At 36.9% G+C, this 57,671-nt stretch carries 50 protein-coding genes (2 of these 50 running past the window's edge); 18 read left to right on the top strand and 32 right to left on the bottom strand.

Going from position 1 to position 57,671, the window contains the following annotated elements; translation table 11 throughout:
- From QWT87_RS11100 to QWT87_RS11065, 8 genes are all read right to left on the bottom strand, one after another.
- Positions 1–289, bottom strand: partial view of a BamA/TamA family outer membrane protein gene (locus QWT87_RS11100; protein ID WP_302716133.1) — the start only. Its footprint begins 1,316 nt before the window's first position; 289 of the gene's 1,605 nt are visible here — the first part of the coding sequence; its start codon is at positions 287–289; its stop codon lies off the left edge, out of view.
- A 338-nt stretch (positions 290–627) separates the two neighbouring features.
- Positions 628–1,422 carry an SDR family oxidoreductase gene (locus tag QWT87_RS11095; RefSeq protein WP_302716132.1) on the bottom strand — a complete coding sequence of 265 codons (795 nt, stop codon included), beginning with the start codon at positions 1,420–1,422 and terminating at the stop codon, positions 628–630.
- The gene (locus QWT87_RS11090) at positions 1,422–2,042 is read right to left on the bottom strand and encodes a hypothetical protein (protein WP_302716131.1); all 621 of its coding nucleotides are present in this window, start codon (positions 2,040–2,042) and stop codon (positions 1,422–1,424) included. The genes QWT87_RS11095 and QWT87_RS11090 overlap by 1 nt, the downstream gene beginning before the upstream one ends.
- Positions 2,043–2,109: 67 nt before the next feature.
- Positions 2,110–2,604, bottom strand: coding sequence for a hypothetical protein (locus QWT87_RS11085; RefSeq protein WP_302716130.1), 495 nt, complete (start codon positions 2,602–2,604; stop codon positions 2,110–2,112).
- Positions 2,605–3,831 carry a 3-phosphoshikimate 1-carboxyvinyltransferase gene (locus QWT87_RS11080; RefSeq protein WP_302716129.1) on the bottom strand — a complete coding sequence of 409 codons (1,227 nt, stop codon included), beginning with the start codon at positions 3,829–3,831 and terminating at the stop codon, positions 2,605–2,607.
- Between the two features lie 88 nt (positions 3,832–3,919).
- On the bottom strand, positions 3,920–4,246 hold the full coding sequence (locus QWT87_RS11075) for a nucleotide pyrophosphohydrolase (protein WP_076396420.1): 327 nt from the start codon (positions 4,244–4,246) through the stop codon (positions 3,920–3,922).
- Positions 4,247–4,438 (bottom strand): hypothetical protein, encoded by a 192-nt coding sequence (locus tag QWT87_RS11070; protein WP_302716128.1) that lies wholly within the window; start codon positions 4,436–4,438, stop codon positions 4,247–4,249.
- A gap of 3 nt (positions 4,439–4,441) precedes the next feature.
- Entirely contained in the window at positions 4,442–5,854 is a 1,413-nt protein-coding gene (locus tag QWT87_RS11065) for a hypothetical protein (protein WP_302716127.1), read from the bottom strand.
- 182 nt (positions 5,855–6,036) lie between these two features.
- On the opposite strand from QWT87_RS11065, the gene QWT87_RS11060 reads away from it, so the two are divergent.
- The 7 genes from QWT87_RS11060 to guaB all read left to right on the top strand — a co-directional run bounded on the left by QWT87_RS11060 (position 6,037) and on the right by guaB (position 12,298).
- Positions 6,037–6,288 carry a type B 50S ribosomal protein L31 gene (locus QWT87_RS11060; protein ID WP_002976190.1) on the top strand — a complete coding sequence of 84 codons (252 nt, stop codon included), beginning with the start codon at positions 6,037–6,039 and terminating at the stop codon, positions 6,286–6,288.
- 104 nt (positions 6,289–6,392) lie between these two features.
- A complete protein-coding gene (locus tag QWT87_RS11055) occupies positions 6,393–7,553 on the top strand; it encodes a GlmU family protein (RefSeq protein ID WP_302716124.1) in 1,161 nt (386 codons plus the stop codon).
- A gap of 99 nt (positions 7,554–7,652) precedes the next feature.
- Complete coding sequence (locus QWT87_RS11050; protein ID WP_076396412.1) at positions 7,653–8,162, top strand: RNA polymerase sigma factor; 510 nt, start codon at positions 7,653–7,655, stop codon at positions 8,160–8,162.
- Positions 8,137–8,805, top strand: a complete 669-nt coding sequence (locus QWT87_RS11045; protein ID WP_302716123.1) for a hypothetical protein — start codon at positions 8,137–8,139, stop codon at positions 8,803–8,805. The genes QWT87_RS11050 and QWT87_RS11045 overlap by 26 nt, the downstream gene beginning before the upstream one ends.
- Before the next feature lie 61 nt (positions 8,806–8,866).
- Positions 8,867–10,138, top strand: coding sequence for a DUF4252 domain-containing protein (locus tag QWT87_RS11040; RefSeq protein WP_302716122.1), 1,272 nt, complete (start codon positions 8,867–8,869; stop codon positions 10,136–10,138).
- A gap of 25 nt (positions 10,139–10,163) precedes the next feature.
- A complete protein-coding gene (locus QWT87_RS11035) occupies positions 10,164–10,670 on the top strand; it encodes a DUF4252 domain-containing protein (protein ID WP_302716121.1) in 507 nt (168 codons plus the stop codon).
- A gap of 167 nt (positions 10,671–10,837) precedes the next feature.
- Positions 10,838–12,298 carry an IMP dehydrogenase gene (gene guaB / locus QWT87_RS11030; RefSeq protein WP_108409352.1) on the top strand — a complete coding sequence of 487 codons (1,461 nt, stop codon included), beginning with the start codon at positions 10,838–10,840 and terminating at the stop codon, positions 12,296–12,298.
- A gap of 129 nt (positions 12,299–12,427) precedes the next feature.
- On the opposite strand, the gene QWT87_RS11025 is transcribed toward guaB, so the two are convergent.
- The 4 genes from QWT87_RS11025 to QWT87_RS11010 all read right to left on the bottom strand — a co-directional run bounded on the left by QWT87_RS11025 (position 12,428) and on the right by QWT87_RS11010 (position 15,247).
- Complete coding sequence (locus QWT87_RS11025) at positions 12,428–12,610, bottom strand: bacteriocin-like protein (RefSeq protein WP_087707109.1); 183 nt, start codon at positions 12,608–12,610, stop codon at positions 12,428–12,430.
- A 142-nt stretch (positions 12,611–12,752) separates the two neighbouring features.
- Positions 12,753–13,451 (bottom strand): T9SS type A sorting domain-containing protein, encoded by a 699-nt coding sequence (locus tag QWT87_RS11020; protein ID WP_302716120.1) that lies wholly within the window; start codon positions 13,449–13,451, stop codon positions 12,753–12,755.
- Positions 13,452–13,460: 9 nt separating this feature from the next.
- Positions 13,461–14,054 carry a phage tail protein gene (locus QWT87_RS11015; RefSeq protein ID WP_087707115.1) on the bottom strand — a complete coding sequence of 198 codons (594 nt, stop codon included), beginning with the start codon at positions 14,052–14,054 and terminating at the stop codon, positions 13,461–13,463.
- A gap of 122 nt (positions 14,055–14,176) precedes the next feature.
- The gene (locus QWT87_RS11010; protein ID WP_302716119.1) at positions 14,177–15,247 is read right to left on the bottom strand and encodes a DUF4407 domain-containing protein; all 1,071 of its coding nucleotides are present in this window, start codon (positions 15,245–15,247) and stop codon (positions 14,177–14,179) included.
- A 169-nt stretch (positions 15,248–15,416) separates the two neighbouring features.
- Between QWT87_RS11010 and QWT87_RS11005 the strand changes: the two genes are divergently transcribed.
- On the top strand, positions 15,417–15,827 hold the full coding sequence (locus QWT87_RS11005; RefSeq protein ID WP_116099400.1) for a hypothetical protein: 411 nt from the start codon (positions 15,417–15,419) through the stop codon (positions 15,825–15,827).
- Between the two features lie 41 nt (positions 15,828–15,868).
- Here the strand turns inward: QWT87_RS11005 and ruvC are convergent, their stop codons facing one another.
- Both ruvC and QWT87_RS10995 read right to left on the bottom strand, forming a co-directional pair.
- Positions 15,869–16,423 carry a crossover junction endodeoxyribonuclease RuvC gene (gene ruvC / locus QWT87_RS11000; RefSeq protein ID WP_076396396.1) on the bottom strand — a complete coding sequence of 185 codons (555 nt, stop codon included), beginning with the start codon at positions 16,421–16,423 and terminating at the stop codon, positions 15,869–15,871.
- A 56-nt stretch (positions 16,424–16,479) separates the two neighbouring features.
- Positions 16,480–17,007 (bottom strand): 2'-5' RNA ligase family protein, encoded by a 528-nt coding sequence (locus QWT87_RS10995; protein WP_302716118.1) that lies wholly within the window; start codon positions 17,005–17,007, stop codon positions 16,480–16,482.
- An 82-nt stretch (positions 17,008–17,089) separates the two neighbouring features.
- Here QWT87_RS10995 and QWT87_RS10990 point away from each other — a divergent pair, with 82 nt between their 5' ends.
- The 3 genes from QWT87_RS10990 to QWT87_RS10980 are packed head-to-tail and all read left to right on the top strand — an operon-like array spanning position 17,090 to position 18,761.
- The gene (locus tag QWT87_RS10990) at positions 17,090–17,413 is read left to right on the top strand and encodes a PadR family transcriptional regulator (protein WP_302716117.1); all 324 of its coding nucleotides are present in this window, start codon (positions 17,090–17,092) and stop codon (positions 17,411–17,413) included.
- Entirely contained in the window at positions 17,410–18,027 is a 618-nt protein-coding gene (locus tag QWT87_RS10985; RefSeq protein WP_302716116.1) for a hypothetical protein, read from the top strand. The genes QWT87_RS10990 and QWT87_RS10985 overlap by 4 nt, the downstream gene beginning before the upstream one ends.
- An 8-nt stretch (positions 18,028–18,035) precedes the next feature.
- A complete protein-coding gene (locus QWT87_RS10980) occupies positions 18,036–18,761 on the top strand; it encodes a hypothetical protein (protein ID WP_302716115.1) in 726 nt (241 codons plus the stop codon).
- Position 18,762: 1 nt separating this feature from the next.
- Here the strand turns inward: QWT87_RS10980 and QWT87_RS10975 are convergent, their stop codons facing one another.
- The 5 genes from QWT87_RS10975 to QWT87_RS10955 form a co-directional block, all read right to left on the bottom strand.
- Positions 18,763–19,911 carry a serine hydrolase domain-containing protein gene (locus QWT87_RS10975; RefSeq protein ID WP_302716114.1) on the bottom strand — a complete coding sequence of 383 codons (1,149 nt, stop codon included), beginning with the start codon at positions 19,909–19,911 and terminating at the stop codon, positions 18,763–18,765.
- Between the two features lie 98 nt (positions 19,912–20,009).
- Positions 20,010–22,259, bottom strand: a complete 2,250-nt coding sequence (locus QWT87_RS10970; protein ID WP_302716113.1) for a carbohydrate-binding domain-containing protein — start codon at positions 22,257–22,259, stop codon at positions 20,010–20,012.
- A complete protein-coding gene (locus tag QWT87_RS10965; protein WP_302716112.1) occupies positions 22,256–22,747 on the bottom strand; it encodes a T9SS type A sorting domain-containing protein in 492 nt (163 codons plus the stop codon). Before QWT87_RS10965 ends, QWT87_RS10970 begins: the two co-directional genes overlap by 4 nt.
- Positions 22,748–22,874: 127 nt before the next feature.
- A complete protein-coding gene (locus QWT87_RS10960; RefSeq protein WP_302716111.1) occupies positions 22,875–23,771 on the bottom strand; it encodes a peptidase associated/transthyretin-like domain-containing protein in 897 nt (298 codons plus the stop codon).
- A gap of 36 nt (positions 23,772–23,807) precedes the next feature.
- The gene (locus QWT87_RS10955; RefSeq protein ID WP_302716110.1) at positions 23,808–24,518 is read right to left on the bottom strand and encodes a Dph6-related ATP pyrophosphatase; all 711 of its coding nucleotides are present in this window, start codon (positions 24,516–24,518) and stop codon (positions 23,808–23,810) included.
- A 77-nt stretch (positions 24,519–24,595) separates the two neighbouring features.
- On the opposite strand from QWT87_RS10955, the gene QWT87_RS10950 reads away from it, so the two are divergent.
- Together QWT87_RS10950 and QWT87_RS10945 are read left to right on the top strand one after the other, a co-directional pair.
- Positions 24,596–25,819, top strand: a complete 1,224-nt coding sequence (locus QWT87_RS10950) for a response regulator transcription factor (RefSeq protein ID WP_302716109.1) — start codon at positions 24,596–24,598, stop codon at positions 25,817–25,819.
- Between the two features lie 193 nt (positions 25,820–26,012).
- Positions 26,013–27,944, top strand: coding sequence for a S8 family peptidase (locus QWT87_RS10945; RefSeq protein WP_302716108.1), 1,932 nt, complete (start codon positions 26,013–26,015; stop codon positions 27,942–27,944).
- 127 nt (positions 27,945–28,071) lie between these two features.
- Here the strand turns inward: QWT87_RS10945 and QWT87_RS10940 are convergent, their stop codons facing one another.
- Both QWT87_RS10940 and QWT87_RS10935 read right to left on the bottom strand, forming a co-directional pair.
- Positions 28,072–29,112, bottom strand: coding sequence for a hypothetical protein (locus QWT87_RS10940; protein ID WP_302716107.1), 1,041 nt, complete (start codon positions 29,110–29,112; stop codon positions 28,072–28,074).
- 130 nt (positions 29,113–29,242) lie between these two features.
- Positions 29,243–32,590: a methylmalonyl-CoA mutase family protein gene (locus QWT87_RS10935; protein WP_302716106.1), complete on the bottom strand. Its 3,348-nt coding sequence runs from the start codon at positions 32,588–32,590 to the stop codon at positions 29,243–29,245.
- 186 nt (positions 32,591–32,776) lie between these two features.
- Here QWT87_RS10935 and QWT87_RS10930 point away from each other — a divergent pair, with 186 nt between their 5' ends.
- Together QWT87_RS10930 and QWT87_RS10925 are read left to right on the top strand one after the other, a co-directional pair.
- A complete protein-coding gene (locus QWT87_RS10930; protein WP_302716105.1) occupies positions 32,777–34,348 on the top strand; it encodes a toxin-antitoxin system YwqK family antitoxin in 1,572 nt (523 codons plus the stop codon).
- A gap of 5 nt (positions 34,349–34,353) precedes the next feature.
- Positions 34,354–34,686: a hypothetical protein gene (locus tag QWT87_RS10925; RefSeq protein ID WP_302716104.1), complete on the top strand. Its 333-nt coding sequence runs from the start codon at positions 34,354–34,356 to the stop codon at positions 34,684–34,686.
- Here the strand turns inward: QWT87_RS10925 and QWT87_RS10920 are convergent.
- A complete protein-coding gene (locus QWT87_RS10920) occupies positions 34,683–35,798 on the bottom strand; it encodes a DUF3667 domain-containing protein (protein WP_302716103.1) in 1,116 nt (371 codons plus the stop codon). The genes QWT87_RS10925 and QWT87_RS10920 overlap by 4 nt on opposite strands.
- A gap of 328 nt (positions 35,799–36,126) precedes the next feature.
- Here QWT87_RS10920 and rplM point away from each other — a divergent pair, with 328 nt between their 5' ends.
- From rplM to rpsB, 3 genes are all read left to right on the top strand, one after another.
- Positions 36,127–36,582 carry a 50S ribosomal protein L13 gene (gene rplM / locus QWT87_RS10915; RefSeq protein ID WP_027381190.1) on the top strand — a complete coding sequence of 152 codons (456 nt, stop codon included), beginning with the start codon at positions 36,127–36,129 and terminating at the stop codon, positions 36,580–36,582.
- A 5-nt stretch (positions 36,583–36,587) separates the two neighbouring features.
- Positions 36,588–36,974 carry a 30S ribosomal protein S9 gene (gene rpsI, locus QWT87_RS10910; protein ID WP_072883409.1) on the top strand — a complete coding sequence of 129 codons (387 nt, stop codon included), beginning with the start codon at positions 36,588–36,590 and terminating at the stop codon, positions 36,972–36,974.
- Positions 36,975–37,181: 207 nt separating this feature from the next.
- Entirely contained in the window at positions 37,182–37,943 is a 762-nt protein-coding gene (gene rpsB / locus QWT87_RS10905; protein ID WP_302716102.1) for a 30S ribosomal protein S2, read from the top strand.
- A 73-nt stretch (positions 37,944–38,016) separates the two neighbouring features.
- Here the strand turns inward: rpsB and QWT87_RS10900 are convergent, their stop codons facing one another.
- From QWT87_RS10900 to QWT87_RS10855, 10 genes are all read right to left on the bottom strand, one after another.
- Complete coding sequence (locus tag QWT87_RS10900; RefSeq protein WP_302716101.1) at positions 38,017–38,472, bottom strand: DUF6759 domain-containing protein; 456 nt, start codon at positions 38,470–38,472, stop codon at positions 38,017–38,019.
- Between the two features lie 54 nt (positions 38,473–38,526).
- Positions 38,527–39,150, bottom strand: a complete 624-nt coding sequence (locus QWT87_RS10895; protein ID WP_185209346.1) for a DUF6759 domain-containing protein — start codon at positions 39,148–39,150, stop codon at positions 38,527–38,529.
- 159 nt (positions 39,151–39,309) lie between these two features.
- Complete coding sequence (trmB, locus tag QWT87_RS10890) at positions 39,310–39,987, bottom strand: tRNA (guanosine(46)-N7)-methyltransferase TrmB (protein WP_076396342.1); 678 nt, start codon at positions 39,985–39,987, stop codon at positions 39,310–39,312.
- Between the two features lie 82 nt (positions 39,988–40,069).
- Positions 40,070–40,843: a DUF6759 domain-containing protein gene (locus tag QWT87_RS10885; protein WP_302716100.1), complete on the bottom strand. Its 774-nt coding sequence runs from the start codon at positions 40,841–40,843 to the stop codon at positions 40,070–40,072.
- A 235-nt stretch (positions 40,844–41,078) separates the two neighbouring features.
- Positions 41,079–41,867 carry a hypothetical protein gene (locus tag QWT87_RS10880; protein ID WP_302716099.1) on the bottom strand — a complete coding sequence of 263 codons (789 nt, stop codon included), beginning with the start codon at positions 41,865–41,867 and terminating at the stop codon, positions 41,079–41,081.
- A 163-nt stretch (positions 41,868–42,030) separates the two neighbouring features.
- Positions 42,031–45,432, bottom strand: a complete 3,402-nt coding sequence (locus QWT87_RS10875; protein ID WP_302716098.1) for a T9SS type B sorting domain-containing protein — start codon at positions 45,430–45,432, stop codon at positions 42,031–42,033.
- A gap of 119 nt (positions 45,433–45,551) precedes the next feature.
- On the bottom strand, positions 45,552–48,371 hold the full coding sequence (locus QWT87_RS10870; protein WP_288461677.1) for a T9SS type B sorting domain-containing protein: 2,820 nt from the start codon (positions 48,369–48,371) through the stop codon (positions 45,552–45,554).
- Between the two features lie 139 nt (positions 48,372–48,510).
- Positions 48,511–51,603, bottom strand: a complete 3,093-nt coding sequence (locus tag QWT87_RS10865) for a T9SS type B sorting domain-containing protein (protein ID WP_302716095.1) — start codon at positions 51,601–51,603, stop codon at positions 48,511–48,513.
- Positions 51,604–51,740: 137 nt separating this feature from the next.
- Positions 51,741–54,824 carry a T9SS type B sorting domain-containing protein gene (locus QWT87_RS10860; RefSeq protein ID WP_302716094.1) on the bottom strand — a complete coding sequence of 1,028 codons (3,084 nt, stop codon included), beginning with the start codon at positions 54,822–54,824 and terminating at the stop codon, positions 51,741–51,743.
- Between the two features lie 81 nt (positions 54,825–54,905).
- Positions 54,906–57,671 carry the 3' portion of a T9SS type B sorting domain-containing protein gene (locus QWT87_RS10855; protein ID WP_302716093.1) on the bottom strand. It continues 594 nt past the right edge of the window, so 2,766 of the gene's 3,360 nt are visible here — the last part of the coding sequence; its start codon lies off the right edge, out of view — the gene reads right to left on this strand; the stop codon is at positions 54,906–54,908.

The raw sequence follows: 57,671 nt of genomic DNA, 5'->3' as shown, positions 1-57,671 counted from the left end.
GAATCTTCGTTTTATTTGAAATAGAATCTGAAAGATTAACGTAAGTCTGGTTGAAATTCTTCCCTTTATCGTAAAATATTTCCGTGCTGTCGCCTTTTTTCCTGACTTCTTTCAACTGGGTGAAAAAGTAATTGGTCTGAGCCAGAGAATCCAGAAACTTCACTGCTGAAGCGGAATCTTTTACCTTTTTCTTCACCTTCGTTTCAGAATCGATCAGGAAATAATGTTTCTTCTGCGCCTGTACAAAAACGCAAAACAGTACAAAAAATATTTTTAAAATTAATTTCAATGTTACATTTTTAAACCATTAAGATTTTATTTAAGAAGTTAAGATAGTATGCTAAACTTAAATTTTACACATTTAGGATACAGAATAAGTTTTCTTAGGAATGATCTTAACTTTTAATGATTGTCCGTAATTTGTCATCATTGAAAAACCTTTGAGTTCTTTGCTGAGTGAATAGTTTATACTGAGCCTGTCGAAGTAGCTTTGCGAACTTAAAACAGTTGGTATATAAAAAGGATCTTAGCGATCTTTGCGTTAAAATTAAGCATTATGATCAATGACGGATAATCAAATAACTTTTTAAATATTCATTAGATTAATTTTTTTTAAAATAACTGAAACTAAGCCAGTTTATTGTATTTCTTCATCAGATTTTCATAAGTTCCCTGCGGAAGGATCCATTTTAACGGAACCCCGATTTTCTGTCCGAATTTACCAAAATAATAATGTGCTTTCCATTTATTTTTGCTTAAAAGCTGATCTACATATGCTGCCACTTCCAGAGGTTCTGTTCCGTCGCCCACGTGAGAATTCATTAAAGCATACACTTTATCGAAAACATTTTTGTAAGGTTCTGAAACTTTTGTTCTCACCCGGTTTTCTGCAATATTTGTTTTGATGTCTCCCAAATGCAGCGAACAAACGTGAATGTTCCAGGGATAAACTTCGTATCTCATCGCTTCCGTTACTTTATCCAAAGCCGATTTTGAAGCCGAATAAAATCCTCGGAAAGGCAATCCCATTTCACTTCCGATACTGGAAACATTGATGATTTGTCCGAATTTATTTTCGCGCATTTTCGGCATCACGGCACTCATCATTTGTACAGCTCCGACCAAATTCAGGTTAAACAGTTTCAAAATATCTTCTTTGGAAGAATCTTCCACAGCTCCTACCATTCCCATTCCGGCATTGTTGATGAGAACGTCGATTCTGGTTTCTGTTTTCAAAACTTCAGCAATGGCATTTTGCACGGCTTCATTATCTGTAACATCAGTAGGAATCGATTTAAAATACTGACTTTCGGTGTGTTTTCTGCTTAAGCCATATACTTTATGACCTTTTTTTCCGAAATATTCTGCTAACACGAAACCAATTCCTGAGGAAGTTCCGGTGATGATGATGATTTTTGACATTAGTATTGTAGTTGTTTATCTGACTTAGGAACTTTAATTAAATTATCTCCCGGCTTAAAATTATTCATTTTTATAAGTTTTTTAGGCTTATAATGAAATTCTTTATGAAAATCTTCGGCAAATGCTTTTTTGTCTTCCGGAAAACAGGGATAATATTTTCGATCTACGATTGCTTTTCCGGTCGAAAAATTAATTTCATCATACATATTAAATTCGCAGTTGTCATCAAAGTTCTGAAGTGAGCCGATCAGGTAAAAATCATCATCCTGAAATCTGTAGGTATGTTTATAAGTCATCCTGTGTCTTGAATTTGTACTGAATGATTGTGTAATATTCAATGCTCCTTTTTTTATGGATATTTCAGGCAAAGGATCAGATTCCGGTGAAAATCCTATTTCTTGCGGAAAAATTATCGTTGAATACTTTTTCCAGATTTTTAATTTTCCGTTGATTTTTTTTAGAATAAAAAGTTCTCTCTGAGGGCTTTCGCGATCATAAAAAGATTTTACTTTTTTAGTGGAATTGAAAACAATGATTATTTCTTCTTTACCATCTTTGTCTAAATCTCCTTTTGTTTCCACTAATTTTTTGTACCCTTTTGGAGTCACGAAATTTTTCAATTCCTGAGCTTGAAGAACTGAAAAAAGAAAAATTATATGTAATAAAAATATTTTTTTCACTGTAATCTCAAAAAGATAGTCCAATATCTTCTTTCTTAATCATTTTTGTATCTTGAAGGTCACAAATACAGCCTTTGACTGTTTTATAATTTCCTGAAATTCTAGTCTCCTTACCTTTATTATCTGTAATTATGATTCCGGCGGAATAAGATTCACCTTCTGCATGATATGTTCTGAACAATAAATATTCAAAACCATTATTTTTAAACTGAAGATTATCTATTTCCATTCCTGCGTTTTCAACGCCTCCGCCTCGCCAGTACGAATTATAATGAAATTTCTTCCAGCTCTCTTTTGTTCTTTCTTTCGGAAATTCCATTTCCATTTTGGTTTTAGTTCCAAAACGATATTGAATGTATTTATTGGTTTTGTCTTTTACCAAATACATTCTCTTTCCGTTTTTTGTATCGAAAGAATAAACGATTTCTTCATTGGGTAAAAGGTATTGTGCCCAAAATAAGAGTGGAATTAAAAAATAAATTAAGATAAAGAACTTTTTCACTTATTCTTTAATTAATAAATTTTCCAAATCCCTCCAAAACATAGGATACGATTTTTCCACAACATCTTCCTCTTCAATATTTAATTCTTTGATCAGGCAAAATGGTGCAAAACTCATCGCCATTCTGTGATCCTGATACGTTGCAATGGAAATGTTTTCCTGAGGTTCGTTGAAACTGATGGATTTAATTTTCAAATCTGTAAATTCTGTTTCTGCACCCAGCTTTTTTAGTTCATTATGTAAAGCTAAAAGACGATCGGTTTCTTTTACACGCAAAGTTTCCAATCCTGAAATTTCAAAAGGGATTTTCAAGGCTGCTGCGGTTACACAAAGTGTTTGGGCGATGTCCGGACAATTATTCATATCCAGAACGATCTTTTCAGGAAACTGAAATCCTTCAATCGGCTCAAGCGTTAATTTATGCTCCTGTTCCGTGAAAGTCGTTTTAATTCCGAAAAATTCTTCATAAATTTTTACAATTGCCGAGTCTCCCTGTGTAGATTCTTTGTAAAAGCTTTTTAAATGAATGGTTTTTCTTCCCAAAGCGGCGAAAGAGTAGAAGTAAGATGCCGAACTCCAGTCACTTTCCACTTCATAATTCATAATCGATGAATTATGATTGATGAATGATTCAACTTTTATGGTATTTCCTGTGAAGCTGCTTTTAATTCCGAATCGGGTTAAAATGTTGAGCGTCATTTCAATATAAGATCGTGAAGTCACTTTGCCGACTAAATTTATTTCCAGTCCGTTTTCCAGTTTTCCGGCAATCAGAAGAAGAGAGGTAATGAACTGGCTGGAAATATCCGCCGGAACATCTACTGTGGTCTCCGTAATTTTTCTTCCGTGAATTTTAAGAGGCGGAAATCCTTCATTTTCCAGATATTCGATTTCGACACCCAGATTTTGCAGAGCGGTAACCAGATTTTTGATCGGTCTTTCTTTCATTCTCTTGGAACCCGTAAGAATCGTTGTCTTTCCCTCCTGAATAGAATAATAGGAAGTAAGGAAACGCATCGCCGTTCCCGCGTGATGAATATCCACAATCTCCGAATCTTCGGATAGGGCTTTTTTCAGAAGTTGTGTGTCCTGAGAATTCGACAGATTCCCGATTTCTATATTTTTAAACAGACTTTCTAAAATCAACAAACGATTCGAAATACTTTTCGAACCGCTGATCTGTATGGTTTTGTTTTCCTGTAATTTTGATTTTTCTAGCTTCTTCATTGTTCGTCTAAGTTGGAAGCTCGAAGCTGGAAGATGGAGGTGAAAAGTTTAGTTTAAAAACTTCCGGTTTCCAACTTCCGGCATCCGGCTATTTTAATTTTTCATTATTCTGATGGCGGTCTTTGTCGCGATCCGTCTTGATCTTCATTTTTCTGTCAAAAGCTTCCTGCAGATTAACTCCGGTCTGATTGGCCAAACATAACGTTACAAACAGAACATCTGCCAATTCCTCGCCTAAATCTTTGCTTTTGTCGCTTTCCTTCTCGCTTTGTTCTCCATATCTTCTGGCGATGATTCTCGCTACTTCGCCTACTTCTTCGGTCAACATTGCCATATTGGTCAGTTCATTGAAATAACGAACGCCAATGGTCTTAATCCATTCGTCAACTTGTTGCTGCAGATGTGTAATTTCCATTTATGGTTTGTTATTGATCTTTTCCTCTAATACAATTATTTTCGCTTCCAGTGTTTTTATTGCTTCTTCATGATAGACGGAATTTCCGATATTCTCGGTAAAATCTGCAAATTTTTTCAGAAGTTTTCTTACCGTGATATACACAATAATCAAAACGGCAAAAGCTCCGATATTTACAATATTTAGATCCATTTTTTAAAAGTATTGATAAGCGCCCACTGTAGGATTTGAAGTTCTCGATACATTTGCGATATCCGTTGGAACGGTTGCCGCAACAGTTGTACTTCCTTTTCCGATTGCCGGAGAATTCTGTTTTACTCTCAGATTCATCTGGGCTGCGAAATAATTAACAAACAGCGGATCCAAATTTTTAAGAGACTGAATAACTCCCGGACTTGTATTGAAATCAAAACCGGCTTCCGAAGTTCCGGAATATTTAATGAGACAGTTCTGAATGGTAAAATTAAATAAGTTTGGTGGGGTCTGCTCAAAATTAACCGAATTGTCACGGTCGGAATACACGATGCTGTTTCTTAAATTAAAGATCAGTGCTCCGTATTCTTTCACTCCGGATGCATTCGTCCATTCGTTGGCGGCTAAAATTCCGTTTCGGTTATAAGAATGCAGAAGATCCGAATAATTGGCAATCGTACAGTGGGTAAAATTATGCGTTCCTCCTTTGAAAATTCCTACCGCAGATTCTCCGCAATTATTCATCACAAGATTTTTTGCAGTAATGGTAGAAGCAACGGCATAAATCCCATATTCCTGAAAGGTGTGGATAAAAGAATTGCTGATATTGGCATTGGTCTGTTTCATGTCAAGACCTTTTGTTCCTCCGAATAATCTTGCATAATTCATATTAAGGGTAGAACCGGCTTCCATTTTAATAGAATTCCAGTTTTTAGGAATCGTATCGTATGCAGGATCATTTCTGTCTCCGCGAAGCGTAACGTTGTTGGCTAAAGTGCCGTTGATGTTCAGTGTGGCTCCCGAAAGCACTTTCATTCCGCTGTTTTTGTGGAAATACACTTTTGTACCCTGCTGAATATTCAGGATAACATTCTGGTCAATCGTTAAATCTCCGTAGATAATTTTAGCCTTATTGTTATTCCATGTTGCATCTGAGGTAATAATATTCGGATTCGTAGGTGTTTTTATAAAAAATTCCGCATCCTGAACTACGGAGAACAATACAACCTGTTGTTGTCCGACTGGGCTCTGGAATAATATTTTATCTTCAGCAATTGCTTCAGGGCCGCTCGCTTCCGGTGCAATTTCAACGAAAATATACAGACTGTCTTTTTTTCTTAAAGGTACATCCTTAAAATCATATCCCGGTTTCCCATCTACATTGATCTTATACAAAGAGGTTGCACCTTTTTGAAGATGAATCCGAGGGATCAGAATGTCTTTGTCTTCATTATTATATACTTTTACCGCATACGTTTCTGAACGAACCTGATGATAAACCGTATCGCAGAAAACCGTGTCTTTGGAAAAGCTTAATTCCTGCGAAGGAGCATCGAAACTGATGTCGTCCTTATTACAAGATACAGCCATAACAAGCATCCAGAAAGAAAAAGCCAGTAATAATTTGAATTTCATCGAAATTAAAGTTTAAATAGATTTCAAATTTAACGAAAATACTTTGAATTTCTTATGAAGAAAAAAATATTGATCGTCTATTTGTAATTTAAAAAAATTATTGTATTTTTGCACCCTAAAATTAGCAGAGAAATATCCATTACTATTTCGAAAGCAAACTTTAATTTTTTAAAAATTGTATTATGAAAAACGGAATCCACCCAGAAAATTATAGACTTGTTGTTTTCAAAGATATGAGTAACGACGAGGTGTTTCTTTGCAAGTCTACTGCAGAAACAAAAGATACTATCGAGTACGAAGGACAAGAATACCCATTGATTAAAATGGAAATCTCTTCAACTTCTCACCCTTTCTACACTGGTAAAGTGAAGTTAGTTGACACTGCAGGTAGAGTTGATAAGTTCATGAACAAATACAAAAAATTCGCTAAGTAATTTTTTGTGATCATAATATTTAAAAGTCTTTCGGTTTCCGGAGGACTTTTTTGTTGTATTTTTGTTTAGACGTTAAACATTCATTTTAAACTAAAAACTGAACGATGCAATTAGTATTTTCAGATGCACAATACTGGGAAGATTTTCTTCCGCTTACTTTTACACGTCCCGTTGCAGAAATGCGATGCGGAATTCTTACTTTCTCCGAAAGATGGCAGAAAATTTTAGAAAACACCGAGATTTCTTTCTTTACGGAGATGTATCTGCAGGGAAAATTTCCTGAGCCTGCAAAAAAAGAGAGTCTTTTTCTGGTGACGAATTTTTTACCGACAGAAAATGTGATTCAGCAGATCAAAGACCTGAAACAGGGAGAAGCATTGGTGTATGAAGATGAGTTAGTCGCTGCAAAAATCAATATGGATGGTTTCTCTCTGCATCAGATTGAGAAAATGACGGACATTAAAGAGGGGCTTATTTTCTTTAAAAAACCGACGGATCTTTTTACCTATAATAAAGAAGCTATAGATTTCGATTTTGCATTGCTTACAAAAGGCAGAGTTTCTCAGGAGCTTTCTTCAACCAATGGATTTTTAGGAAATAAAGAAGATCTGTTTATAGAAGAAGGAGCACAAATTGAATTTTCGACCATTAATACAAAAACAGGCAAGATCTATATCGGGAAAAATGCTGAGGTAATGGAGGGCTGTAATCTTCGTGGTCCGATTGCGCTGTGTGAAGAGTCTAAGTTTAATTTAGGCGCGAAGATTTACGGAGCAACAACAATTGGTCCTCATTGTAAAGTGGGCGGAGAAGTCAGCAATATTATTATTTTTGGCTATTCTAATAAAGGTCATGACGGTTTTGTTGGAAATTCGGTGATCGGAGAATGGTGTAATCTGGGAGCAGATACCAATTCTTCCAATCTTAAAAATAATTACGGTCACGTAAAATTGTGGAACTACAGAACCAAATCTTTCGAAGATACAGGATTGCAGTTTGCAGGTTTAATTATGGGGGATCATTCCAAAACAGCAATCAATACCCAATTGAATACAGGAACTGTAGTTGGAGTCGCTTCCAATATTTTCAAAGAAGGTTTTCCTCCGAATTTGGTTGAAAATTTTTCTTGGGGAGGTTTTAAAGGAGATGAGAAATTTAAGTTGGACAAAGCCTACGAAGTGGCAGAACGGGCAATGGCAAGAAGAAAAGTGCCTTTAACAGATGAGGATAAGGCTATTTTTAAACATATTTTTGATGCGTATTAATACGATCAATAAGGGAAACTTCAAATTTTTTTGAAGTTTTTTTATTTTTAATGTAATGAAATGTAAAATCCGGTTGTCTTACTTATAGAAACAAAACTTATGACCCAAGAAACTTTCAGAAGTACGGTATTCATTCTCAAAGATGAGATGTATCGCTTTGCGAAAAGGTTTGTCATGAGCAGTGATGAAGCAGAAGACGTGGTGCAGGATCTTATGATTAAATTCTGGCAGAAGAAAGAAGAACTGGAGCAGTTTGGGAATTTAAAATCCTATGCTCTGAAATCGGTCCGGAACGAGTGCCTGAACAGACTGAAGCATCACGATGTAAAGCTGGGATTTGCAGATATGCAGCTTCACCGTTCCGAACTTTACAGTATGGAAGTCAATAATTTAAAGGAACACATCATTGGTTTCATTAATCAGCTTCCGGAAAAACAGAAAATGGTAATCCATTTGAAGGATGTAGAAGAATATGAAGTCTCGGAAATCGGAGAAATGCTGGAAATGGAGGAGAATGCAGTAAGAGTAAATCTTATGCGGGCCAGACAAAAAGTAAAAGAACAAATTTCACAATTGATGAGTTATGAGCAACGACAAATTTCAAGATAAATACGACGAAATCTTCCAGAATTTAAAGGAAGAAAAAATGAACTGGGATTTTAATGATTTTCTGAAAAAAACGGAAGAAAAAAATGATGAGGTTCAGGAAAATATAACGCCGATCGTCCCTATCGATACGAAAACAAAACCATCGTTCCCGAAGTGGTTCTGGATGGCTGCAAGCGTAGTTTTGCTGTTGAGTGTTGGTCTTATTTTTAATTATACTCACAATTCAAATGTGGAAAATCAGGCTCAGTTGGTTGAAAAACAGATAAAGAAGCAAAAAGATAATTTCATCGAAGAAAACAGTGAACATACGGAACAGGTAGCGGTAAACCTGCCGAATGATTCAGTTTCCGGAGCGAAAAAAGATTCGGTTTTTCATGAAACTCCGGTTGCCGAGAAAGATTATCTGGATGAAATTTTACCGAAAAGAGGAAGGCTGAAGAAAGAAAGAAAGCCGAAGTATGTATATAACTCCTCTAAAGCTGCGGATTCTACAGGATATAAAGATTCTTATGTTATCGTTAACGGAAAGAGAATCGAAAATGTAGAAGAAGCAATTAATGTGACTAAGTATTCATTTCAAATATTTGCAAATAACGTTAGTGAAAAATTAGCAAAACCAACCGTCGTGGATGACGATTATTAATTAACCTTAAAAGATTATGCACCTGATCAGGCACTAATAATCCAAAATAAAAAATTGACTCATGAAAAAAGTATTCATAATATTCGCACTCGCTTTTTCCCATTTCTTTAATATTTACGGGCAGGAAAAAGATAAGTTAGATCAACTTTTTGATAAATATCAGGAAGTGGAAGGAGTAACGTCCATTAAAATTGCCAAACCGATGTTCGGAATGCTGAGCAATCTGGATTTGGGAGATGCTGAACTGGATCAGATAAAACCGTTATTATCCAAAATTAACGGACTGAAAGTTTTCATTGCCGAAAAACCACAAGACGGAAGTTCTGCGAAAGGACAGAAGCTGTCGCAAATCAACAAAGACATTTCTTCTTATTTAAGCAATCTTAAGTACAGTGAAATCATGACGATGAACAGTAACGGAGCTAAAATAAAATTTCTTTCAGCAGAAGAGAAAAACGGAATTTTGGATGATCTATTATTGAGCATCGATAGCGGCGGAGAGGAAAATATTCTTGTAAAACTGGACGGAAAACTTTCGATGAATGATATCAATAAAATCATCAATTCTACAGAAACAAAAACAAATCCGGTTACCAATACCAGAAATAACCTCACTTCGGAAAATACCTCTTCTTATCTGAATGGCGAATCCAGAAATGTAGGCGAATTCTCTGGAGTTCAGGTGAGTACGGGTGTTAATCTGGTGTTCAAGCAGGAAAGTCCTACCAATGTAAAGGTAATTGCCGATGCCGATAAGCTTCAGTACATTATTACAAAAGTTGACAACGGCGTTCTGAAAGTGTATGTTGATAACAAAGGACAGAAAAATTTAAAATTTAAAAACATCAGTGTCAACGTTTCTTCGCCAAGAATGGATAACATTAAAGCGTCTTCGGGAGCAACTTTTACCACGATTAATTCTGTAAAAGAAAATAACCTTACCATTGATGCATCTTCAGGTTCTGTGGTGAAAGGGAAATTCAATATTTCGAATAATGCTTTAGTGGAAGCGTCTTCAGGAACAAGCGTGAAAGTTGAAGTAAATTCCAGAAGCTTAGTATTTAAAGGATCAAGCGGGTCAGATGCAAGTATTCAAGGTGAGGCAGAAACAGCAGCTTTTGATGTCAGCAGCGGTGCGGTTTGTAAAGGCGAAGCATTTCAGGCAAATCAAGTGGAAGCGGAATCTACTTCGGGATCTAACCTTTCTGTAAATGCGGTAGATAAATTAAAAGCGAAGGCTTCATCAGGCGGAACCATCCGATACAGAGGAAATCCTGAAATTACTTCAGACATCAGCAAAATGTCAGGCGGAAGTTTAAAACCCATCAACTAAAAATTTAATTTAAATCCAAATTGCCATGAAAATATTAAAACACCTTTTTCTTATCGCCTGTGCGATGTTCATGTTACAATCCTGTATAGTTTCTTCGGGAGCCGGTAAAATGGCTTACTTTTCAGATTCCGGAAACGATTTTAAAGGGGCAAAATTTACCACCATCAATGTTCCGATGTTTTTAGCAAAACCTGTTATTAAAAAAGCATTAAGAGAAGATGGTGAAGATAATGAAGAGGTAATCCGCCTGATTAGAAAAGTCTCTAAAATTAAAATTTTGACTGTTGAAAACGGAGATAAGTCGATGTTGAATGATTTTGCAAAGTATTTAAATAACAATAATTATGAAGAATGGGCAACCATAAAACATAATGGTGAAAATGTTGACATTCGGGTGAAACAGAAAGATGAGGTTATTAAAAATATGCTGATTACTGTAAATTCAGATAAAGAGCTTGTTTTTTTAGATGTTCGCGGAAATTTTACAGCCAATGATATATCAAAAATGATTGCTTCGGCATCCGATAAATAGCAATATATCATCAAATCATATTACTAAATTGTTTTTTTATACAAACTACCGTTCCGTAAAAAGGAGCGGTTTTTTGATTTAAGTTATTGATTATTAAGTTTTATTTAAACTATGAAAATCGATTTTCGTATTTCGGTAAAATACCTTAATTTTGCAAGAAAGTAAAGATGTCTATTCATAACAAAATTGTAGAGACAGCCATCACTTTCGATGACGTGCTTCTAGTCCCTTCTTATTCAGAAGTTTTACCTAATCAGGTTTCTTTAAAATCAAGACTTACCGACAAAATTACGCTTAATGTTCCGATTGTTTCCGCTGCAATGGATACTGTTACAGAGGCTGAACTGGCAATTGCACTGGCAAGAGTCGGCGGTTTAGGATTTATTCATAAAAACATGACGATCGCTGAACAGGCTGCACAGGTTAATCGTGTAAAGCGTTCGGAAAACGGAATGATTTCAGATCCTGTTACCCTTTCAAAAGATCATACTTTGGCTCAGGCTAAAGAAACAATGGCGAAATATAAAATCTCCGGACTTCCTGTTGTAGATGCCGAAAATACTTTAATCGGGATCATCACCAACAGAGACGTAAAGTATCAGGAAAATCTTGACATGAAGGTGGAAGAGATCATGACGAAAGAAAAGCTGATTACTTCTGATAAAAATACCAATCTGGAGAAAGCGAAAGAAATTCTTCTTAAAAACAGAGTGGAAAAGCTTCCGATCGTAGATGCTGAAAATAAACTGGTAGGATTAATTACCATTAAAGATATCGACAATCAGTTAGAATATCCAAACGCGAACAAAGATCAGAGCGGAAGATTAATCGTTGGAGCAGGAGTGGGAGTAGGAGAAGATACACTGGAAAGAATCGAGGCGCTTGTAAAAGCAGGCGTTGATATCATTGGAATCGATTCAGCTCACGGGCATTCTATCGGAGTCTTAAATAAAATTAAAGAAATCCGACAGGCATATCCGGATCTGGATATCGTTGGAGGAAATATCGTAACGGCTGAAGCGGCTAAAGATTTAATCGAAGCGGGAGCAAATGTTCTGAAAGTAGGAGTAGGTCCCGGTTCAATCTGTACAACGAGAGTGGTTGCAGGAGTAGGAGTTCCTCAGTTATCCGCAATTTACAATGTTTACGAATATGCGAAAACAAAGAACGTAGCTGTAATTGCAGACGGTGGAATCAAGCTTTCCGGAGATATCGTAAAAGCGATTGCCAGTGGAGCAGGAGCCGTAATGTTAGGTTCGCTTTTGGCAGGAACTGATGAAGCTCCGGGTGAAGAAATCATTTTCCAGGGTAGAAAATTCAAGACTTATCAGGGAATGGGAAGTCTTTCTGCGATGAAGAGAGGAGGAAAAGAGAGATATTTCCAGAGTGAGGCTAAGAAATTCGTTCCGGAAGGAATCGAAGGAAGAGTTCCAAGCAAAGGATCTCTGGAAGAAGTAATTTTCCAGCTAACAGGAGGTCTGAGAGCGGGAATGGGATATTGTGGCGCTAAAGATATTGAAGCGTTACAAAACGATACAAAAATGGTAATGATCACAGGAAGCGGATTGAAAGAATCTCACCCGCACGATGTCATCATCACGCAGGAAGCTCCGAATTATTCTTTGTAATAATAGATTAAATATACTTAAAGGCTATCTCAATGTTGAGGTAGCCTTTTTAATCTTTTTATAAATTCACTTCAGTTTAGCCTATATAAAAATAAAAAGCCACTGCAACAGCAATGGCTTCTAATCTTATTAAAACGGAGAAACGATACAAGATCCTGGTGGAAGATCCTGAATTCTTCTGCATCCTCCAGGTCCGCAGCAAAAAATAGATGAATCTCCGCATCCGAAGTTTTCCTGGTTTGCATCACACATTTTGAATCCTCCTTTAATGCTTTTTAAGCTTTGTCTTGAAATTTTTTTAAGATTTTTCATAATAGATTAATTTTGATTTGTATCATATCAAATATATAAAAAATATTTTCTCATTTTTAAAAAATCTTAAAGTTGTGAATTATTTAATTTCAATAAAAAAACCTCCGCTTTTGGCGAAGGCTCATCACATATAATAAAATTTTTATTTCTTCACAAACTTAAATTCGTGAGTCTGGAAATTTTTAGTATTAATTTTCAAAAGATAGATTCCTGCACTCAGTTCAGAAACATTTACTTTTTCATTAAATTCTTCAGATTTTACAATTTGTCCAGCCATATTGTAGATCTGAACAGATTTTCCGTCTTTTATCCCTGAAATTTTAATGATCTCAGCAACAGGATTGGGGAAGATCTGAATGGCAGAAGCACTGTTCCTCACATCAGAAGCTGCAAGTGATGTACTGTGCAAATCTCCCGTCATGGTCGCATTGGAAGTCGTAAGATTTCCTCCGCAACCTCCGGCTTGTGAAGTAAATGATGTATTCTCAACCCAGGTTCCAAAAGTAATTGATGGTGGATTTTGTACGAAATTATTGTTACCCGTAGAATTATAGTAGATTAAGTTTGGGCTTGAAAAAGTTCCGTATCCTTCATCAGCAAGGAATTCCCATCTGCTTAATGTGTTGTTCCACTGAATTTTAAATTCGCAGGTTCCTAAGCCTCCACAAGGTTGTCCGTCTAAAGGTGTTGTAATATATATCCCTTTATTAAAGGCGTCTACTCCCGTTTTTGTAAAAACAAAATTCTGATTATCAAATATATTATGACAACCGTTAAAGGTGATCGTCTGTGCAAAGGCAGAACCGCCCAAAGCAAGACATAAAAGATAAAGAGTTTTCATGCTGATATTTTAAAATTGTGACGGGAAAATACCTTGTAAAGCAATAATACACTTCAGAGTAACGAAAGGAGGCCTGTTTTCGTGTGGCTGTCCTCCTCCTGTCTGGTTTACCATCGTAGATTTCATGGTTGTATTTGCAGCAGCATCAGAGTATTCTTTATCTAATCCTTTTGTATCGGCAGGAAGATTATTCGTAGGAGAATTCTGATTTCCTTCTGCGGTTACAGCATTTACCGTGTGTGAGTGAGGTGGCATTTGTGTTACCTGAAGTGTTACAGATTCTGTTCCTCCGCTTTGTCCCATCGTGTAGTTGGTAGGTCCTCCCGGAGCCTGTCCTTCGTGTACCAAAACTCTTCCTCTCATATCAGGTAAAGCGAATGTTGTGGTTCCGTTTCCTCCATAAGTGGTTCCTAAAAGTGCAAATAAAGCCTGATTTTGCGAAATTGGTAAAAGCTGTCCGTTACAGGCAGCCCAGTTTTTCGGAACAAAATTGTAAGGTACGAATGCGATTTGCCCTAAAAAAGGCTCTGAAGCTTGTGCTTTTAAAACAGAAGTAGATGCCATGCTCAATAGCAATGTGCATCCTAATACAAGTTTTTTCATGACGAATAAATTAGTTTTAATTAGGTGTTGTAAAGGTAGATATTATTCTACATATTTTTGTTATATTAATGAAAAAACCTTCCAGAGGTTTCTGAAAGGCTTATATTGTTACTAATAATAGGTTATTTTTGAAGTTTATCTTTAAAGTCTTCGATCCTGAAATCTGTTAAAGCATTGCCTTTTTCCACTTTTTCTTTTGAATATAATCTGAAATCATTTTCTGTTTTTTCTAAAAGATAATCGTAAGGTCCGACGTGGGAAATTAGTTTTACCAAAACCGGAGAAATTTCAAGACAGATAAAAAGTCCCATAATAAAAGCGGCAGCTAAACCGATAATGGCGGAGTTTTTTCCCAGTTCATCCAAAGCCTGTAATCTTGCTGCAAAACCATTGAATTTATCTTCAAAAGTCTCGGTAGATTTTCTCTCCGTTTCCAGATTGGTATATACTTTAGAAATTTCTTTATCTAAATATTCCAGTCTGGGAGCAACCTGTTTCTGGTAATTTTCCAGATCAAGTCTTCTCTGTTCTTTCAGTTCCTGCTTTCGTTTTGCATTGGGACCGAAACCTTCTTTTCCGCTGGTTAATCCGGATTGCTTTCCTAAAATTTCTTTTTCAAGCTCTACAGAAGCGGAATCATACGATTTTTGATAGTTGGCGATTTTATCGGAGATTTGTTTCTTTTCAGTCTCAAAAGGTCCGCTTTGCTGAAGAATTCTTCCGTTCATCTCGCCCTGAAGCTGTTTTTTATTTCTCTGAATGATGGTATTCAGTTGTTTGTTTACTTCCTTTTCAAAAATTTTAAGTTCGAGAGGTTTCGAAATAATAATTCCTAAAAAAGTCGCTAAAATTAATCTTGGAATTGCCATTAGAATCTGATTCCACCATGTTCCTGTCTTTTTGATGGAAGAAACGATGTATCGGTCCAGATTAAAAATCATTAAACCCCATAAAACACCGAAGCCTATCGCTGTCCAGATGTCATCGAAAACCGTATACATCGCATAACCTGCGGAAAGTGTTGCAAATACAGCCGTGAAAAGTACAATTCCTCCGATTCCCGCGAATTTATTCCATTCGCTCGGAGTTTTTCTCAGAATATGAATGTTTCCTCCGGAACAGACCATCAGAAACTTTTGGAACCAGTTTATTTTATAATTCACCTGATTTATAGTTTGTTGGTTGTTTTTCATGATAGAAAAATTTATACAAATGTACTACTAAAAATCATACCAATGTAAAAGATAGTATTATGTTTTACCAAGTATACGGGTTTGTTTTATTATTTTACTGTAAATCAATTAATTAAATTTATTAAATAAAATATTCTTATCTTTATGTATAATCACTAAATATCAAAATATGAAAAATGTAATCTGTCTTTCTCTGGCAATGGCTTCGTTTGCGCTTACTTCCTGTACCAAAGAAAAATCGATAGATGATGATCTGAAAGAAGTTGCCGCAAACATCAACAAAACGACACCTCAGAATCTTGCCGACGGAGTGCGTCTCGACAGCGTTTCTGTACAGCCGGGAAAAATTTTTAAATATAATTATACCCTAACCGACGATGTAAAAGAAAGTGTAAGTCCTGAAGAAATTCAAGTTTTTAAAAACAATGCGAAAGAAGGAGCTTTAAGAGTTATTAAAACTTCGCCGGAGATTAAAGAATTCAGGGATAATGATGTAACCATGGTATATAGTTACTATGATAAAAACGGAAAACCGACCGCCGATTTTAAAATTACCCCCGAAGAATACAAAACAAAGTAAACCAATCAATCACTCACAAAATATTTATCTGTGAGTGATTTTTATTTCAGCCGGTCCGGATTCTGTTTTAAAAAGCTTTCCCAGCCGGTATAAGATTTTGTATCTGCAATCGTTCCGGAATTGAAATGATGACATACCGCAACTGCCAATCCATCGGAGGCATCGAGATATTTTGTGGGAAATTCTTTCAGATTTAAAAGACTTTGGAGCATTCCTGCAACCTGTTCTTTACTGGCATTTCCGTTTCCGGTGATCGCCATTTTTATTTTTTTCGGAGAATATTCTGTTATCGGGATATTCCTGTGAAGACTTGCCGCCATCGCAACCCCTTGTGCGCGACCTAATTTCAGCATACTCTGAACATTTTTTCCGTAGAAAGGAGCTTCAAGAGCAACCTCATCAGGATGAAATTCGTCAATCAGCGCCAAAGTTTTATCAAAAATATATTTAAGTTTGGTTTCGTGGTTCGGATACTTTTTCAGCAATAATTCATGGATGGAAATCATTTCCATTTTTCCTTTTTTTATGGAAATAATTCCAAAACCCATCACGGTTGTTCCCGGGTCGATTCCTAAAATAATCTTCTCTGCAATCATTGCTTCAAAGATATGAACTTTCAGACTTTTAAGAATGAAATTTTTTGAATCATATTTTACAGCAGTTCCAGTTTCTTTTCTGCAATAGGAATCCAGTTTTCATCATGTCGAAGCAAAGTGATTTTATCAACTAAGAATTTAGTTTTATATTCTTTTTCTTGATATTTCTCCCATGCTTTCAGATAGTTTTCCCACGTCAGATTTCGAAAACCCACCGTTACATGAGGGTGGAAAGAATAATTCATAAAGTTGAATATCTCTTTCACACGAAGATAAAGATCATTGAGTTGTTCATTGTTTTCAGGTCTCACAAAGACTACGGGATTTTTAGTATGGGCAAAACTTCCGAAACCATTCAGTTCAATTTCAAAAGGAGAAACAGCGGTATCAATCTTATGGAAAGCTTCCAGAATGTCATTTTCTAAAGTAACCTCTCTGGAAAACGGCGGAAACAAAGTAATGTGCGCTTCATTTTTCAGAGCTTTGGAATTGTCAAAATTTAATGCAAAGTCCTGTTTGAATATTTTTACTTCTTCAATAATTTTTTGTGGCGGATAAATGGCGATGAAATACATCTTTTTCATTGATTGAAATTAAGAATTTTAAAATTAATTATGATGCATAAGAAAATTATGTATAGATTTGCTAGGTATAAAAGATGAGATATTGAAAAAGAATAGTCTTTATAAAGGAACCCTCCAAAACATCATCCTGAAGCTTCTTGCCAGGGAAGTAAAGATGTATGGATACCAGATCACGCAGCGCGCCAAAGAACTTACGCAGGGCGAACTGGAAATGACGGAAGGTGCGCTGTATCCGCTTTTGCATAAGCTGGAAGCGGAAGGAATGATTTTGTCTGAAATCCAGAAGATCAACGGAAGAGACCGGAAATATTATCTTCTGACCGAAAAAGGGAAAAAGCAGCAAGCAGAACAGGAAGCAGAAATGAAAAATTATTTATTTAACCTCAATACGATTTTTAATATATGATAACCAAAGAACAGGAACATCAAATAGAATTATATCTGAATTCAAAAAAACTGACTGCTCAGATTTTAGCTGAAGTGAAAGATCATTTTATTTCCCAGATCAGTCATCTGATGCTGTCTGAAAATTTAAGTTTTTCCGAGGCTTTTCTGAAAACTAAAATCAGTTGGAAGAATGAGCTGGAAATGGTAAACGCAGATTTTCTTTCGTTCAAAAAAGTAGCAAGAATCGAAAAAGTTATTTTACAGCAGAGGTTTAGAAAGATTGGCATTTTTTCTTTCATTCTTGCAACAGCAGCAATATTCATAATGTTTTTAAATACGGATGTTTTTTTTACAGTTCAGATTGTATTGTTGGGAAGCTTAACAATTCTCTTGGCATACAGTTTCATTGCTAAAAAGATGAAGTTTTCCAATTATATCGCCATGAGCTTTCATCCTTTACTGCTTAGAAATCTTTTTTTCGGAGTGCTGATCTTTGCTTTTGGATCTTTTATAACAGTAGAAAACTGGAAAATCATGGATATGAATGTTTCAAAATTTCTATCGGTATATTCTTTGGCGGTTCAGCTTCAGTTATTGTATTTCAATTCAAAGAAAATTAATGTTTTAGTTTAAAATTTAAAATGATGACTAAAGAACAGGAAAAGGAGATTACAGATTATCTTATGCTTCATAGGCTTCCTCTGGATATTTTGCTGGAAGTGAAAGATCATATGATTTCTCAGGTTGCTGATATTCAGACAGAAGAAAATTTAAATTTTCAGGAAGCTTTTCATAAAACCCAAAAATTGTGGGAAAGTGAATTTAAAATGACGAAATATTCTGTTTTCTACAGTGAAGAAATTCCGGTTATTGTAAAAAAAATAGCGAAAGCCAGATACAATAATATTCTTAAACGATCATTGTTATTGGGATTGATTTCTTTTGCTGTCAATATTCTTTTAATTTTTTTAGCCAATAATGAGGAAGTTTACAGTACTCTTTTCAAAATACAAAATGGATTGTTCGTTCTATTTACTTTTGGAGTCTGGTTTTTTAATCGTAAAATCTGGAAATATGTAAAACAGGATTTTAAATACAGAGGCAGACTTTTTTATTCTATGTATCAGCAAAATACTGGCTTACTGGTTGTTTCTATGACTTCAATGGCACAGATCATTTCCAAGAAAGGTATTTATCCGTATCTGTTTTTCAGAACTAACGATCACAGCGAAATTATTTTTGTTCTGGCAACATTAGTTCTTCCTTACTGTATACAGGTAATAATTATTTTCGGTCTTATCAATTTTTTCGAACATAAAAAATCATTAGAAAAAATGAAAGAGTTTCTGAATCTTTCTGCTGAATAATTTACATCTTCATTGCATTTCCTTTTGTAGAATTCATCTCCGAAATAGTACTTTCCAAAGCATCTGTAATTTTTTTGATCTCAACGTGAGGTTTAAAAGTAAATCCTTTTCCCTGTTCCTCATCGGCGATATTGGAAAGGATAATAACCGAAGTTTTTGTTTCCGGATAAAAGATATTTAATGAAGGTGAGCCTTTAACGTAACCGCTGTGGAAAAATGCCGACGGTTTTCCGATGTTGCTCATAATTCCGTATCCATAACCCATTTTCCCGAAAATAGCATGATGTCTTTCTGCACTTTTAGATTCAAACTTTTTCAGTGTTTCAGGACGGAGGATTTTTCCGCTGTATAAAGCAGTGTTCCACACATGAAGATCGTTAATGGTGGATAAAATTCCGCCCGCAGGAACTCCGATGTCTTTACCGGCAAGTCTTTTCGGCATATTATGTATCTTTTCGAAATTTTTTCTGTTGCCTAAATAAGCTCCGGCAAAGTTTTCTCCCGCAAAAGAAGTCGCAGTTGAAGAATGATTCATTCCGGCTGTTTTAAATAAATCTAAAACATTTTCGTCATACGATTTACCCGAAACTTTTTCCACAATTTTTCCCAATGTATTAAAACCGTCGTTGGAATAAAAGAAATCCGTTCCGCTTTTAAACTGGAGCTTTCCGCCTAAAGTATTCAGTCCCGAAGTATGGTTCAGAAGCTGATGAATGGTAATGTTTTCGTAATTTTTATTTTGAAACTCCTTTAAATACGTTGAAACTTTATCGTCTACATTCAGTTTTCCCTGTTCCATCTGAAGCAGAATTAAAACAGCGGTAAATTGTTTGCTTACAGAACCGATGGCAAAAACAGTACTGTCATTCATTTTTAATTGATCTTTAAAATCTGCAAAGCCCTGATTTTTTCTGTACAGTTCAACCGAATCTTTGAAAACCGCCACACTTCCGTTAAACTGATATTTTTTGAAAACAGAATCGATCTGGTTTTTCAGAAGACTTTTTTCAAAAGCAATAATCGTACTGTCTGCAATTGCCTGTTTGTCCACTTTTTTTCCGGACGGAATAAATGGAATCTCTTTTTGACAGGAAATTAAACTGACAGAAATAGAAGCACAAAGAGCAGAGAAAAGTAATTTTTTAATCATTTATTGTTTTTCTTTCAGGAAGCAATTTTTATGCCCCTGTTACGAAAAAGCCTCCTAATTTTCATTAAGAGGCTGGTTGTAAATTATTAAAATGATAATTAGAATGATACTGTATTTACGGTATTGGTTGCTGAAGTGGTAAAGGTACTTTTAAGCGTTCCTCCAGAAGTAGAATAAGTTCCTCCGGTGTATAATCCCCATCCTGAAGTTCCTCCTACATAGCTTCCGCCGGTATAACTTCCGCCAAAATAAACCTTATAAGTAGTACTGTTTGCAAGATTCGGACTTGAAAAATGGAAATAATACACTCCGTTTTTAGGCTTGAAGGTTACCATTTCCGTTCCCGAAGCATTTTCAATATGCAGCATAGAAGTGGCTGCAAGCTGTGCGCTGGATTTCAGGAACATACTTACCTGTGTGGAAGCAGCTCCCATTGCTTTGGTCATACTTGCATTCGATCCCGCAGAAATCAGAAAACCTCCGTTCATTAAAAAAGTTCCGTTGTAATCAATTCCTTCTTCCGGCTGACTTGTCGGTCCGTTTACAATAGTTGTTCCGCCTGTAATGGTGATATTTCCGTTGCTGTCGATCGCGTCGCTTCCTGCTACGATATTAATTCCTCCGGTAATGTACAGATGGCTGTTGTCATTAGACTCCGTTCCTCCGGCAACTGTTCCGTAAGTTGCATTAATTCCGTCGTTGGAAGCCGTTATATTGTTTACTCCTCCTGCTAAAGTAATGATCGGTGCTTCTACACCTTCACCAACTCCCGAAGTAGACGAAATTGCGGAAACCGTATTTGTCCCTCCATTTATGGTAACCGATGCATCCGAATGAATCCCGTCATCTGTAGAATTAAACGTATTGTTTCCATTGTTGATTGTAACAGCTCCGGTTGCAACCAAAGTTTTCGGGTGACTGTAATCTGTTCCGGATACTAAAAATCGGGCTCCAGTTGTTTTAATCAGTAAAACAGGATTTCCTGTTGCGCTTCCTATCGTTATCGTTCCGTCTGCTTTTAAGCCTTTTCCTCCTGTTCCCGAACTTGTTGTCGTCACAGAACCTGCATTAATCAGAAGATTTCCGTCTGCTGTAATGGCGGAAGAAGAGTAAGAGTCCAAAACGCCTGTTGTATTGGTGTAAGTAGCTCCGTTTCCTGCTGTGGTAATCGTTAAATTTCCATTATTGACTGTAATATTCTGAGCGGCTGAAATTCCTTTCCCCCCGTTTGCCGTAGAAGCTAAAGAAAGATTGAAGGTTCCTCCGTTTACAATAACGCTTGCATCGGTTTTTATGGCTGTGGAATACGAAGGATCGTAGCCGCTTCCTGAAGCGGTAAGAACTGCTGCTCCGGAAAGTGCGGCAGTAATATTTCCTCCGTCGAAAGTAATGTTTCCTTTTGCACTGATGGCTTTCGATTGTGCGCCAGTTAAAGTTAAATTAAATGTGCCTCCCGAAATTCCGATGGTTGAAGTTCCTGTTTTTATCGCTTTTACATCGGCTGAAGCCAAAGTTGCGGTTACATTTCCTCCCGAAATAGAGATCGCTGTATCTCCTGCATCAATTGCGTCCCCGGTTGCTGTGATGTTTACCGTTCCGCTGCTCATGACATAACCTTCCGAATGAAAACCGTCTGATGCGGCGGAAGTTACCGTAATATTTCCGTTCTGAACTTCAATTCCTGCCGAAGTGGAAATACCGTGCTTTTTAATTCCTTTAATGCTTAAAGTTCCTGTTCCTGTAAAAATTATTTTTCCATCGGTTTGTAATGTCCCGTTTTTTGTGCTTGAAGAACCGTCTGTTAATGAATTTGTTGTCCCTGCCTGAAGGGTAAAAGTATGAGTTTGTCCGCCGGTGATATTAATGGCAGATCCGGAAGCATTGGTAAGATTTAAATTATTCATTACAAAACTTGCGGGAAGAGAAGAGCTCATCGTGAGACTTCCTGTTGTGCTTGTTCCAAGTAAATTATATTCTAAATTATTGATGGTTGCTGTTGAAACAACATTCACCGTTCCGCCTGTTGCCGTAATAGTAACTCCCTGATTAGAATAAGGATTGATAATGGTTGCATTTTCTGAACCTTTGTAAATAATATAAATTTTAGTTAAGCTAACTGCAGTAGCAGAGAATGTTAAACTGTCAACGATGCTTTTCGGTAAGTCTAAACTTGCTGCAGCTCCGTTAATGTGAAATTTTGTATAATTTGAGTCAAATTTAATGCTGTCGACAACCGGAGTAGGAGAAGCGTACATATTGTTTCCCGAATTATGCGCCACAATATTGCTTTGGGCTTTTAATCCAAAAGACAAAAAACATGCAATTACGATATATAAATACTTTCTCATTTTTTAATCAGTTTTAAAGTTGTGTTGTTAACCTGCACCAGATAAAAGCCTTCTCTGAAGCTGCTGATATTGATGTCTTCATTGGGTTGATAAGTTCCCGACAGAACAAGTCTTCCTTCGACAGAATAGATTTTCACCTTTAAAGATTCTTTTTTGTCTGATGTTATTCTGATGAATTCTGCGGATGGATTCGGGTATAACCTGATCTGGTCTTTATTTATCCCGATTTCCTGAGTGGCTAAAATAGATGACGAAAGAGTAATTTTCCGGATAATACCGGTAGGGATAGAAATATCGGAAGCGGAACTCGCGGTTTTCACCAACAAATTGCTGCCTGAAAAGTAAAGTTTTCCGCTGTTTTCAATCGTGTAGTTCTGTGTGGAACCCGTGTAATAGGTAACTTTTATTGTTGTCTGTGCAAAGGAAGCTGTAGCAAACACAAATAAAAGCAAACACATCATTTTACTGAAAGGTTTTGCTATTTTCATTATCAAATTAATTTATATTTCAAAATTAATTTTTAGTTAACATTGAAAAAATAATTTGAGGTAAACAGTAAAAATGTGTCGGTGAATGAGAAATATTTAATTAAAATAAATTTTTATTGAAGGATTCTTATTTTACAAAAACAATAAAAATGTCTTTTACGAGATCACTTTCGGTGAAAAATTTAGTATAAGGTTTCGGGATGTAATGAATATCGTATTTGCTGCTGTACAAAGAATAACTTTTGTTGTACAGTTTGTAATCAAGTCTCTTACCGTGCAGAAAAACAATTGAATTTTCTTCGGCATACGGTGGACCGAAACTGACTTCTCCCAACTCTTTATAAGTTCCATTGTCCGGAAGTTTGATCACTGTATTCTGTCTGAGTTCATTTCTGCTGAAAACTTTCAGCTTTTGATCGAAATTATAAGAAAAAGGGCTGAATTCTAAAAGATAATTCTCTTCCTGAGCTAACTCCTGAGGAATTTCCAGTGAATAAAAACCGTCTTCGTTAGTTTCGGTGGAATATACTTTATTAATGGTGATTAAATTTACATACGCTTTTACGGGTTTGCCTTCTTCGCTGGTTACAATTCTTCCGGAGGCTGTTAATTTTTCACTTCCGTCCGTTTTTTTTCTTTGAGTTTTCTCTGTGGATAAATTTTTTCCGGAAAGGATAACCTGAGTTTTTGAAACATCTTTGGTCTGCGCAGGAAGCGTATTCGCCAAACTCGCTGTTAATGCAATTCCTGCAGCAACTTTAGTAAAAGTATTTTTTCTGTGGGAAATATTTTCAGGAATTGAAATGATCTCTTCCCGTTTTTGTTCAGGCTTTTTGTTCACAAGTATTCCGCAGAATTTTTCCCCATGATTTCGTTCTGTAATATCTGAAATTTCCGAGTGGCTAAGCTTGGTAAGATCATACACTTTTTTGGAACAGAGACCGCAAAATTTTCCTTCCGGAATATCGCGCATGTTTTCCAGAGATTCTTCACAGGACTTTTCAATTTTAAGATAAGGTCTCATTGGTTTAGTTTACACAAAAACGGAAAAGCACAGAAATTATTTTACAATGAGATCGCAGAACCAGAAAACATATTCGTCATCTTCGCTGTTTTCATCAGATTTCGGTTTCGGATATGTTTTTTTTACAATTTCTCCGATCTCGAATTCAACAGGATTTTTAAAAAGAGGTCCGTTAAAAGTAAAAGTGTGAAATTCTCCATTTTCTCCGCATACATCTACATTTTCAGGTAAATCTTTAATAAAGTCTTCATCAATAATTCTTCCGGCAAAACTTTTATCGAGATAAGTCTCGTTTACGCAGACATCGATAGTTTTGAAACCCAGATCTAAAAATTCACGGATGAGGTCGGTTGTATTGATTTTCCATAACGGAAAGACTCCTTCCATTCCAATGGAGCGTAACTGGTCTTCGCGGTATTTCTTTAAATCTTCCAAAAAAATATCCCCGAAAATAGAATGGGTAATGCCTTGAGATTGTATTTCCGTCATAGTTCTGCCGATAATTTCTCGATACTCTTCCATAGAAGGTTCTTTGGGAAGTTCCATTTTAATTAAAGGAAAGCCTAGACTTTCTGCCTGTTTTTCAAGTAATGAAACATGAACGCCGTGCATGGAGATTCTCTGAAATTCTTTATTAATGCTTGTAAGCAGAGAGGTGACTTCAAATTTTTCTTCCTTTAAAATTTTATATAACGCTAAAGCAGAATCTTTTCCGCTGCTCCAGTTGAAAATGGCTTTTTTCTTCATATTTTTCTGATGTGAAATTAGCAAATTCTTCTTGCATTCTAACCACAGAATGATTTATTTTTGCGCATCACTGTGGTATGAAAAAAGTTATTTTAATTTTCGTTTTAATGAGTTGCTGCGTTTTCGGACAGAAAACCAATATATCGGTTTTGGAAAGCGAAATTTATTACAATAACCGATCCGGAAAACATCAGCTTTCGCAGGCAAAGCTTCTGAATTTGCTCGATGAAAAAAAGCTTTCAAAAAGAGATGAGGTAAAACTTAATTATCTCATGGCTGCGACTTTCCGCAGCATCAATGATTACGGTTCTTCGATAAAGTATTTAAAACGCGCCATGCAGCTCGCAGATCAGATTCAGAATCATGATTCGTTAAAAATAAATATACAGGCAGAAATGGCTTTTGCGTATTTCGATGATAATAAATATGGAGAATCTGAAAAGCTCATGATTGAAATCAGGGCAAAAAAGTATCAGAATCTTGATGAGAACAGCAAGGCATATATTATTATGCAGCAAGGCTACATCGATTTTCTGGCTAAAAAATTTGATGCTGCAGAGAAAAATTATTACGTTGCATTATCCATTCTGAAAAAAATATCCCAATGTAATCAGCCGGCAGTTTTAGTAAAAATGATGGAACTTCAGGGTACCAAAAAGAAGTTTAATTTAGTTGATCATCTGTATTCTCAATGTATTAAAATTGCGGATTCTTGTAAAATTTTAAAATATGAAGTATACGCGACAGAGGAAATACGCGAGATTTACCAGCATGCAAACAATAAAGAAAAGGTCTTTCAGTATACAAAAACGCTTGATTCTTTGAATCTTTTATTTAACCGGGAGAAAAAACTTGCGGATATGCATATTCAAAATGAAGAATTTCTGGAAAATAAAACCGAAAAACAGGAGGAAATCAGTTTGTTTACAATTATCATTTCGTCAATTGTTGTTGTGATTCTCATTTGTCTTGGTTTTTACTTTTGGCAAAGATCTAAAATCGAACAAGATGAAAAACTGAAGATGCAGAAGGAGCTTGAAGTCTTGAAGGAAGAATTAAGAATATTTTCTCAGGCTCAAATCTCGAAAAACCCCGAAAAGGAAGAAATTTTAAATACTGCAAACCTCAATCGGAAACAAAAAGAAATTCTTGATTTGATTGCAGGTGGTTTTACCAACAAAGAAATAGCCGATAAACTCTCGCTAACAGAAGCTACAATTAAATATCATATCAGAAATATTTATGTGGCATTGGATATTAAAAATAGAAAAGATATGCTGAAGAAATTTTCAAATAAGTAGAATTGTTTCTGCCCGCATTTACTTAAAAATAGAGTTAATTTTTATTTTACAATTAAATTTTACTGAATTTCAGTGGTTTAATTATTTTTTTAATCTTAGCTTAAATTTTTTTTTACAAGAAAACTATCCTTGCGGTGAGTGCATAATATCAAAAATTTACAGAGTTTTGCAGCATAAATAATGTTGTAAAACGATGAAAAAAAGTTTAGTTCTTATAGGGTTTCTGATAAGCATCAGAACTTTTGCTCAGACTTACGAGGAGCGCGCAGTCATTAAAAGAGATATCAACAGTACCGAAATTACCAATCTGAAAAACCAATTTGAGAAAGAATATCAGGAACAGCAGATTAAGATTCAGGCGTATTTGTTGGCAAATCCTTCAGCAAAAAAAGAGTTTACCATTGGTAAGAACTTTTACAGATTACAGAGAATAGATGCAGACGGACATCCGATTTACATCAATACAAAAGATGCAAATCAGGTTACCAATGCAAAGGTAAATTCACTGTATCAGGGAGGAAGCTTGGGTGTAAACATTACGGGAACCAATATGATTGCCGGTATTTGGGATGGAGGACAGGTGAATGCTTCTCACGAACTTCTTTCCGGTCAGGTTGCGATGCAGGCAAATCAGACTGTAAATACAGCCGGCGGAAACAACCACATGCAGGCAGTTGCGGGGATTATGGTCGGAAAAATTGTAACCAACAGTACAAATTCCTTAGCTTCAACTGCACGCGGTCTTGCACCAAACGCTACGGCAAAAAACTACGATTGGGATAATGATTTGACCGAAATGGCAACTTTTGCAGCTGATGGGTTTTTAATTTCAAATCATTCGTACGGTGCAGCTAATGATAATACAATTCCTGTTTGGCAATTTGGTGCGTATGATTTTACAGCGAAAAGCTGGGATATGCTTCTTAAAAATACACCAAACTACTTACCTTTTGTAGCTTGTGGAAACGAGCAGACCTCAAATGGCAATATGTCTGCTGGAGGATTTGATATTATGACAGGATCTTCAGCTTCTAAAAATGTTGTAACGGTAGGTGCGATAAATTTAGACAATTCAATGTCAGATTACAGCAATTGGGGACCGACGGACGATGGCAGAGTAAAACCTGATTTGGTAACACTTGGTAGTGAAATCAACGTTCCTTTGTACACCGGAAACAATACGTATACAGGTGTTGTAGCCACTTCTTCAGGTACATCATATGCAGCTCCTGCAGCGGCAGCAGCGGGTCTTTTGCTTCAGCAATACTACAAATCGATTTTCGGAAACTATATGAAGGCTGCTTCATTAAAAGCTTTAATGCTTCATACAGCCGACGACGCGGGAAATGCAGGTCCAGATGCGAAATTCGGATGGGGAATTTTAAATGTTGAAAAAGCTGCACAAACTATTAAGCAGTTGCAAAGCGGTGGAAGCGCGAAATTGGTAGAGTTCACAACTAATCCAACGAACGATTCTAGTAGCGAAATTTCTACAAACGGTGTTGCAGCTGGTTCTTCTGCAAGAGCTTCCATTTGCTGGACAGACGATGATGGAGCCGAACAAGTGTCCGCAGACGGTGTAAATCCTACTACTAGCAGACTTGTTTATAATTTTGATATCCTTTTCAGGCAAATGTCACCTCTTATTAATGCAAGACCTTTTGCGCCGCTTAGTGTATCAAGTCCAAACACAGTTGCAGCCGTAGCTTCATCATGGTTTGGAAACAATGTAGACAATTACAAACAGGCAAATATTAGCAGCACAACAGCCAACAGTAATTTAATTCTTTACGTAAGAAAGTCTTCAGCTTCGCCTTCTATGGTAAGAAATTTCAGCGTGCTTATAACAGGTTTGAAAATTACAAGTGCGACGCTTGGAACGAAGGATGTAAAATCAGCAAAAAATATCGTTTTCTTCAGCAGAGATGATTCAAAAATTAAGATGATTTCGAATGATCAGTCTACAGCTTTTGGAGAATATAAAATCTTTGATATGTCTGGAAAATTAGTTCAGTCGGCAAAAGAAAAATCGAATGAGATTTCTTTCGGCGTAAAAACAAACGGTGTGTATGTTTTGGTTTACGAGACAAAAACAGGTTCTGAGACTTTCAGATTTAAATTATAATACAAAGATTGTTTCAATTATTTTTAAAAGAAATCCGCTTCTTTATCGGAGGTCACTGAAAAACTAACCAAAAATCAAAAGAGGCTGTCTAAACTTTTTAGACAGCCTCTTTGTTAAAAAATACTTGTTAATATTTTTTGGACTGAATTTCTTTAACGGGAATAAATGCTCCGTTAATATAATCTATTTTCTGTTCAAAAGGATAAGCCGGATTTGATGTCATTAAGACTCCCACAACGCCGAAAAACATTCCGATACTCAAGTTTCCGATATTAGGACTTCCGGATCTTAATTTTCCTACGAAATAATAATCGTTGTCTCTTTTTTCTGCCTTCGTGAAAAGATTTTCGATAGGAAGATAAACATACAATTCTCCTTTGTAAACAAGGGCATACACATCATCTTTCTTTATTTCTTTTTCTTTTCCGTCTGCTGTTTCAAATATTCTGTGAATTTTGGGTTGGTTTCCGTAAAATTTAACGCTGCTGATTTCCTGTTGAGGCTGCTGGTTTTTCAGTGAAGTATAATCTTTGTACAGTCCGTCTTTCAATTCAGAAGAATTAAAGAGACTGATTGATTGTTTATAGGCATCATCAAAATTTTTAAGCTGTTCCCACGTGTAACGCTCTGTTGTATTAGGTTTTCTGGATGCATTTTTAGCAATAAATTCTCCCAGCATTTCACTGCCTTTTCTTAAAATTTCTTTCGTTACATCGGCTGATTTATGCTCTGTTACGGTATCTGTTTTTTCGAGTAAGGAGTAGGTTCCGTCATCATTTTTTGCAAAAAGAAAACCCTGGAAATAACAATACCCAAATTCTGTAAATGCTTTTGAGACTTCAGCAAAATACAATTGTTTAAGATATAAAACCAGGCTTCCGTTTTCTGCATTTTCTCCGTTTATGTTGTTTAGAACATTTTGAAACTGATCAGAAAGGGGAGAGGTTAGAACTACTCTTGCTTTTGCGTTCAATGCACCCTGCTGCACAATTCCAACATTTGTTGTATCAATTCTGGCATCAATAATTGTAATGGTTTTATAATAGCTTTTCTCTGCTTTTTGAAAAGGCAGGATAATCGTAAAATCTTCCGTTCGCTTCTGGGCAAATAAAATGGCAGATAAACATAGGAATACAAATAGTACATTTTTTCTTAAAAATATTTTCATGATGGTTGTTTATTTTATTTTACTAACGGTTTAAATGGATGATTAGTCTATAAAAGTATAAAAACCTCAAAGAAAATTCCCTGAGGTTTGATTTATAAATCGTAAAAAAGGTAGCTGAGCGAAGTCGAAGCTACATATTTCTTCTATACTTCCCACCCACTTCAAACAAAGCATTGGTAATCTGTCCAAGAGAACAGTATTTCACAGCATCCATCATCACTTCGAATAAGTTTTGCTGATTGATCGCGGCATGTTGCAGTGTTTTCAGGGCGGCTTCCGATTTGTCTTCATTGGATTTCTGGAAATTATGAAGCATTTCAATCTGGAACTGCTTTTCTTCCTCCGTTGAACGGATAACTTCTCCCGGACGAACCGTTGGCGAACCGTCTTTTCCTAAGAACGTGTTCACTCCGATAATCGGATATTCTCCGGTATGCTTCAGCCATTCGTAATGCATCGATTCTTCCTGAATTTTCGAACGTTGGTACATCGTTTCCATCGCTCCCAAAACGCCGCCTCTTTCAGTGATTCTGTCGAATTCTGCGTACACGGCTTCTTCCACCAAATCCGTCAATTCTTCAATAATAAATGAACCTTGTAGCGGATTTTCATTTTTCGCCAATCCTAACTCTTTATTGATAATCAACTGAATTGCCATCGCTCTTCTTACCGATTGCTCAGTAGGAGTCGTAATTGCCTCATCATAAGCATTGGTGTGCAATGAATTACAGTTGTCATATATCGCATAAAGCGCCTGAAGTGTTGTTCTTATGTCATTGAAATCAATTTCCTGAGCGTGAAGAGAACGTCCCGAAGTCTGGATGTGGTATTTCAGCATCTGGCTTCTTTCGTCGGCTCCGTATTTCAGTTTCATCGCTTTTGCCCAGATTCTTCTTGCCACACGTCCGATTACTGAATATTCAGGATCAATACCGTTGGAGAAGAAGAACGATAAGTTCGGTGCAAAATCGTTGATGTCCATTCCTCTTGACAGATAATATTCAACATAGGTGAAACCATTTGCCAATGTAAATGCCAACTGAGAAACCGGATTGGCTCCTGCTTCCGCAATGTGATATCCTGAAATGGAAACAGAGTAGAAGTTTCTTACTTTTTCTTTGATGAAATATTCCTGAACGTCGCCCATTAATCTCAAAGCAAATTCAGTTGAGAAAATACATGTATTCTGCGCCTGATCTTCTTTTAAAATATCTGCCTGAACGGTTCCACGAACAGTTGCGATGGTTTTTGCTTTAATTTCAGCATACACATCGGCAGGAATGACTTCATCTCCTGTAATTCCCAGTAGTTTTAAACCTAAACCGTTATTGGAAGGCGGCAATTCTCCGTTGTATTTTGGTCTTTCTAAACCTTTATCGTCGAATTTCGCTTTCAAAACTTCCTCAACCTTAGCCTCAAGTTTATTCTCAGCAATATATTTCTCCACATTCTGGTCGATCGCTGCATTCATAAAGAAAGCCAATAACATCGGAGCCGGACCGTTAATCGTCATTGAAACCGAAGTTAATGCATTCACCAGATCAAATCCTGAATAGAGTTTTTTCGCATCATCCAAAGTCGCAATAGAAACGCCCGCATTTCCGATTTTACCGTAAATATCCGGTGGTAAAGCAGGATCCTGTCCGTAAAGAGTTACCGAGTCGAAAGCCGTAGATAAACGTTTTGCCGGCATTTCCGCAGAAACGTAGTGGAATCTTCTGTTGGTTCTTTCAGGACCTCCTTCTCCGGCAAACATTCTTGTTGGATCTTCTCCGGTTCTTTTGAAAGGATAAATTCCCGCAGTGTATGGGAAACTTCCCGGAAGATTTTCCTGACCTTTCCATTTGATGAGATCGCCCCAGTCGTTGTATTTTGGTAATGCAATTTTCGGAATTCTTAGGTGAGATAAAGATTCTGTTGAGGTTTCAACCTTAATTTCTTTTCCTCTTACGAAGTAGGAATAAAATTCAGCTTTAAAAGCCTCTTTCGTATCATCCCATGTTTTAAGGAAGTCGATATTTTCCTGTTGAAGTTCTTTTTCAGCTTTTTGATATTCAGCATCTAATGTTTCATTGGAAAGGAAATTTTTAACGCCTTCAATATGATACATTTTTCTTGCCAGTTCAGCCTGTTTTTCAACATTCGCATCGTATTGTCTGTTGTTTTCAACGATTTCAGAAAGATAACGGACTCTTTTTGGCGGAATAATCGTTACTTCGTCTGTAATTTCCTGTTCAACAAATGTTTTTAAATTTAAATCAGCAAATTTATCGTTGACTTTAGAAACTAATCTGTTGTATAATTCTGTTGTTCCGTGATCGTTGAACTGAGATGCTTTTGTGGCATACACCGGCATTTCATCCAATGGCTGTTCCCACAACAGGTGGTTTCTCTGGAACTGTTTTCTTACGGCTTGAAGCGCATCAAGAGCGCCACGTTTGTCAGATTTATTTAAAGCAACCAAATCTGCATAATCCAGCATATCGATTTTTTCCAATTGTGTGGAAGCTCCGTATTCCGGAGTCATCACATACATCGAAACATCCGCAAAATCGGAAACTTCCGATCCGGATTGCCCAATCCCTGAAGTTTCAAGAATAATAACATCAGGATGAGCCAGTTTCAGTACATTTAATGCAGAATGAATAAATGGAGAAACTGAAACGTTGTTTTCTCTCGTTGCCATCGAACGCATATAAACTCTCGGATCATTGATCGCGTTCATACGGATTCTGTCACCCAAAAGTGCACCTCCTGTTTTCTTTTTCGAAGGGTCGATGGAGATAATCGCAATTTTTTTGTCGGTATTTGAACGCAGGAAACGTCTTACCAGTTCGTCTGTTAAAGAAGATTTTCCCGCTCCTCCGGTTCCTGTGATCCCGATAATCGGAATATGTAAGTCTTTTGATTTTTCGTCGATCGCTTTTACCAGCTCAGGTTTTTCTTCTGAGAAGTTTTCAACTGCTGAAATGATTTTGGCAATGCTTGTCGAATTTTCAAAACTGATGGAATCCAGATCTTTTACATCAACATCTTTTCCTGTTGCGAAGTCTGATTTTTGAACCAAATCATCAATCATTCCCTGCAAACCAAGTTCACGGCCGTCGTCCGGAGAATAAATTCGGTCGATTCCGTAAGACATGATATCTTCGATTTCTTCCGGCAGAATTACACCGCCGCCACCGCCAAAAATTTTAATCTGCGGAGAGTTTTTCTCTCTTAAAAGGTCATAGATATATTTGAAATATTCGTTATGACCGCCCTGATAAGAAGTTAAGGCAATAGCGTTTGCATCTTCCTGAATGGCAGTATTTACAACTTCTTCTGCCGATTTGTCGTGTCCAAGGTGGATAACTTCGCATCCTGTTCCCTGAATCACACGGCGCATAATATTAATCGCAGCATCATGACCGTCGAATAGCGACGCAGCCGTCACGATTCTGACTTTATTTTTTGGAGTATATTTTTGGGTTTCCATAAAAGATTTAGAAAATTTCTGAATTTCCAAATATAATAATAAAATAACAACTTGTTTTATAGCTGTAAAGTATTTATTTCCATTTAGATAGTTGTGTTTGAAGGTGTTTTTTATTTACGTAATTATCAAATAATCATTTAGTATTCATAACCAAATCAATACTTTTGCATTCTATTATTTAAATCAATGAAAAGAATTTTAGTAATACTTGCCTTTTATGTTTTTTTTCTGGGATATTCTCAGAATAGAATTTATTTCGATGCAGAATGGAACTTAACGACCAAAGATAAAATGGTTTTTTACAGAGATGTCTCTAAGGAAAACGGGCTTTTTCATATTAAAGATTTTTTTAAAAGTGGGAAACTGCAGATGGAAGGAAATTCTTTGAATGATGGAAGGGATGGAGAAATTTATGAGGGCAAAGTAATCTGGTATTCTGAAAATGGGAAAGTCATCAAAACTGCAGAATTTTCAAAAGGAAAACAGATAGGAAAAGAAATTGAATATGATGAGAAACAAAGGATTATAAGTGACTTGAATTATAATAATGAAGGATATTCCGGTAAAAAATATGAATTTAAGGATTCTCCTGAACGCAGCAGATTAAATGTAAATTCCATTTGGGAATACGAAAATTCAGAAGTGGTAAAGTATATTGCTTTTGATGAAGATATAAAGGGCATAAGAAAGGAACAGGTTTTTAATCGAAACAATAGTGAAAGCTCTGAATTTTTTTATGATGAAAAAGGAATTTTAATAGGTGAAAAACGTTCTGCAGGAGGGGGGGATTATACAAAAACTGAGGTGGAGTATTATTATGATCCCATGAAAGTTTACCGGATCACAGAATACGATAAACGTGGATTGCAGCAGGTGGTAAAGGCATTTTATCCTGACGGAAAAATAAAATATGAAGAATATAACAACGAAAAAGCATTTAAAAAAGCGTATGATGAAAATGGTATTACAATTGGTAGTTTAACATATTATCCCAATTCTAAGTATAATACAATGCCTCTTGATGGAGATGATGTAATTTTTGATGAAGAAAGTTTTGCTTTAAAATCCATTGATCATTATGAAAACGGAATGTTAGTAAAAACCCGGGTTTTTTATCCCAACGGGGACACAAAAATAGTCTTTTATAATTCAGATAAAATTACAAAAACAGAATATTATGATTCAAATTCGGTTTTAAAGGGAACTATGATGTATGACGAAGAAGACAATCCTGTAAATGGAATTCGTTTTGATTTTTACAAAGGAAGAGAAACCAGATACGAAAACAGAAAATTAATATATGATAGAAGAACAGATGAGAATCATATTTTGACCTATGAAAAAATATTTAATCCTTCAAAAAAAATATTTGAGGTAAAAGTATTTAATAAAGACAGAACATTGAATTTCAGCTACGAACTTCCTGAAAATCCAGAAAAATTTACAACAACAGTTACAGTCTATGGGAAAAACAAGCCCCTGCAGCAGATAAAATTTTTAAACGGGATTATTCAGAATGGTAAAATTACTTTGCAGTACAAGGATTACAAAAAAGTATATGAAAGAAAAGGAAATTTTATTTTCGAATATACATATGACGAAAACAATACACTAAAGGATACTGTAAAAGCAGATGCAGACGAGCATTCCAGTTTTGCAATCGAAGAAACAGATTTTTTAAATATAGGAGATCAGCAGACGCGTGAAGTAATAAATTTACAACCAACTCCTGCTCCACCCCCAACTCCATTAAAATAACTCCAATGAAAAAAGCAATCTTATATTTCGCACTCGGAACGATTCTGAGTTTTTTAATTAATTATTTCTTTTACAGCTCAGAAAATATCGGGCTCGATATTTATTATGCCATTGCCTTTGGTTTTGCATGGGGAGTTGCCTATTATTTAGATACCCCGGATTTTACTCTGCCTCAAAAATTAGGATTGTCTTTTGTTGCCATGGGAATCTTGGTTCTTGTGGGCGTTTTAATTTTTAATCTGGAACTGGCAATTCCTTCCGTTCTTAAATTTTCGACGGTTTTTGTGGCGTATTATTTAATTGCAAGTTTCAGAGCAAATAAAACACTGCGCGATTAATGCATCGTCATAAAACTTACATACATTAATAGAAGGAACATGCAGAAAAGTCCGAATAAATTGACAATAAATAAAAGAATTCCTTTCATTACACTAATACTTCGTGCATTTTTGTAAACTCTGTGATGCGCTATAAAGAAATATACAAGCATATAAATGACGGCTGCGGAATAGAGTGAAAACGTTAAAGTGTTGAAAATCGTATTATCCGGAAGTAATGAAGTAAGTTCCGAAATGGTTATGATGATCAGAATTCCTAACAGCAGAAAGGAAAAATAATGAAGTGTGAAAATACCATGATCAAAATACCACCATTTCTTTTTATTGTGGAAAAGCCAGAGAAAGAAAGCAAAAATCGGCAGATAAACAAATAATGCTTTCGGAAGAGTGTGAACAATATTTTCAGTGAATTTTTCAAAGATCTGGTCTTTTTTCAATCCCTGTTCCTGAAAGTGAAATATTTTTTTTGCATAAGGTTTTAAAAATGCAAATACGGCTTTTTTATCCTGATTTTTAAGGCTTAAGGAATCGAACTGCTTCATGGTAGTAGCTCCCAGAATGCTCATTTTTCCGTCGGCTGTTTGTGTAAAAGTATCCTCTTCAGGATCGGTAGTATTTTTTTTGCTGCCAATTTTCAGGTCTTTTTCCGTCTTAGAACTAGATAAATCCTCTTTTATCAGTTGATCTTTTTGGAGCGAATATTTCAGACTGTCTGTAAATCGTGCAATTTTTTCGTCCTGTTCTTTTTCTTTCAGGATCTGCTCTTTCTTTTCGTTTTCTGAAAGTTCTTCTTCTGAACCGGAAAATAGAGTAGGGAGAAAAAAAGTAATAAAACTGATGAAAATATACAATTTTACAGGAGCAACGTACATTTGTCTCTTTCCGGCAAGATATTCTTTAGTTAATCTCCCGGGACGAATGAGTAAATATTTTATTGTTTTCCAGAATTGTCCGTCATAATGCGTGAAATCTTCAATGAAATGAGTGAAAAGATAATGGAACGGCTGTTTGGGTTCCGTATTTTCCTGTCCGCAATGAGGGCAGAATCTTTCTTCAACAATGTGTCCGCAGTTAAGACACGTTTTATCTTCTCTAATTTTTCCGTGGCTCATGATATAGATATGGATTTCAGCAAATATAATTATTTACAGAAATTAAATAATCATATTGATATGGTTTTGGATGAAAGTTTAAATTTAATTGGCATTTGTTGTTGAAATTTGATTGATTTTTAAATGATTTTTAAATTTGTAAGTAAATTTTTCAATTGGAATTTTCTTGTTTTTTTTAATTGTTTTTATACGATTAAGTCTTTCAGGTACTTAGGCTTAAACACACAATCAGCAGATTAAACGAAATATGTTTTTGCATTCTAAAAATAATTTGTACCTTTGCACACCCTTTTAAGGGAAAATTATGTTTAATCTTTAACTAAAACGTGTGAATACATTAAGTTACAAAACTGTTTCAGCGAACAAAGCTACTGCTAATAAAGAATGGGTTGTGGTAGACGCTGAAGGACAACCGTTGGGAAGACTAGCTTCTACGGTTGCAAAGATTTTGAGAGGTAAGCACAAAACGAACTACACACCTCACGTAGATTGTGGTGATAACGTAATCGTTTTGAACGCTGGGAAAGTAACTCTTTCCGGAAACAAGTGGAACGACAAGACTTATATCTGGCATACAGGTTACCCTGGAGGACAGAAGTCTATGACTGCGGCTGAACTTCAAAAGAAAGATTCTTTAAAAGTATTGGAAAAATCAGTAAAAGGGATGTTGCCTAAAAACAGACTTGGAGCTGCGATCCTTAAGAATCTTTACTTATATGAAGGAACTGAGCACAAACATGAAGCTCAACAGCCTAAAACAATTAATGTTAACGAATTTAAATAATTAATATGTCTACAGTTCACAAAATCGGAAGAAGAAAAACTTCTGTAGCAAGAGTTTATGTAAAGCCAGGAACTGGTAACATTACAGTAAACGGTAAAGATGCTAAAGAATACTTCTCTACAGATGTAATGGTTTACAAATTAAACCAACCATTTATCCTTTCTGAAACTGTTGGTCAGTATGACGTTACCGTAAATGTATTCGGTGGTGGAAATACAGGTCAGGCAGAGGCTATCAGATTAGGTATTTCAAGAGCTTTATGCGAAATCAACGCTGAGTTCAGATTAGCATTGAAGCCTGCTGGTTTACTTACAAGAGACGCAAGAATGGTGGAAAGAAAGAAGCCAGGTCAGAAAAAAGCAAGAAAGAGATTCCAATTCTCAAAACGTTAAGATTTGCTGTTGGCGAATGGCTTATGGTTGTTTGCTACAGAAATGTATTAATTTTTATTTAAACTTAATCTCGGCGAAAAGCCAATTGCCAAAAGCAAAAAGCCAACCGCCAATTGCCCGTTACGTTTAGCATCCAAACGCTTCTCCCATCTAAAGAAGTTGTTGATTGTTTAAAAGACGGAAAGTAAACTAACAAAAACAAAAAACATGGCAAAAGCAAATGTAAAAGACCTTCTAGAGGCTGGTGTACACTTCGGTCACATGACTAGAAAGTGGAATCCAAATATGGCTCCATACATTTTTATGGAGAAAAATGGTATTCACATTGTAGACTTACATAAAACAGCTGTTAAATTGGATGAAGCTTGTAACGCTTTAGAAAAATTAACTTCTGCAGGTAAAAAAGTTCTTTTCGTAGCTACTAAGAAGCAGGCGAAAGAAGTAGTTGCAAAACACGCTTCTGAACTTAATATGCCTTATATTACAGAAAGATGGCCGGGTGGTATGTTAACAAACTTTGTTACTATCAGAAAGGCTGTTAAAAAAATGAACTCTATCGACAAAATGAAAAAAGATGGAACGTTCGAAACTTTATCTAAAAAAGAAAGATTACAGGTAGACAGACAAAGAGCTAACCTTGAGAAGAACTTAGGTTCTATCGCTGACATGGTGAGACTTCCATCTGCTGTATTCGTAGTAGATATCATGAGAGAACACATCGCGGTAACTGAAGCTAAGAAATTAGGTATTCCGGTTTTCGGTATTGTTGATACCAACTCTGACCCAAGAAAAGTAGACTTCGTTATCCCAGGAAACGATGATGCTTCTAAATCTATCGATATGATTCTTAGCGTAGTTTCTGAATCTATCAAAGAAGGTCAGTCTCAGAGAAAAGCTGATAAAGAAAAATCTAAAGAAGAAGGAGAAGTAGTATCTGCTGATAAAGATACTGACTTTGATGCTGAATAATTAAAGATTTTCTTTAAAATACAAAGACCGCTAAATTTTAGCGGTCTTTTTTTGTTTTTAATAAAGCTTCCTGTTAATTTGAAAGCGTTACATTATAAGAAGAACTGATAAACTTAGTTTTCTGATACACCGAATTACAAACCATTCCGGAAATATTGTAATTCTGATTTTTAGGAACCATTGCCGAACCTATTTTGTTGGCGCCAATCGGAATTTTCTTGAAATAATTATTACCGCTAATCGTAAGAACCATATTGCAGCGGGAATTATTCTCAACAGTAATTGACGTATTCGGGCTGTCTTCGAAGCCGTTTAAAAGATCCGTTAAAACTGCCGCCGTTTCAGATTTGTACGTTTTTAGTAAAGTCTGATATTCTAATTCCGTTTGATTGGCAGTAGAGGTTCTGCTAACAGTACTTGAGTTTGTATGAGGATTTTTTACGGCACTGTTGTTTGTCCTGTAATGAGTAGTCTCACAACTGTTTAAGACAATGATGATCATAACCGTAAAAGAAAAAAGCTTTTTCATAACAAAATTTTCTTGGTGTAAATTTAAAACTTTTACTTACTCGCCCGTCATAATTTATTTTCCAGTCTGAACAGGATTATTAATGGTTAAAAAAATACTTTTTTTAATTTCTTTCTGTGAGGAATATAAAACATCACAGACATGGCTCGTTAAAGTATAACTTCCTTTATTAATCACAATAGAATTTTCTCCTTTCGCCGGTACTGCAAGATTATAGAAATCTTTTCCCTGAATTCTTAAAACGATATTACAGTCAGAATTATTTTTAAACAAAAGAATAACTTCTTTGCTGCTGATATCTTCATTAAACATCGCATTAAGCAGTTTTACTGTTTTCTCTTTATGTTCAGCGGGTGTAGAAGCAATCAGGCGTTTAAACTCCTCCGTTTCCGAGGCATTAGAATTCTTCATTAGGTTAGAAGAAATTTCGGAAATAACAGGTCTTGCTTCCATCGGTTTGGCATCCTTTTTTCCTTTGGTCCACTCCGAGTTTTTCAAGGCAATTATTTTAGATTTTAATACGTTTCTTTTAGGATCATCCGGATGTGCGGTTTTCAGGAAATCTTCAATTTCGCTGATGTTTTTACTTTCTAAAATATTCTGGGATTTATTTTGTTCCTGAACGCTGCTGCAGCATACGAGAATTCCCGTCGAAATAATCAACATTACTTTTTTCATAACTTATCTTTTTTGTGTTTATACGTGAAAATACAAGGATGTAAAATAGTACAGCCTTTAATTGTTTATGTGAATTTTATCACCTAAAAATTACCGATAAGTTAAATTTGTAAAGTGTCTGGAAATACTGAGTTTCTTTTCATCGTGTGTTTTTGTTTGTTAGTTAATTCTGAATTTAATATACGTTATTGTTTTCCCTTTTGCAGAGAAAAGCTCTTCATAATATGTTTTAATATCTCTTAGATGCGGTGTATTCGGATCATACTCCAAGGCTCCGTAAATATCGTGGTGTGCAGTAATTATTTCATAACCTGCCCCCTGTAAAAATCCTAAAGTGTAGCCGTGAAGAAATTCTGAATCTGTTTTTAAATGGATAATTCCGCCGGGTTTCAAGAATTTCTTATATCTTTCTAAAAAGTCAGGATGCGTTAATCTGTGTTTTGTACGCTTATATTTAATTTGTGGATCCGGAAATGTAATCCAGATTTCATCCACTTCATTTTCTCCGAAAAAATAATCAACGAGTTCAATCTGGGTTCTCAGAAAAGCCACATTTTTCATGTCGTTTTCTACAGCTTCCTTGGCTCCGAACCAGAATCTTGCTCCTTTAATATCAATTCCGATAAAATTTTTCTCAGGGAATGTTTTTGCAAGACCTACCGAATATTCTCCCTTTCCGCAGCCTAACTCCAAAACGATAGGATTGTCGTTTTTAAAGAAATCTGTTCTCCATTTTCCTTTAAGATCGAAACCATTTAAAGCATCTTCTCTAGTTGGCTGAATAACATTTGGTAATATCTTGTTTTCTGCGAATCTTGCTAATTTATTTTTACCCATGAGACATTTATAAAATCCTGCAAAAATAACTAATTTTAAGCAAATGCTTCATTTTTAAACCTGAAAATAACAGCTAACTGCGTTATTTTCTCATAGAACTTCCCAGTGCAACCATGATGGGTTTCTGGATGGTTTTCTGTGAGGCGTACTGAGCTCCGCAAACAATACTGGTGAAAAGATAATCACCTTTCTGTATCACAATCGAATTGTCGCCGTGCGAAGGAACAGGAAGCCTGTACTTCGTGGTCCCGATTCCTTCTATTCGTACAATAATATTACAGTCCGATTTATTTTCAATCATCACGATACATTCTTTCGCATTGGGGTCGTTATCGAAAAGAGAGTTTAGAATTTTTACCGTTTTGTTTTTATGTTCCGTCGGATTTTCCGCCATCAGCATATTAAATTCAGAAGCTTCCGCATCCGGAATGGCAACCACAGGTTTCGTGTTTGAAGATGTTGTGGAAGGAGCAGCAGGAGCAATGTATACGTTTTTAGGATTGCTTGGTGTGTACACTACCGCAGATTGACCCACCTGCAGTTCTTTCTGATATTTTGCAATCTGTTTCTGCTTGATGAGGGCATTCATCTCATCGAAAGATATTTTGGTAGAAGGTCTTCGCTTCAGCATAGCAAGCCAGTCCTGCATCTGTTTTACTTTCTGGTCACCGGGTTGCGCATTTTTTATGTATTCTTTCATCATTTCCATTACGCGGGGTTTAAGCACAGATCTTCGCGGATCATCGGGATGAGCATCTCTCAGAAAAGCATTAATTTCGTAAATATTTTTACTCTTTAAAATTTCACTGTAATCTTTCCCTTTCGACTGAGCGGAAAGAGTGATGCACAGAATCATACTAAAAAATATAAATAATTTTTTCATTCACTGCTATTAAAGTGTAAAAGTAAAATATTTTCTCGTTTAATTAATTTATTTTCAAGACATTAGTATCCAAAATTGCAGCGAAAATTACACCAACTGTAATAAACAATTAATTTTTTCTAAATTTAAAAATTATTTTAAGTAAAACAAAAAAATGTACATATCACTTGGAAAATGTACATTTTTTTTATTCGTATGATGGAGATTTCTATTTCAGAACATCCTGAAGGTGAGAATTTCTTAATCTTCTCTGGTAAATCGGAAGATATTTTTCTATAGGGATTTTTATCGCCTCAAAATTTCCGGCAAGAACATAAGGTTCGATATTTTCTGAAGTATAGACAAACTGCAGGAAGTTATCAATTAAGTTTTCAGGAATTTTGAATTTCGTAAAATAATCTTTTCCCAGATAATTTTTAATCTGCGTTACAGAATTATTCATTCTTTCGTAGGCTACATAACGTTGTTTTTTCTTTCTTTCTCCGGATAGAATATCATAAATGCTTTCCAGGCTGAAGGTAAGACCACCATCGCGAAGACCTGCAACAGGAAGCTGTGGCGGAGTTCCGTCACCTTTAGGTTCCGGAAGACCAATGACTTTTTTAATCGCTAAAGCCTTATCTTCTTTTCTGATTGAATTTACATCATAACGTAAGTTTCCGGTAGGCTTAAACCTGCTGATGATGACTTCCTGAATATCGTGATACGCCACTTTCAGTTCAACCAGATTTTTCTGATCTATCATCTGAGGCGTCAGCTTAATATCTTTTCGCTCTGTAATAATCGACGTGAAACGGATCACATCTCCCGGATTGGCAGAGATAGAAAAATCACCATTATAATCGCTTAAAACAGTTTTCAGGGTAGTAAGATTCGTAACATACATCTGGTTCAGATACAAAACAGAATTATCTTTTAGAAAAACTTCTCCGGAGTATGTTTGTGCGTTAATTTTTGCCAGAAAAACCAACAGCAGCAGAGTAAATAACTTCTTCATATAATACCGCAAAATTACGCAGAAAACCAACAAGCTATACCTATTTTAGTAGTGAAAACAGGTTAAAGTTATATTAAACTTTAATGAGGAATTGTTAATGAATGTTATAAGGATGCATTTAAATATAAAATGTGTGAAAATTTTTAATGATTTTTCATTCTGATTAATAATTCTTTACCAAAAGCCAACTCGTATATTTTACAGTAGTTGTGCCTCCAAATTCCGTCCAGCTTATGAAATACCAGTACGTTGCTGTGTTTACCAGTCTTCCTCCGACTCTTCCGTCCCAGGTAAATCTGTTGGAAGGCGCTCCTCGAAATACCTCTGCTCCATAACGGTCAAAAATTCTGAAAATAATATTGTCATTATTCATTAATTCAGAATAATTTATAGCATCATTATAGCCATCAAGATTAGGCGTAATTGTATTGATAAGATTAATAATAACAAATGGTCTGGTCACTTCCTCGCACTGATTGGTGTCTCGAATGTGGATAATATGATTTCCCCTCGGAACATTCATGAAAACATTTGAACTCTGCCAGTTTACGCCATCCAGAGAATATTCGTAAGGCGGAGTTCCACCGCTTGCTCCTATCGTTACGGTACTTCCGTTTATTTCAATCATCGTGATAACCGGAAGAGAAGATTCTGTAACGGTTACACTTTGTCTGTAAGTACAGCCTTCTGCAGTAAGATCTACCCAATAATTTCCGGGCGCAACATTTCCGATGGAAGAAGTTGTTGCTCCGGTACTCCACAAATAACTGTCGAATCCCGGTCCTGCATCTAAAGTCGTCAGTGTTTTAGGGCAAACTACTTTATCTTTCAGAATAAGTGACGATTTCGGAGTTTTTATCGTAACAGTAATTGAAGCAATATTTGGACAAACTCCGGATTTCTCAAATCTTATAAAAATAGTCTGCGTTCCTGATAAATTCATTGGATTTACAATCTGCGCCGTGCTGTTCTGAGCATCCGGAAGAGTAGGGTGAAAAGTCACGGTAACAGAAGGATCTGTTGTAAACTGACTGATATAAGGCATTAAATCAATTGATTTTGTACCGTCCAGATTATCATCACACATGGTGATGGCGTGTGTGGTTTTAATTAAAGAAATTTTATTTCCGATAACAAAAACAAGCGACTTTACAACAGGAGGACAGCCGTCCGGAGAATCTACTCTTATATAAATTGTAGTGGTAGTTGTGTATGACCAGTTATTCGGTAAAGTATTTGCGTTTCCGGCATTGGCATCTGCTAAGTTAGCGTAATATCTTACATTCGTAAAATAAGTCGGATTGTTTAAAACAAGAGGGGTGATGTTAGGCAGAATCACATTCACCACGCCGTCCAGATTATCATCACAAAAAGTTCCGGTATAATTATTAAGAACGTTGGCAAAAGGATAAAGATTAAGCGTAATCTGGGCAATGGCTTTACATCCAAGTGTATTTTTTACCACGGCATACACAATGGTTCCGTTTGTTGCGGTATAAGAATTCGTATTGGTAATTGCGGTTCCCGGAGTTTCGTTCTGGGCATCCAACAGATTCGTATAGTAGGTAATGGTTACTGGAGAATTGCTGGTAACATTGGCTGTTGTTAAATTAAATATTCCCTGTCCCGATCCGTTATCACAGACTTTTAATGTTGCATTATTCACCGTTAAAACCTGAATGTTAATGGTAACGGTTACAGTTTCGCAGTCAGGGAAATCGGGATTGTTTCCGCAGAAAGTATATGTGAACGTATCTGTTCCTGCAGTTCCGGGATTTGTAACGGTATAAGTAATAACTCCTGTTGTTGCATTTACGGTTGCTGTTCCTAAAGTCGGAGCCGTAAGCACGGCAACTGTTGATGGAACCGGAGTCTGGGTAGAACTGGTAAATGCAGGAGTAATTGTTTTTGTGGTACAGACATCATAGGTCGCGGTAGACAGTTTTGTACAGTTCTGTACCTTATACTGCGCCGTGATTAAAGGAGCACAGCTTCCCATTGTTACCGAACAGGTATAATAACCGGACTGAGTCGGTGAGTAAGAAGCTCCTGTTGCTCCCGGAATTAAAACTCCGCCAACGTACCATTGATAGGTGTCATAAATTACAGGATCTACTGTAAGAATAATTCCCGGAGCGCAGTCTCCTCCGGATTTTAAAATGACAGGCTGTGTGGGAAATCCTGCGAAAAATCCGCCATATCCTACCGCATCACTTCCTGCGTTGATTCCCGCTGTTATTGCTTTAGACGAAACAACGGTTACTGTTCCTGCAGTATTCGGGATGCCGTAAGTTACCCAGTTAAGAGTTCCCGTCATATTGAAAGGACCTGTTGAAATAGGAGGGGTAACTCCATTTACGGTAACTATTGCACCTCTTTCTGTGATGAGATTTAATTTTGTGGGAATATTTAAAATACCATTCGGATTCCCGTTGGAATACACAAAGTTTTCATCAATTAATCCAAGTTCGTTAATCTGTTTCGGTAAGTAACAGTTCAATGCAGGAATAAAATTGAATCCACCGGTTGCTACCTCATTTCCTGCGGTACTTGCACCTGCAAGAACCTGATAAATATAGACGTTTTTGGTTGTTTTAATGTATAAATTATAATGTCCGCTTCCCTGAAGCTGATATTTGGAGTCCGGAATCATAAAATACTGTCCCGTGTTTAAAGTGGCAACAGGAACAACTTCATTATTTACACGGATTTCCGTATTGTCTTCGGTGGCAATTACCAAAGCGCCTTCCATATTCGAACCGATGCTTCCGTTACCTTTTACCAAAGCAAATTCGTTTCCCAAACGATCTACAGGAACCGACTGATCCATGAGGATATCAGAACTCTGAGGATAGTTTCCTGCATATTGTCCGTTGAAGTTTCCATTGGTAACGTTAATGTTTTTATTAGCAGTAATTTTAGCACCTATAAATCCATCAAAATTTCCTGTAATATTTCCGATTCCGTCGATGATGTAGGATTGTCCTTTATTTAAATTGAAAGTAATCGTAGGATTCGTTGCTCCGGTGGTTCCGTTTGAAAACTGTACGGTGGGTTTGTATCCTGTTATGGTAACGGTGGTATTGTCTTCAGTAGCCAGAACACTCGTCATAAAATTCAGGATAGAATTACTTACAGAGAGGGGAGCATTGGCTGCGTAAAAAGTTTTTCCGGTGGAAGGAATTCCTTTGGATGTAATAATTTCAGCGTGATTAAATACTGAAAATCTGAGGTTGGCGTAGAAGGGAAATTCTGCTTTTACATAAAGTCCTTTTGTTGTTGGAGTAAAAAGATCTGTCTGCTGTGATGTAATAATATAATCTCTTAAAATATCAACTTTTTGAGGATTTCCTTTGCTGATCGTTACTGTAGCAATTAAAGTGTTGTTGTTATAAATTTCTACCGGAAAAGGGGTGGTGCGGTTAGTAGAAAGATATAATTTCTGATTGGGGTTTGAATTTCCGGTACGGTCTACCATGGGCGCAAACCAGTGTTCTCTATCCAATTGTGCCAGAGTAGAGGTGAAAAAGAGAAGTAAAAACAGAAAAGATAAAATTTTCTTCATTCAGATATTGCCTTTAACACAAATTTAATAATAAAAAGCATTCTGAGCTTAAAAAAATAAAAAAAACCATGATATCAAAATCATGGTTTTCAGAGTATTATTTAAAGAAATATATAAGCTTAATTTCTGTTTTTCACTAAGATCCATCCGGAATATTTAATCGGGGTCTGTTTGCCGTTTGGCTCGTTCCAGCTTACATCGTACCAGTAGTTTCCTGTAGGTATTTTTTTACCGCCTACTGAGCCGTCCCATTTATATCCGTTTTCCTTATTTCCTTCATGCATTTTTGTACCGTATCTGTCGTAAATATTGAACACAAGGTTTTTCTTGTTTCCTAAAGCAGAATAATCAATCATATCATTTACGCCATCTCCGTTCGGAGTAATCACGTTGATAAGATTCGGTACGGTAACTTCTACCTGCATTGGATTACAGTTGTAGGAATCTTTTACATAGAATGTATTGTTTCCTCTCGGAACATTGGTAAATACATTGGAATCCTGCCAATGAATATTATCAATAGAGTATTGATAAGGAGCTGTTCCTCCCAATACATTTACCGTAACGGTATTATTGGAAATATCAATGCTTGAAATAACAGGCTGCTCCGAAGCATAGACTTTTACCGTCTGTCTCGTTACACAATTTCCTGTTTTCAGATCTACCCAGTAAGTTCCTGTGGTAACGTTACTGATTGACTGTGTTGTTGCACCTGTACTCCATAAATACGCTGTAAATCCTGGACCTGCATCTAAAGTTGTCTTATTTTCGATACAGATAATCTTCTCCTGCAAAACGCTGGAATACACTGGTGGAAGAACAATTAAAGTAACTTTTGCTATTCTGAAACATCCGTTTGCGTTGCTTACTTTCACAAAAACGACTCCGTTGGGTGCAATATAGTTCGCCGGATTGAGGATTTCATTGGTTCCGAGCTGTGCATCCGTTAAAGAAGGATAATATTTTTTTGTAATTCCTGTAGTGGTAGATACAAGAGCCGTTGTAAGGTCAAATAATGCCGTAGCAGGATTAGACGGAATAAAACATGATCTCAGTGTTGCATCCGTTACAGTAGGGCTTGCAGAAACGGTAAACGTTAAAGTTACCTGCTCACAATCTGTAAAATCAGGATCGTTTCCACAGAATTTGTAAACTATTGTATCTGTACCTGTAAAACCAAAAGTTGGGGTATAAATAATTACTCCATTAGGATCAATAACAGCAGAACCATTTGCTGGAGGCGTAACAATCGTTACTGTACTCGGAACATACGTCTGTGTAGAATTTGTAAAGGCAGGAACTACTGCCTGATAACCCTCACAAACCGTAAGCGCTTTCGTAGACTGCTGAAGACAGGTATACACTTTATAGACAGGAGTTATTGCAGGAACACAAGATCCTACTGTAATTCTTACGGTGTAATTTCCTGCTACTGTCGGCGTATAACTGTTTGAATTGGCTCCCGGAATAGGATTTCCGTTCAGATACCACTGATAGGTTTCATAGCTGTCATCAACCTCAAGAACAATTCCCGGAATACAGTCTCCGGTTTGTTTTGTAATTAAAGGAATGGAAGAGAATCCCGCAAAATAACCTCCATAACCAGCCGTGCTGTAACCTCCATTCACTCCCGCAGTTACCGCTTTGGTGGAGGTTACCGTTACATTTCCGGTAATTCCTGTAATAGCATAAGTCACCCAGTTGGTGTTTCCTGTTAAAGGATAAGGTCCCTGCGCAGCGGTTGGAGTTGCTCCATTCACCGTAACAGCCGCTCCTGCTTCTGTAAGAATATTAAGCTTCATGGTTACCCCCGAAACACTTGGCATTTCGTTGATCTTTCCGATCTCATCAATTTTTCTCGGAAGGAAGCAGTTCAAAGGCGGAATATAATTGTATCCTCCGGTGTTATTTTCTGTTCCTACACCAACTAATTGATACAAGTATACATTTTTAGAAGTTGAAATAAACATATTGAAATGTCCGCTTGCTCCTCCCTGCTGAATATAATTGGTTTCATTAATTCTATACCATTCCCCTGCATTAATCGTTGCAATGGGAGCGGTGGCGCCGTTGATGAAAATCTGAGTGTTATCTTCTGTGGCTATCACAATTCCACCCTCCATGTTTTCGGCAGGAGCGGTAGATCTTGTTTTTACCATAGCAAATGTATTCCCCAGTCTTTCCACGGGAACCGACTGGTCCATAATTAAATCTGAACCACTTGAACTTAATGCTCCGAAATTACCGTTAGAACTTCCGTTGGTTAAGGTAATGGGTTTATCTGAAACTATTTTGGCTCCGATAAATCCCGTAAGATTTGCTGCGGTGCCATTATTTCCTGCCATGATGTAAGACTTCCCTTTGTTAAGGGTAAAAGTGTGGGTATTGGTTCCGGAAGGAGATCCTCCTAAAAAGACCAATCCTGAAGTATTCCATGTAACGGTAACCTGTGTATTGTCTTCCGTTGCAAGAATTCCCGCAGTAAAATTGTTGGAAGTGCCGGTTCCTGCATTGGTATTTGGTGGGTTGGCTACAAAGAATAATTTCCCGATTCCTGCTTTACCTTTGGATGTAATAATTTCTCCGTGTGAAGATTGTGCAGACCTCAATGTACAGTAAAAAGGCTTGTCTCCCTTCAGATAAATTCCTTTTGTAATGATCTGCAATGCTTCCGAAGCGGTTGTTGCGCTAATAAGATTGGCAGAAACAGTATACGATTGAGGATTTCCTTTGCTGATGGTAACGGTCGTTAGCAAAGTATTATTGTTATAAATTTTTACATCAAAAGGAGTGGTGGAGTCTGTTGAAAGATATAACGCATTGGTATATCCTGTTGTGGATGCATAATAAGGTGCAATCCAGTGCTCCGTATCCCTCTGTGCAAAAAGAGTACTCATGCCGAAAAGCATCAGTACAAAAGACAGTAGAATTTTATTCATAAATTGTTGAATTAGGATTCATGCAAAAATAATGGAATTTTCTAAACATATTCAAATTATGTTTTTAAATGTGATAATATATTGTCACAAAAAAGCCACGATTTTTGATCGTGGCTTTAAGATTCAGCTTTTGTATTGCTTAGTCAATATTTTTAACAAGGATCCATCCTGAATATTTAATTGGTGTTTTTTCCTTGTTGGGTTCGTTCCAGTTGATATGATACCAATAGGTTCCGGTAAGTATTTTCTTGTCGAAATGTTTACCGTCCCATTTGTAATTGTTGAATTTATCTCCTGTAAAAATTTTATTTCCATATCGGTCGTAGATCACGAAGCTTAAATTTTCCTTGTACGCCAGTTCGCTGTAATCTATGAAGTCATTTTTGTTGTCTCCGTTCGGCGTGATGGCATTTAATAAATTCGGAACCGTTACCTCCACAAAGATCGGGGTACAGTTGTAGGCATCTTTCACATAGAAAATATGCTGTCCTCTTGAAAGTCCCGTGAATACGTTAGAATCCTGCCAGTTTGTAGGCGAATCCACTGCATATTTATAAGGCGCTTTTCCTCCGGTTACTTTTACGGTTGCCGTATTGTTTGAAATTTCAATTTCCGAAATCACAGGATCTACTGCTTTTTTCACACTTACAAACTGCTTCACAGAGCATCCGTTGTCTTTAAGGATGACCCAGTAATCTCCTACCGGCACTCCTGATAATACCTGAGTGGTTGCTCCTGTATTCCACAGGTAAGACTGATATCCCGGTCCTGCGTCAAGATTTGTTCTTCCGTCGATACAGATAATCTTATCCACAAGAACCGTAGATCTTTTTGGAGGAATCACCACTAAGTTCGCTTTGGCAATTGCATAACATCCGTTGGAATTGTACACTCTGATGTAAACCGAAGCATTCCCTGAAACGTATGCTAAAGGATTCAGGATTTCATTGGTTCCGTTGCTTGCATCAACAAAAGTAGGATAATACTTTTTGGTAATCGGCGATTCTGTGGATACATTGGCAAGCGAAAGGTTAAATGCCGCTTTTGTTTCGTTATTTTCAAGATAACATTCGCTGATGGTGGCTTCAGTTACAACCGGAGTCGGAAGATAGGCTAAAGTAATTTTGGCATTTCCTGTACATCCTTCGTTGGTCGTCACTTTTACATAGACAATTCCTGCTGCGGAAAGATAATTGGCAGGAGTTGTAATTTCGTTGGTTGCTGCGTTCAGATCAGCAAGGGTAGGATAGAACTTCTTCACCACCGGTGAATATGTCGTTACATTAGCTGCGGTAAGATCAAAGAATCCTTTTCCGTTGTACTGACATGCTTTGATAGTTGTGTCCGTTAAAATAAATGGAACCACCGTCAGATTTAAAGTTACCTTTTCACAGTCAATAAATTCGGGCGCATTTCCGCAGAACTGATAAACAATAGTATCAGGACCTAAATATCCCGGATTCGGAATATAGGTAATCTGTCCTGCACCGTTTACCGTTGCCGTTCCGTTTGTCGGATAGGTAAGAATGGTTACCGTACTTGCCACCGGAGTCTGCGTTGTAGTGAACGAGAAAGCAGGAGTAATGACTTTCGTAGCACAGGCATTAAGAGCTGCTGTTGTATTTCTTACACAGGCAAAAACTTTATAGATGGGAGTGGTAACAGGCGGACATGTTCCCATGGTTACTTTCACGGTATAGTTTCCTGCTACAGTAGGCGTATAAACGTTTTGTGTTGCTCCGGTGATCGGGTTTCCGTTCAGGAACCACTGGTAGCTTTCATAGCTGTCATCAACCTCAAGGATAATCCCCGGAATACAGTCTCCTGTCTGTTTTGCAATTAAAGGAATAGAAGAGAATCCTGCAAAATACCCACCGTATCCTGCGGTGCTGTAACCTCCGTTTACTCCGGCTGTTACTGCTTTCGTTGAGGTTACCGTAACGTTTCCTGTCGGGTTATCAATAGCATAGGTTACCCAGTTGGTGTTTCCTGTTAAAGGATAAGGTCCCTGAGCGGCGGTTGGAGTGGTTGCCGGTCCACCGTCGATGCTGTACGTAACAGCGGCTCCTGTCTCTGTTAAAATATTTAATTTTAAAGTGATGCCTGAAATACCCGGCATTTCGTTGATCTTTCCGATCTCATCGATTTTTCTTGGAAGGAAGCAGTTTAAAGGCGGGATATAATTGTATCCTCCTGTATTGTTTGAAGTACCTACTCCTACTAATTGATACAAATATACATTTTTAGAAGTAGAGACTAACATATTGAAATGTCCGCTTGTTCCCTGCTGAATGTAATTCGTTTCATTAATTCTAAACCACTCTCCGGCATTGATTGTTGCTAGAGGAGTCGTTCCTCCATTCACAAATATCTGGGTATTGTCTTCTGTGGCTATCACAATTCCACCCTCCATGTTTTCGGCAGGAGCGGTAGATCTTGTTTTTACCATAGCAAAAGTATTCCCAAGTCTTTCCACGGGAACCGACTGGTCCATAATTAAATCTGAACCGCCCGAACCTCCTGCTCCAAAGTTTCCGTTGGCGCTTCCGTTGGTTAAACTAATGGGCTTATCTGAAACTATTTTGGCTCCGATAAATCCCGTAAGGTTTGCCGGAGTACTATTATTCCCGGCTAAAATATAAGATTGCCCTTTATTTAAAGTAAAGGTTTGAGTATTTCCTGTAAAAGTGGAGGGAGCACCTATGAACTGAATTCCTGAGGTTGTCCAGGTTACGGTAACTGATGTATTGTCTTCTGTAGCGAGAACTCCTGCTGTAAAATTGTTGCCCGATCCGGTTCCTGCGGTTGTATTGGGTGCATTAGCTGCAAAGAATAATTTCCCGATTCCTGCTTTGCCTTTCGAGGTTATGATTTCACCATGAGCGGTCTGAGCAGATCTTAGAGTACAGTAAAATGGCTTATCACCTTTCAGATAAAGCCCTTTATTGATTACAGTAAAAGCATCTGTTGTAGCTGTAGCTGTTATATTTACAAGAGGAACCGAATACGTTTGAGGATTTCCTTTGCTGATGGTAACAGTAGTAAGCAGTGCATTGTTGCTGTAGATTTTCACATCAAACGGGGTAGTAGAGTCGGTAGAAAGATATACAGCATTGGTATATCCTGTTGTGGATGCATAGTAAGGTGCGATCCAGTGCTCTGTATCCCTCTGTGCAAAAAGAGTACTTATGCCGAAAAGCATCAGTATAAAAGACAGTAGAGTTTTATTCATAATTATAGAATTAGGATTCTTGCAAAAATAACAGAATATTTAATATGTTCTTAATAATATTTCCAAAAAAATGATTATAAATACGTAAAAAAGCCACGATTTTTGATCGTGGCTTTAAGATTCAGCTTTTGTATTGCTTAGTCAATATTTTTAACAAGGATCCAACCTGAATATTTAATCGGTGTTTTTTCCTTGTTGGGTTCGTTCCAGTTGATATGATACCAATAGGTTCCGGTAAGTATTTTCTTGTCGAAATGTTTACCGTCCCATTTGTAATTGTTGAATTTATCTCCTGTAAAAATTTTATTTCCGTATCGGTCGTAGATCACGAAGCTTAAATTTTCCTTGTATGCCAGTTCGCTGTAATCGATGAAGTCATTTTTATTATCCCCATTCGGCGTGATGGCGTTTAACAAATTCGGAACCGTTACCTCTACAAAGATCGGGGTACAGTTGTAGGCATCTTTCACATAGAAAATATGCTGTCCTCTTGAAAGTCCCGTAAATACATTAGAATCCTGCCAGTTGGTAGGCGAATCCACGGCGTATTTATAAGGTGCTTTTCCTCCGGTTACTTTTACCGTTGCTGTATTGTTTGAAATTTCAATTTCTGAAATCACAGGATCCACTGCTTTTTTCACGCTTACAAACTGTTTTACGGAACATCCGTTGTCTTTAAGAATAACCCAGTAATCTCCTACCGGAACTCCTGATAATACCTGAGTGGTTGCTCCTGTGCTCCACAGGTAAGACTGGTATCCCGGTCCTGCATCAAGATTCGTTCTTCCGTCGATACAGATGATCTTATCCACGAGAACCGTAGATCTTTTCGGAGGAATTACCACTAAGTTTACTTTGGCAATTGCATAACATCCGTTGGAGTTGTATACTCGGATGTAAACCGAAGCATTTCCGGAAACATATGCTAAAGGATTCAGGATTTCATTGGTTCCGTTGCTTGCATCAACAAAAGTCGGATAATACTTTTTGGTAATCGGCGATTCTGTGGAAACATTGGCAAGCGAAAGATTAAACGCTGCTTTTGTTTCATTGTTTTCAAGATAACATTCGCTGATGGTAGCTTCTGTTACCACCGGAGTCGGAAGATAAGCCAGAGTTATTTTAGCATTTCCTGTACATCCTTCATTGGTGGTTACTTTTACATAGACAATTCCTGCTGCGGAAAGATAATTGGCAGGAGTTGTAATTTCGTTGGTTGCTGCGTTCAGATCAGCAAGGGTAGGATAGAATTTCTTCACCACCGGTGAATATGTCGTTACATTAGCTGCGGTAAGATCAAAGAATCCTTTTCCGTTGTACTGACATGCTTTGATGGTTGTGTCCGTTAAAATAAATGGAACCACCGTAAGATTTAAAGTTACCTTTTCACAGTCAATAAATTCGGGTGCATTTCCGCAGAACTGATAAACAATAGTATCAGGACCTAAATATCCCGGATTCGGAATGTAGGTAATCTGTCCTGCGCCGTTTACTGTTGCTGTACCGTTTGTCGGATAGGTAAGAATGGTTACCGTACTTGCAACAGGCGTCTGTGTTGTGGTGAACGAGAAAGCGGGAGTAATGACTTTCGTTGCACAGGCATTAAGAGCTGCTGTTGTATTTCTTACACATGAAAAAACTTTATAGATGGGAGTGGTAACCGGCGGACAGGTTCCCATGGTTACTTTCACGGTATAGTTTCCTGCTACGGTAGGCGTATAAACGTTTTGTGTTGCTCCGGTGATCGGGTTTCCGTTCAGGAACCACTGGTAGGTTTCATAGCTGTCGTCAACCTCAAGAATAATCCCCGGGACACATTCGCCTGTTTTTTTCGCAATAATAGGAATGGAAGAGAATCCTGCGAAATATCCTCCATAACCTGCAGTGCTGTATCCTCCGTTTACTCCGGCTGTTACTGCTTTCGTTGAGGTTACTACTACATTTCCTGTCGGGTTATCAATAGCATAGGTTACCCAGTTGGTGTTTCCTGTTAAAGGATAAGGTCCCTGAGCGGCGGTTGGAGTGGTTGCCGCTCCGCCGTCGATGCTATACGTAACGGCAGCACCTGCTTCAGTTAAGATGTTTAACTTTAAAGTAACTCCGGAAACACCCGGCATTTCGTTGATCTTTCCGATCTCATCGATTTTTCTTGGAAGGAAGCAGTTCAAAGGTGGAATATAATTGTATCCTCCATTGTATGAGAATCCCTGAATTCCTATAAACTGATATAAATAAACATTTTTGGAAGTTGAAATGAACATATTAAAATGTCCGCTTCCTGCAGTTTGTTCTACGTAGCTTGTCTCGTTAATTCTATACCATTCGCCTTCATTAATTGTGGCAACAGGTGTTGTGGCTCCATTAATAAAAATCTGGGTATTGTCTTCTGTGGCAATAACAATTCCACCTTCCATGTTCAGGGCTGGATTGGTTGCTTTGGTTTTTACCATGGCAAAAGTATTCCCCAGTCTTTCCACCGGAACCGACTGATCCATAATTAAATCTGAGCCATCAGAAGTATTTGTTGCAAAGTTTCCGTTAGCATTTCCATTCGTAAGGGTTACAGGTTTATCTGAAACTACTTTAGCACCGATGAAGCCATTTAAATTAGCAGAGGTTAAATGATTTCCGGCTAAAATATAAGATTGTCCTTTATTTAAAGTAAAGGTTTGTGAATTTCCTCCGGGAGTACCTCCGATAAAAACTAAACCTGCAGTATTCCATGATACGGTAACCGATGTATTGTCTTCGGTAGCCAGAATTCCTGCTGTAAAATTATTACCGGAACTGCTTGCTGTACTGGGAGTTGCTGCCACATAGAATTTTTTTCCTATTCCTGCCTTACCTTTAGAGGTAATGATTTCTCCATGCGCCGTCTGAGCGGATCTTAAAGTACAGTAAAACGGTTTGTCTCCTTTAAGATATAAACCTTTTGTACCTACTGTAAAGGCATCTGCGGTAGTTGTCCCATTGATGAGATTAGCGGCGATAGCATACGAAACGGGTGCTCCTTTTGCAACCGAAACCGTCTGAATAAGGTTATTGTTATTGTATATTCTTACATCAAACGGAGTTGTTGAATCCGTAGAAAGATATACAGCATTGTTATATCCTGTAACCGATGTATAAAACGGAGCAATCCAGTGATCGGTGTCTCTTTGGGCAAAAAGCGTGTTAATCGTACAAAATATCAATACGAAAGACAGTAGAAATCTTCTCATATACAATTAATTATGATTTCTACAAATTTAAAATAATATTTAATAAATGTTAACGAAAAATAAAAGAAAGTTTAAAAATTATTAACGATTCTTAATTAATAGCCATCCGGAGTATGAAACCGGTAATTTTGTGTCAGGTTCATTCCATTTTAATAAATACCAGTATGTGCCTGTTGATAAGGGTCTGCCATTAATTTTTCCGTCCCAGGTATAATTTTTATCAGATGATCTGTATACGGGAGCTCCGTAACGATCTACGACTTCGATTGAAACATTTTGTTTAATTCTTAAGTCGGAATAATCCAGTACGTCGTTAAGTCCGTCTCCGTTCGGCGTAATCGCATTGATAAGATTTAACACTAAAAATTCTTTAATAACCGGAGAGCATCCGTCTTTACTTAAAACATAAACAGTATGCATTCCTCTGGAAAGACCTGTAAAAATATTAGATGTCTGATAGTCTATTCCGTTTAATGAATATTGGTACGGAGGAGTTCCTCCGGTAACGGTAATGGTAGCGTTATATCCTGAAACTTCAATTTTAGAAATAACGGGAGATTCAGCAGTTGTGATCTTCACATACTGTCTGTACACGCATCCGTTAAATCCAAGATCTACATAATAATTTCCCGCTCCCGCAATGATAGATTGTGTAGTGGCTCCGGTACTCCAGGAATAGGAAGTAAATCCTGAACCTGCATCTAATGTTGTTGTATCGTTAAGACATACTACTTTATCGACAAGTAGGGTAGATTTTTTTGGTGTTTTTAAATTGATTGTTAAAACGCCTGTACTCGGACATTCTGTAGCGGAAGTGAACCTGATGTAGAAAGTATTGCTAAGAGCAGAAATATTCTGGTTCGGTGAAATTGCATTAGTTCCCGCTTGTGCATTAGCCAGTGTAGAGTAGAATGTAAGACTTACTCCTGCATTCGCAGTAAAAAGATTTTTATAATCATTTAAATTTACCATTTCAGAACCACTGATATCACTGTCGCAAACATCTGTTGCAGCATTTCCTGTAATTAAGGTAATTCTGTTTCCTATGGTAAAATTAATCTGACCAAAAACAGCAGGGCAGCTTCCGGTAAGCGCGTCTACTCTCACACAAACAGTTGTGTTGGCTGTATAGGTCCAGTTTGCAGGAAGTGTATTATTATTACCTGCATTTGCATCTGACTGAAGTAAATAATATCTTACATTGAAATTTGCAGAATTGGTTACAATAACAGGAGTAATACTTGAGAAATTTACATTCACGATGCCATCAAAATTATCATCACAAAGCGTTGCATTATAATTACTCGTATTGATGTTTGGAGATGGAGTAGTGGTTAAATTGATTTGTGCTACTTTTGTACATCCATACGATGATGTTACGTTTGCGTAAATCGTTCCGGCCGGTCCCGAATAAGTTGTCGGTACTGCAATCGGAGTTCCTGTTAATGCTGCATTCGTGAAATACTGTACCGTAGTTCCCGAATCTGGTGTTACATTAGCCGTAGTTAAGTTAAACGTCCCGTTTCCGCTGATATCTGCACATGAAGTTAACGATGTATTTGTAGTCTGTAAAACATCTGTATTGATGATAATTTTAAAATATTCAAAACTTGCAGGGCTTCCGTTTCCTTCTATATAGTAAATGAAACTATCTGTTGTATCTGCTGTAAGTCCTGCATTGGGAGTATAGGTAATTTGCCCCGTTGCAGAATTAACGGTTGCTGTTCCGGAAGTAGGAGCTAAAATAATGCTTGTATTACCCGGAACAATAGCCTGTGTAGAATTTGTGAATACTGGTGTAATCACTTTTGTATTGCATGAACCAATGTTATACGTTGTCGTTGTGATCGGAGGACACAATGTATAGGAATAGGCATCAGTAAGCAAAGAACCACAATTGTTTTTAGAAACCATACAGGTGTAGTTTCCTGCGCCGTATAATTCGGGATTGACGGAATATGAAGTGGCTCCCGGAATAGGATTTCCATTCAGATACCATTGATAATTATCGTAAGTGTTATCTACCTGAAGCAAAATTCCGAGATAGCAATCTCCGGTTTTTGAAATTACAGGGACAGAGGAAAACCCTGCAAAATAACCTCCGTAACCTACCGCTCCGCTTCCTGCTGCAATTCCTGCGGTTACAGATTTGGTAGAATTTACGGTAACAGTTCCTGTAATATTAGGAACAGTATAGGTAACCCAGTTAGGATTTCCGTTCACAGGATAAGGTCCGTTAGCTGTAGCAATCGGATTTCCGTTTAAAGTTACGGTTGCTCCGGTTTGGGTGATAATGTTGAGGCGGGTATTAAATGTCTGATTCCCGATTTGATTGATAAATCCTATTTCATCTACTTTATTGGGCATAAAGCAACTCAAAGGCGGGATGAAATTCATTCCACCTGTAGCATATTCATTGCCTCCGGTTGTAGAAGAAACTCCTGCTAATAGCTGATAAACATAGATGTTGTTATTGGCAGAAATGCTCATGTTATAATTATCTCCGGTTCCGTGCTGTATATAATTATTACTTGGAACCATGTAATATTGTCCCTCATTCAGTGTAATTCCTGTAGCAATGCCGTTAATTGTAATTTGAGTGTTGTTTTGTGTGGCTACAATCAGGGCAGTTTCCATTTCGGAAACTACGGTTCCGTTTCCTTTTACCACAACAAATTCTTTTCCCAGTCTGTCTATAGGAGCTGCCTGATCCATAAGGATATCGTTGTTGGTGAAATTTAAATTGGTATAAATTCCGTTAAAATTTCCGTTGGTAACAGAAATCGGTTTCGAAGATTGAATTTTCGCCCCGATTAACCCATCAAGATTCACTGCCGAATCTGTACT

Source organism: Chryseobacterium urinae, assembly GCF_030518295.1.
Taxonomy (GTDB): Bacteria; Bacteroidota; Bacteroidia; order Flavobacteriales; family Weeksellaceae; genus Chryseobacterium; species Chryseobacterium mucoviscidosis.
The sequence above is the reverse complement of the archived record's forward strand: the minus strand, read 5'-3'. Positions and strand labels throughout refer to the sequence as shown.

What these genes read in the sequence shown, in the direction of transcription:
- QWT87_RS11095 (WP_302716132.1), bottom strand. Translation starts at nt 1,422, where the DNA reads ATGTCAAAAATCATCATCATCACCGGAACTTCCTCAGGAATTGGTTTC.
- QWT87_RS11080 (WP_302716129.1), bottom strand. Translation starts at nt 3,831, where the DNA reads ATGAAGAAGCTAGAAAAATCAAAATTACAGGAAAACAAAACCATACAG.
- QWT87_RS11075 (WP_076396420.1), bottom strand. Translation starts at nt 4,246, where the DNA reads ATGGAAATTACACATCTGCAGCAACAAGTTGACGAATGGATTAAGACC.
- QWT87_RS11070 (WP_302716128.1), bottom strand. Translation starts at nt 4,438, where the DNA reads ATGGATCTAAATATTGTAAATATCGGAGCTTTTGCCGTTTTGATTATT.
- QWT87_RS11065 (WP_302716127.1), bottom strand. Translation starts at nt 5,854, where the DNA reads ATGAAATTCAAATTATTACTGGCTTTTTCTTTCTGGATGCTTGTTATG.
- QWT87_RS11060 (WP_002976190.1), top strand. Translation starts at nt 6,037, where the DNA reads ATGAAAAACGGAATCCACCCAGAAAATTATAGACTTGTTGTTTTCAAA.
- QWT87_RS11055 (WP_302716124.1), top strand. Translation starts at nt 6,393, where the DNA reads ATGCAATTAGTATTTTCAGATGCACAATACTGGGAAGATTTTCTTCCG.
- QWT87_RS11050 (WP_076396412.1), top strand. Translation starts at nt 7,653, where the DNA reads ATGACCCAAGAAACTTTCAGAAGTACGGTATTCATTCTCAAAGATGAG.
- QWT87_RS11045 (WP_302716123.1), top strand. Translation starts at nt 8,137, where the DNA reads ATGAGCAACGACAAATTTCAAGATAAATACGACGAAATCTTCCAGAAT.
- QWT87_RS11040 (WP_302716122.1), top strand. Translation starts at nt 8,867, where the DNA reads ATGAAAAAAGTATTCATAATATTCGCACTCGCTTTTTCCCATTTCTTT.
- QWT87_RS11035 (WP_302716121.1), top strand. Translation starts at nt 10,164, where the DNA reads ATGAAAATATTAAAACACCTTTTTCTTATCGCCTGTGCGATGTTCATG.
- guaB (WP_108409352.1), top strand. Translation starts at nt 10,838, where the DNA reads ATGTCTATTCATAACAAAATTGTAGAGACAGCCATCACTTTCGATGAC.
- QWT87_RS11025 (WP_087707109.1), bottom strand. Translation starts at nt 12,610, where the DNA reads ATGAAAAATCTTAAAAAAATTTCAAGACAAAGCTTAAAAAGCATTAAA.
- QWT87_RS11020 (WP_302716120.1), bottom strand. Translation starts at nt 13,451, where the DNA reads ATGAAAACTCTTTATCTTTTATGTCTTGCTTTGGGCGGTTCTGCCTTT.
- QWT87_RS11015 (WP_087707115.1), bottom strand. Translation starts at nt 14,054, where the DNA reads ATGAAAAAACTTGTATTAGGATGCACATTGCTATTGAGCATGGCATCT.
- QWT87_RS11010 (WP_302716119.1), bottom strand. Translation starts at nt 15,247, where the DNA reads ATGAAAAACAACCAACAAACTATAAATCAGGTGAATTATAAAATAAAC.
- QWT87_RS11005 (WP_116099400.1), top strand. Translation starts at nt 15,417, where the DNA reads ATGAAAAATGTAATCTGTCTTTCTCTGGCAATGGCTTCGTTTGCGCTT.
- ruvC (WP_076396396.1), bottom strand. Translation starts at nt 16,423, where the DNA reads ATGATTGCAGAGAAGATTATTTTAGGAATCGACCCGGGAACAACCGTG.
- QWT87_RS10995 (WP_302716118.1), bottom strand. Translation starts at nt 17,007, where the DNA reads ATGAAAAAGATGTATTTCATCGCCATTTATCCGCCACAAAAAATTATT.
- QWT87_RS10985 (WP_302716116.1), top strand. Translation starts at nt 17,410, where the DNA reads ATGATAACCAAAGAACAGGAACATCAAATAGAATTATATCTGAATTCA.
- QWT87_RS10980 (WP_302716115.1), top strand. Translation starts at nt 18,036, where the DNA reads ATGATGACTAAAGAACAGGAAAAGGAGATTACAGATTATCTTATGCTT.
- QWT87_RS10975 (WP_302716114.1), bottom strand. Translation starts at nt 19,911, where the DNA reads ATGATTAAAAAATTACTTTTCTCTGCTCTTTGTGCTTCTATTTCTGTC.
- QWT87_RS10970 (WP_302716113.1), bottom strand. Translation starts at nt 22,259, where the DNA reads ATGAGAAAGTATTTATATATCGTAATTGCATGTTTTTTGTCTTTTGGA.
- QWT87_RS10965 (WP_302716112.1), bottom strand. Translation starts at nt 22,747, where the DNA reads ATGAAAATAGCAAAACCTTTCAGTAAAATGATGTGTTTGCTTTTATTT.
- QWT87_RS10960 (WP_302716111.1), bottom strand. Translation starts at nt 23,771, where the DNA reads ATGAGACCTTATCTTAAAATTGAAAAGTCCTGTGAAGAATCTCTGGAA.
- QWT87_RS10955 (WP_302716110.1), bottom strand. Translation starts at nt 24,518, where the DNA reads ATGAAGAAAAAAGCCATTTTCAACTGGAGCAGCGGAAAAGATTCTGCT.
- QWT87_RS10950 (WP_302716109.1), top strand. Translation starts at nt 24,596, where the DNA reads ATGAAAAAAGTTATTTTAATTTTCGTTTTAATGAGTTGCTGCGTTTTC.
- QWT87_RS10945 (WP_302716108.1), top strand. Translation starts at nt 26,013, where the DNA reads ATGAAAAAAAGTTTAGTTCTTATAGGGTTTCTGATAAGCATCAGAACT.
- QWT87_RS10940 (WP_302716107.1), bottom strand. Translation starts at nt 29,112, where the DNA reads ATGAAAATATTTTTAAGAAAAAATGTACTATTTGTATTCCTATGTTTA.
- QWT87_RS10935 (WP_302716106.1), bottom strand. Translation starts at nt 32,590, where the DNA reads ATGGAAACCCAAAAATATACTCCAAAAAATAAAGTCAGAATCGTGACG.
- QWT87_RS10930 (WP_302716105.1), top strand. Translation starts at nt 32,777, where the DNA reads ATGAAAAGAATTTTAGTAATACTTGCCTTTTATGTTTTTTTTCTGGGA.
- QWT87_RS10925 (WP_302716104.1), top strand. Translation starts at nt 34,354, where the DNA reads ATGAAAAAAGCAATCTTATATTTCGCACTCGGAACGATTCTGAGTTTT.
- QWT87_RS10920 (WP_302716103.1), bottom strand. Translation starts at nt 35,798, where the DNA reads ATGAGCCACGGAAAAATTAGAGAAGATAAAACGTGTCTTAACTGCGGA.
- rpsI (WP_072883409.1), top strand. Translation starts at nt 36,588, where the DNA reads ATGTCTACAGTTCACAAAATCGGAAGAAGAAAAACTTCTGTAGCAAGA.
- rpsB (WP_302716102.1), top strand. Translation starts at nt 37,182, where the DNA reads ATGGCAAAAGCAAATGTAAAAGACCTTCTAGAGGCTGGTGTACACTTC.
- QWT87_RS10900 (WP_302716101.1), bottom strand. Translation starts at nt 38,472, where the DNA reads ATGAAAAAGCTTTTTTCTTTTACGGTTATGATCATCATTGTCTTAAAC.
- QWT87_RS10895 (WP_185209346.1), bottom strand. Translation starts at nt 39,150, where the DNA reads ATGAAAAAAGTAATGTTGATTATTTCGACGGGAATTCTCGTATGCTGC.
- trmB (WP_076396342.1), bottom strand. Translation starts at nt 39,987, where the DNA reads ATGGGTAAAAATAAATTAGCAAGATTCGCAGAAAACAAGATATTACCA.
- QWT87_RS10885 (WP_302716100.1), bottom strand. Translation starts at nt 40,843, where the DNA reads ATGATTCTGTGCATCACTCTTTCCGCTCAGTCGAAAGGGAAAGATTAC.
- QWT87_RS10880 (WP_302716099.1), bottom strand. Translation starts at nt 41,867, where the DNA reads ATGAAGAAGTTATTTACTCTGCTGCTGTTGGTTTTTCTGGCAAAAATT.
- QWT87_RS10875 (WP_302716098.1), bottom strand. Translation starts at nt 45,432, where the DNA reads ATGAAGAAAATTTTATCTTTTCTGTTTTTACTTCTCTTTTTCACCTCT.
- QWT87_RS10870 (WP_288461677.1), bottom strand. Translation starts at nt 48,371, where the DNA reads ATGAATAAAATTCTACTGTCTTTTGTACTGATGCTTTTCGGCATGAGT.
- QWT87_RS10865 (WP_302716095.1), bottom strand. Translation starts at nt 51,603, where the DNA reads ATGAATAAAACTCTACTGTCTTTTATACTGATGCTTTTCGGCATAAGT.
- QWT87_RS10860 (WP_302716094.1), bottom strand. Translation starts at nt 54,824, where the DNA reads ATGAGAAGATTTCTACTGTCTTTCGTATTGATATTTTGTACGATTAAC.